General features: G+C 49.5%; 61 protein-coding genes. 43 read left to right on the top strand and 18 right to left on the bottom strand.

Annotated features, from left to right (window positions below; translation table 11 throughout):
- Positions 1–308: 308 nt before the first annotated feature.
- The 4 genes from FDX09_RS19905 to bfr all read left to right on the top strand — a co-directional run bounded on the left by FDX09_RS19905 (position 309) and on the right by bfr (position 6436).
- Entirely contained in the window at positions 309–2732 is a 2424-nt protein-coding gene (locus FDX09_RS19905) for a glycosyl hydrolase family 18 protein (protein WP_137347750.1), read from the top strand.
- Between the two features lie 571 nt (positions 2733–3303).
- Positions 3304–5559 (top strand): glycosyl hydrolase family 18 protein, encoded by a 2256-nt coding sequence (locus FDX09_RS19900; protein WP_085049681.1) that lies wholly within the window; start codon positions 3304–3306, stop codon positions 5557–5559.
- Between the two features lie 134 nt (positions 5560–5693).
- Positions 5694–5888 carry a bacterioferritin-associated ferredoxin gene (bfd, locus tag FDX09_RS19895; protein ID WP_038634750.1) on the top strand — a complete coding sequence of 65 codons (195 nt, stop codon included), beginning with the start codon at positions 5694–5696 and terminating at the stop codon, positions 5886–5888.
- 71 nt (positions 5889–5959) lie between these two features.
- Positions 5960–6436, top strand: a complete 477-nt coding sequence (bfr, locus tag FDX09_RS19890) for a bacterioferritin (RefSeq protein WP_038634748.1) — start codon at positions 5960–5962, stop codon at positions 6434–6436.
- A 46-nt stretch (positions 6437–6482) separates the two neighbouring features.
- On the opposite strand, the gene FDX09_RS19885 is transcribed toward bfr, so the two are convergent.
- The 12 genes from FDX09_RS19885 to FDX09_RS19830 are packed head-to-tail and all read right to left on the bottom strand — an operon-like array spanning position 6483 to position 17336.
- Positions 6483–7262, bottom strand: a complete 780-nt coding sequence (locus FDX09_RS19885) for an A24 family peptidase (protein WP_137347749.1) — start codon at positions 7260–7262, stop codon at positions 6483–6485.
- Positions 7255–7737 (bottom strand): type II secretion system protein GspM, encoded by a 483-nt coding sequence (gene gspM, locus FDX09_RS19880; protein WP_161668184.1) that lies wholly within the window; start codon positions 7735–7737, stop codon positions 7255–7257. Before gspM ends, FDX09_RS19885 begins: the two co-directional genes overlap by 8 nt.
- Complete coding sequence (gene gspL / locus FDX09_RS19875) at positions 7730–8860, bottom strand: type II secretion system protein GspL (protein WP_170973257.1); 1131 nt, start codon at positions 8858–8860, stop codon at positions 7730–7732. The genes gspM and gspL overlap by 8 nt, the downstream gene beginning before the upstream one ends.
- A gap of 10 nt (positions 8861–8870) precedes the next feature.
- Positions 8871–9848 (bottom strand): type II secretion system minor pseudopilin GspK, encoded by a 978-nt coding sequence (gene gspK, locus FDX09_RS19870; protein ID WP_069325304.1) that lies wholly within the window; start codon positions 9846–9848, stop codon positions 8871–8873.
- Positions 9845–10438 (bottom strand): prepilin-type N-terminal cleavage/methylation domain-containing protein, encoded by a 594-nt coding sequence (locus FDX09_RS19865; RefSeq protein ID WP_051594490.1) that lies wholly within the window; start codon positions 10436–10438, stop codon positions 9845–9847. The genes gspK and FDX09_RS19865 overlap by 4 nt, the downstream gene beginning before the upstream one ends.
- A complete protein-coding gene (gspI, locus tag FDX09_RS19860; RefSeq protein WP_137347747.1) occupies positions 10435–10791 on the bottom strand; it encodes a type II secretion system minor pseudopilin GspI in 357 nt (118 codons plus the stop codon). Before gspI ends, FDX09_RS19865 begins: the two co-directional genes overlap by 4 nt.
- A complete protein-coding gene (gene gspH / locus FDX09_RS19855) occupies positions 10788–11288 on the bottom strand; it encodes a type II secretion system minor pseudopilin GspH (protein WP_137347746.1) in 501 nt (166 codons plus the stop codon). The genes gspI and gspH overlap by 4 nt, the downstream gene beginning before the upstream one ends.
- Positions 11289–11290: 2 nt before the next feature.
- Positions 11291–11734 (bottom strand): type II secretion system major pseudopilin GspG, encoded by a 444-nt coding sequence (gene gspG, locus FDX09_RS19850; protein WP_038634727.1) that lies wholly within the window; start codon positions 11732–11734, stop codon positions 11291–11293.
- Positions 11735–11743: 9 nt separating this feature from the next.
- Positions 11744–12943 carry a type II secretion system inner membrane protein GspF gene (gspF, locus tag FDX09_RS19845; protein ID WP_069325302.1) on the bottom strand — a complete coding sequence of 400 codons (1200 nt, stop codon included), beginning with the start codon at positions 12941–12943 and terminating at the stop codon, positions 11744–11746.
- On the bottom strand, positions 12940–14415 hold the full coding sequence (gene gspE, locus FDX09_RS19840; RefSeq protein ID WP_121529622.1) for a type II secretion system ATPase GspE: 1476 nt from the start codon (positions 14413–14415) through the stop codon (positions 12940–12942). The genes gspF and gspE overlap by 4 nt, the downstream gene beginning before the upstream one ends.
- Complete coding sequence (gene gspD / locus FDX09_RS19835) at positions 14412–16409, bottom strand: type II secretion system secretin GspD (RefSeq protein ID WP_137347745.1); 1998 nt, start codon at positions 16407–16409, stop codon at positions 14412–14414. Before gspD ends, gspE begins: the two co-directional genes overlap by 4 nt.
- Positions 16410–17336 carry a hypothetical protein gene (locus tag FDX09_RS19830; protein ID WP_137347744.1) on the bottom strand — a complete coding sequence of 309 codons (927 nt, stop codon included), beginning with the start codon at positions 17334–17336 and terminating at the stop codon, positions 16410–16412.
- A gap of 41 nt (positions 17337–17377) precedes the next feature.
- On the opposite strand from FDX09_RS19830, the gene FDX09_RS19825 reads away from it, so the two are divergent.
- From FDX09_RS19825 to arfA, 33 genes are all read left to right on the top strand, one after another.
- Positions 17378–18859: a peptidoglycan-binding domain-containing protein gene (locus FDX09_RS19825; protein ID WP_137347743.1), complete on the top strand. Its 1482-nt coding sequence runs from the start codon at positions 17378–17380 to the stop codon at positions 18857–18859.
- The gene (locus FDX09_RS19820) at positions 18856–19233 is read left to right on the top strand and encodes a hypothetical protein (RefSeq protein ID WP_137347742.1); all 378 of its coding nucleotides are present in this window, start codon (positions 18856–18858) and stop codon (positions 19231–19233) included. The genes FDX09_RS19825 and FDX09_RS19820 overlap by 4 nt, the downstream gene beginning before the upstream one ends.
- A 245-nt stretch (positions 19234–19478) precedes the next feature.
- The gene (gene rpsJ, locus FDX09_RS19815; protein WP_001181005.1) at positions 19479–19790 is read left to right on the top strand and encodes a 30S ribosomal protein S10; all 312 of its coding nucleotides are present in this window, start codon (positions 19479–19481) and stop codon (positions 19788–19790) included.
- A gap of 32 nt (positions 19791–19822) precedes the next feature.
- On the top strand, positions 19823–20452 hold the full coding sequence (gene rplC / locus FDX09_RS19810) for a 50S ribosomal protein L3 (RefSeq protein ID WP_003031117.1): 630 nt from the start codon (positions 19823–19825) through the stop codon (positions 20450–20452).
- 10 nt (positions 20453–20462) lie between these two features.
- On the top strand, positions 20463–21068 hold the full coding sequence (gene rplD / locus FDX09_RS19805; RefSeq protein WP_000424395.1) for a 50S ribosomal protein L4: 606 nt from the start codon (positions 20463–20465) through the stop codon (positions 21066–21068).
- Positions 21065–21367 (top strand): 50S ribosomal protein L23, encoded by a 303-nt coding sequence (gene rplW / locus FDX09_RS19800; protein ID WP_000617546.1) that lies wholly within the window; start codon positions 21065–21067, stop codon positions 21365–21367. Before rplD ends, rplW begins: the two co-directional genes overlap by 4 nt.
- Before the next feature lie 17 nt (positions 21368–21384).
- Positions 21385–22206 (top strand): 50S ribosomal protein L2, encoded by an 822-nt coding sequence (gene rplB, locus FDX09_RS19795; protein WP_038634702.1) that lies wholly within the window; start codon positions 21385–21387, stop codon positions 22204–22206.
- Positions 22207–22222: 16 nt separating this feature from the next.
- Positions 22223–22501, top strand: a complete 279-nt coding sequence (rpsS, locus tag FDX09_RS19790; RefSeq protein WP_001138115.1) for a 30S ribosomal protein S19 — start codon at positions 22223–22225, stop codon at positions 22499–22501.
- Positions 22502–22515: 14 nt separating this feature from the next.
- On the top strand, positions 22516–22848 hold the full coding sequence (gene rplV, locus FDX09_RS19785; RefSeq protein WP_000448832.1) for a 50S ribosomal protein L22: 333 nt from the start codon (positions 22516–22518) through the stop codon (positions 22846–22848).
- A gap of 17 nt (positions 22849–22865) precedes the next feature.
- Positions 22866–23567 carry a 30S ribosomal protein S3 gene (rpsC, locus tag FDX09_RS19780; RefSeq protein WP_000529945.1) on the top strand — a complete coding sequence of 234 codons (702 nt, stop codon included), beginning with the start codon at positions 22866–22868 and terminating at the stop codon, positions 23565–23567.
- A 12-nt stretch (positions 23568–23579) separates the two neighbouring features.
- Positions 23580–23990 (top strand): 50S ribosomal protein L16, encoded by a 411-nt coding sequence (gene rplP, locus FDX09_RS19775; protein WP_000941208.1) that lies wholly within the window; start codon positions 23580–23582, stop codon positions 23988–23990.
- A complete protein-coding gene (rpmC, locus tag FDX09_RS19770) occupies positions 23990–24181 on the top strand; it encodes a 50S ribosomal protein L29 (RefSeq protein ID WP_000644742.1) in 192 nt (63 codons plus the stop codon). The genes rplP and rpmC overlap by 1 nt, the downstream gene beginning before the upstream one ends.
- Complete coding sequence (gene rpsQ / locus FDX09_RS19765; protein ID WP_003031120.1) at positions 24181–24435, top strand: 30S ribosomal protein S17; 255 nt, start codon at positions 24181–24183, stop codon at positions 24433–24435. Before rpmC ends, rpsQ begins: the two co-directional genes overlap by 1 nt.
- Positions 24436–24598: 163 nt before the next feature.
- A complete protein-coding gene (gene rplN / locus FDX09_RS19760; RefSeq protein WP_000613954.1) occupies positions 24599–24970 on the top strand; it encodes a 50S ribosomal protein L14 in 372 nt (123 codons plus the stop codon).
- A 10-nt stretch (positions 24971–24980) separates the two neighbouring features.
- Entirely contained in the window at positions 24981–25295 is a 315-nt protein-coding gene (gene rplX, locus FDX09_RS19755; RefSeq protein WP_004106345.1) for a 50S ribosomal protein L24, read from the top strand.
- Between the two features lie 14 nt (positions 25296–25309).
- A complete protein-coding gene (rplE, locus tag FDX09_RS19750) occupies positions 25310–25849 on the top strand; it encodes a 50S ribosomal protein L5 (protein ID WP_003031123.1) in 540 nt (179 codons plus the stop codon).
- Between the two features lie 14 nt (positions 25850–25863).
- On the top strand, positions 25864–26169 hold the full coding sequence (gene rpsN / locus FDX09_RS19745; protein ID WP_003031125.1) for a 30S ribosomal protein S14: 306 nt from the start codon (positions 25864–25866) through the stop codon (positions 26167–26169).
- 30 nt (positions 26170–26199) lie between these two features.
- The gene (gene rpsH, locus FDX09_RS19740; RefSeq protein WP_003031127.1) at positions 26200–26592 is read left to right on the top strand and encodes a 30S ribosomal protein S8; all 393 of its coding nucleotides are present in this window, start codon (positions 26200–26202) and stop codon (positions 26590–26592) included.
- 12 nt (positions 26593–26604) lie between these two features.
- Positions 26605–27138, top strand: coding sequence for a 50S ribosomal protein L6 (gene rplF, locus FDX09_RS19735; protein WP_006687355.1), 534 nt, complete (start codon positions 26605–26607; stop codon positions 27136–27138).
- Positions 27139–27147: 9 nt separating this feature from the next.
- Positions 27148–27501 (top strand): 50S ribosomal protein L18, encoded by a 354-nt coding sequence (gene rplR / locus FDX09_RS19730; RefSeq protein ID WP_000358956.1) that lies wholly within the window; start codon positions 27148–27150, stop codon positions 27499–27501.
- Positions 27502–27515: 14 nt separating this feature from the next.
- Positions 27516–28019: a 30S ribosomal protein S5 gene (gene rpsE / locus FDX09_RS19725; protein ID WP_003031131.1), complete on the top strand. Its 504-nt coding sequence runs from the start codon at positions 27516–27518 to the stop codon at positions 28017–28019.
- A gap of 3 nt (positions 28020–28022) precedes the next feature.
- Positions 28023–28202: a 50S ribosomal protein L30 gene (rpmD, locus tag FDX09_RS19720; protein WP_001140434.1), complete on the top strand. Its 180-nt coding sequence runs from the start codon at positions 28023–28025 to the stop codon at positions 28200–28202.
- Positions 28203–28205: 3 nt separating this feature from the next.
- Positions 28206–28640: a 50S ribosomal protein L15 gene (gene rplO / locus FDX09_RS19715; protein WP_001238917.1), complete on the top strand. Its 435-nt coding sequence runs from the start codon at positions 28206–28208 to the stop codon at positions 28638–28640.
- 7 nt (positions 28641–28647) lie between these two features.
- Complete coding sequence (secY, locus tag FDX09_RS19710) at positions 28648–29979, top strand: preprotein translocase subunit SecY (RefSeq protein WP_001118864.1); 1332 nt, start codon at positions 28648–28650, stop codon at positions 29977–29979.
- Between the two features lie 30 nt (positions 29980–30009).
- On the top strand, positions 30010–30126 hold the full coding sequence (gene rpmJ / locus FDX09_RS19705; RefSeq protein WP_000868187.1) for a 50S ribosomal protein L36: 117 nt from the start codon (positions 30010–30012) through the stop codon (positions 30124–30126).
- Positions 30127–30272: 146 nt separating this feature from the next.
- Positions 30273–30629: a 30S ribosomal protein S13 gene (rpsM, locus tag FDX09_RS19700; protein ID WP_003031135.1), complete on the top strand. Its 357-nt coding sequence runs from the start codon at positions 30273–30275 to the stop codon at positions 30627–30629.
- A 16-nt stretch (positions 30630–30645) separates the two neighbouring features.
- Positions 30646–31035 (top strand): 30S ribosomal protein S11, encoded by a 390-nt coding sequence (rpsK, locus tag FDX09_RS19695; protein WP_003031137.1) that lies wholly within the window; start codon positions 30646–30648, stop codon positions 31033–31035.
- 33 nt (positions 31036–31068) lie between these two features.
- Positions 31069–31689: a 30S ribosomal protein S4 gene (rpsD, locus tag FDX09_RS19690; protein WP_003031138.1), complete on the top strand. Its 621-nt coding sequence runs from the start codon at positions 31069–31071 to the stop codon at positions 31687–31689.
- Between the two features lie 25 nt (positions 31690–31714).
- On the top strand, positions 31715–32704 hold the full coding sequence (gene rpoA, locus FDX09_RS19685; protein ID WP_003031139.1) for a DNA-directed RNA polymerase subunit alpha: 990 nt from the start codon (positions 31715–31717) through the stop codon (positions 32702–32704).
- A gap of 40 nt (positions 32705–32744) precedes the next feature.
- A complete protein-coding gene (gene rplQ / locus FDX09_RS19680) occupies positions 32745–33128 on the top strand; it encodes a 50S ribosomal protein L17 (protein WP_001216370.1) in 384 nt (127 codons plus the stop codon).
- Between the two features lie 106 nt (positions 33129–33234).
- Positions 33235–33603, top strand: coding sequence for a DUF1992 domain-containing protein (locus FDX09_RS19675; protein WP_038634662.1), 369 nt, complete (start codon positions 33235–33237; stop codon positions 33601–33603).
- A gap of 10 nt (positions 33604–33613) precedes the next feature.
- Positions 33614–34039 carry a Zn(2+)-responsive transcriptional regulator gene (zntR, locus tag FDX09_RS19670; RefSeq protein ID WP_038634659.1) on the top strand — a complete coding sequence of 142 codons (426 nt, stop codon included), beginning with the start codon at positions 33614–33616 and terminating at the stop codon, positions 34037–34039.
- 59 nt (positions 34040–34098) lie between these two features.
- A complete protein-coding gene (arfA, locus tag FDX09_RS19665; protein WP_038634656.1) occupies positions 34099–34317 on the top strand; it encodes an alternative ribosome-rescue factor ArfA in 219 nt (72 codons plus the stop codon).
- Here the strand turns inward: arfA and mscL are convergent.
- The 5 genes from mscL to def form a co-directional block, all read right to left on the bottom strand.
- The gene (mscL, locus tag FDX09_RS19660) at positions 34314–34727 is read right to left on the bottom strand and encodes a large-conductance mechanosensitive channel protein MscL (protein ID WP_003031152.1); all 414 of its coding nucleotides are present in this window, start codon (positions 34725–34727) and stop codon (positions 34314–34316) included. The two genes, arfA and mscL, sit on opposite strands and share 4 nt — an antisense overlap.
- Before the next feature lie 141 nt (positions 34728–34868).
- A complete protein-coding gene (trkA, locus tag FDX09_RS19655; protein WP_006687350.1) occupies positions 34869–36245 on the bottom strand; it encodes a Trk system potassium transporter TrkA in 1377 nt (458 codons plus the stop codon).
- Between the two features lie 21 nt (positions 36246–36266).
- Entirely contained in the window at positions 36267–37556 is a 1290-nt protein-coding gene (rsmB, locus tag FDX09_RS19650; RefSeq protein WP_137347741.1) for a 16S rRNA (cytosine(967)-C(5))-methyltransferase RsmB, read from the bottom strand.
- A 51-nt stretch (positions 37557–37607) separates the two neighbouring features.
- Positions 37608–38555: a methionyl-tRNA formyltransferase gene (gene fmt / locus FDX09_RS19645; protein ID WP_042312102.1), complete on the bottom strand. Its 948-nt coding sequence runs from the start codon at positions 38553–38555 to the stop codon at positions 37608–37610.
- A gap of 14 nt (positions 38556–38569) precedes the next feature.
- On the bottom strand, positions 38570–39079 hold the full coding sequence (gene def, locus FDX09_RS19640) for a peptide deformylase (RefSeq protein ID WP_038634641.1): 510 nt from the start codon (positions 39077–39079) through the stop codon (positions 38570–38572).
- A 129-nt stretch (positions 39080–39208) separates the two neighbouring features.
- Here def and dprA point away from each other — a divergent pair, with 129 nt between their 5' ends.
- Genes dprA through FDX09_RS19610 form a run of 6 tightly spaced genes read left to right on the top strand, consistent with a single transcriptional unit; the run spans position 39209 to position 43001 of the window.
- On the top strand, positions 39209–40333 hold the full coding sequence (gene dprA / locus FDX09_RS19635; protein ID WP_137347740.1) for a DNA-protecting protein DprA: 1125 nt from the start codon (positions 39209–39211) through the stop codon (positions 40331–40333).
- Positions 40305–40778: a DUF494 family protein Smg gene (gene smg / locus FDX09_RS19630; protein ID WP_038634635.1), complete on the top strand. Its 474-nt coding sequence runs from the start codon at positions 40305–40307 to the stop codon at positions 40776–40778. Before dprA ends, smg begins: the two co-directional genes overlap by 29 nt.
- A gap of 26 nt (positions 40779–40804) precedes the next feature.
- Entirely contained in the window at positions 40805–41347 is a 543-nt protein-coding gene (locus FDX09_RS19625; RefSeq protein ID WP_069325294.1) for a type I DNA topoisomerase, read from the top strand.
- Between the two features lie 4 nt (positions 41348–41351).
- Entirely contained in the window at positions 41352–41924 is a 573-nt protein-coding gene (gene tsaC, locus FDX09_RS19620; RefSeq protein WP_069325293.1) for an L-threonylcarbamoyladenylate synthase type 1 TsaC, read from the top strand.
- 1 nt (position 41925) lies between these two features.
- Positions 41926–42747, top strand: a complete 822-nt coding sequence (aroE, locus tag FDX09_RS19615; RefSeq protein ID WP_087856968.1) for a shikimate dehydrogenase — start codon at positions 41926–41928, stop codon at positions 42745–42747.
- The gene (locus FDX09_RS19610; protein ID WP_038634625.1) at positions 42744–43001 is read left to right on the top strand and encodes a DUF1488 domain-containing protein; all 258 of its coding nucleotides are present in this window, start codon (positions 42744–42746) and stop codon (positions 42999–43001) included. Before aroE ends, FDX09_RS19610 begins: the two co-directional genes overlap by 4 nt.
- Here the strand turns inward: FDX09_RS19610 and FDX09_RS19605 are convergent.
- Positions 42977–43531, bottom strand: coding sequence for a gamma carbonic anhydrase family protein (locus FDX09_RS19605; protein WP_038634622.1), 555 nt, complete (start codon positions 43529–43531; stop codon positions 42977–42979). The two genes, FDX09_RS19610 and FDX09_RS19605, sit on opposite strands and share 25 nt — an antisense overlap.
- Positions 43532–43732 lie beyond the last annotated feature (201 nt).

The raw sequence follows: 43732 nt of genomic DNA, 5'->3' as shown, positions 1-43732 counted from the left end.
GGCCGTACTGTAGGTGCGGGCGTTGTTGCTAAAGTAATGAGCTAATATTACGTTTATTTAACGTAGTTAGTTTAAAAGCCCCGAATATATTTCGGGGCTTTTTTATTTGTGTTTATTTAAAGATTTCAGAAATATTAGTTAATCTCAATATATAAATAACTTATCTGGTAGGATAAGTTTGTTCATTTCTTAAAGCATTGCGATTTGTATTTTATTAATTGAACTTGCTTGTTGTTATATCTACCTTATGCGTTATTACATACATATGTAATAAATTGATGGATTTATAACAACAGGAATGTTTAATAATGCAATTAAATCTCGCAACAAAAGCCTTATTTTGTATGGGGCTCACATGTGCTGCCTTGCCAGCATTTGCCCTGGAAGCATGGAGCGGTCAGGAAGGCGGCAGTACGTATGAAGTGATTTTCGACAGCGGCGTGTATAGCAATGCGTGGTGGGTAGGTGCATCGGATTGTCCGGGAAACGCCGCGGGCGACGAAGCGAATAACCCATGGCGCTACGAGCGAGCAGCGACCGCTGATGAAATAACGAAATATGGTAATCCAACAACCTGCGATACGGGTGGCGGTACGGTAACTTACCCAGCATATGACAATAGTATCGCTTATAATGCTGGTGATATTGTTATTTATAATAATGCGACGTATAAAACGTCTGTCGCGCAAAGCGCTTATGGTTTTGCTCCTGGTCAGGAAAATCCATGGGAGGCTTATGCCGTTGTCACGCAATGGGCGTCCTCGACCGTCTATAATAAAGGCGATAAAGTTCAGAAAAATGGCCAGGAATATGAAGCCCTGTTTTATACCGTAGGGGATGATCCTTCTCTTCCAGCTAATCAAAACCCAACCGGCACAAATGGTCGTCCATGGAAACCTCTGGGCGCTGTTGTCTCTTATACTCAGGACCAGTTGAATAAAGCTCCAGAATATAATTCCTCCACTGTATATGAAAGCGGCACGCTGATCCGCTATAACGGTGGTAATTACGTTTCGCAGTCCAAAGTACAGAAAGTCTCCCCATCTGATACCAATCCATGGCGCGTGTTTATCGACTGGACCGGCACCAAAGAAAAAGTAGGCACGCCGAAGTCACCATGGCCTGCGCATGTCTATGCCCCATATGTCGATTTTACCCTCAACTCACAGCCGGATCTGGCAAGCCTTGCGCAGAACCAGAATGTCACCCACTTCACCATGGCTTTCGTGGTCAGTAAAGATGCAGATACCTGCCTGCCGACATGGGGTACCGCATATAACGTTAACGACTACGCTCAGTACAGCAAAATTAAAGCGCTGCGTGAAGCAGGTGGCGACATCATGGTTTCCATTGGCGGAGCGAATAACTCCCCACTGGCAGCGTCTTGTAAGAATGTGAATGACCTGAAGCAGCATTATTACGATATCGTAGACAACCTGAATCTTAACGTGCTGGACTTCGATATTGAAGGCACCTGGGTTGCGGATCATGAATCCATAAACCGTCGTAATGAAGCGGTGAAGGCTGTTCAGGACACCTGGAAAGCAGAAGGTCGTAGCGTCGGAATTTGGTACACCTTGCCTATTCTGCCGACGGGCCTGACGGCTGAAGGTCTTTACGTACTTGAAGATGCGAAAGCCAAGGGCGTTGAACTGGCTGGTGTCAACGTCATGGCGATGGATTACGGTAACAGCATTTGCCAGTCTGATGGTACTGAAGGCCAAAACATTCATGGCAAGTGTGCGACATCCGCCATTGAAAACCTCCATAGCCAGATGAAGCAGATTTTCACTGACAAGAGCGATGCGGAAATCAACGCCATGATGGGCACGACGCCGATGATCGGTTACAACGACGTTCAGGGCGAAGTGTTTTATATGTCTGATGCGAAACTGGTGATGCAGGATGCCACTGATCGTGGTCTGGGCATGATTGGCATATGGTCCATAATGCGCGATCAGCCTGGCGTGGCCAGGCAGGTTTCCCCTGAGCACAGCGGTCTGACCGAACAGCAGGCTGCGAAATACGCCTTTAGCGAAGTCTTTGCCCCGTTTACCCAAAGCGAAACTGCAGGTGATTTAGCGGGTGATGTCAAAGCCGTTTACATTGATGTTTTTGATGGCTCACAGCGAGTCAATGTGAACTTTGATGCCAGCAAGCTGAGTGATTCTAATAACTACCGTGTTGAGGTCGATGGTAAATATGTTTTCTCGACGGAAGGGAAGAAGAATTATTACAGCTACCGTTATAACTATGGCGAACAGTCTACTCTGCGTACTGGCGGCTTGAGTTATATGCTTCATCCTGGCAGCGTGGTGACAGTGAAGCGTACTCACCCTGATGCTCAGGTACTGGCGACGCTCACCGTGACGGATGACATGCTGGCAGGCAATAATCCACTGGCAGGCAGTGCGGATGTGTCTTCTCTGACGGTGAAGAAAGAGAATGGCATTCCTATGGTGTATGTCGATTTTGCCGCTGATAAAGTTGCTGCAGGCACCAACAGCGCATATGTGGTTAAAGTTATGGGTGATGAGAAAAACGGTAACTACGTCTTCAGCTGTGATAATGGCAAATGTTACTACTCTTCGAAATCAACCAAAAATGGTGTGACAACTGTAAAATCTGATGAGCGTGCAATTTCAGTGGGTGAAACGGTGGTTGTCGAGCGTATTACACCAAATCCGGCGACCATTGCGAAAGTAGTTGTTACGGAAGATATGCTGAAATAACTGAAAACAGTTTATGCCCTTAATCATTCGGGTTATAGGCTAAAAACATCCAAAGGCTGCCTTTGAATGAGGGACAGGGAGGTGCCTCATTCATCCTCAGCAGCAAAAGGTTACTGTGTGATTGCGGAGAGTGAGCGCAGCTATTGCAGATGTAACCTGAAGTATTACAAATCGAGTTAATCTCAATGCCTGAGTCAGATAACCTATTCTGCTCAGGCTTTTTTATGACGTTCCTGTCTGTAATAAAAAATTACATTTTTTGTTATTCATACTATCTATTTTATTTTGGTGGCATAGGCGTGAATGAAGTGATATCGGTTATCGTTTTTCTTTGACATGCGTGATTGGCCAGATATGTAACGGATCTTTATATTGTGATTATTGACTGCTGTGATGATATTTTTGCCAGTAATACTCCCTTTCTGACGGTATATTAGTGAGGTTTATATATAGCAATGACCTCTGGTTTGATGAGAAATGTATTAATTGTTATTGCTGGTTCTATTACCTATTCTAACATTGCCAAAAATGGCTATTTACCGAGCAATAATTTTATCATTAAGGATAATGTATGAAACTAAATAAATTAACAGCGGCAATACTTGCTGCTGGAATGTCATTGTCTTTTTCATCATTTGCTGCAACGTTGTCGATGAATGACGATACTAATACAATCAGCGGCCTTGATAATAGTCAGATGTTGACGAAGGATAATGGTAATACCTGGGTCGCTTATACAGACAGTAGTCAAAACAATTTTCCGGGTACGGTGACGGTAACCGTAGCGGAAAAGGATAATAACGCAATTAATTCTGTAGACTATGATCCCACTGCCACTTATGGTACGACAGGAACAATTGTTCGATATAATGGCTATTACTGGAAAAGTCAGTGGTGGGTTGATCCCGGTATGGTTCCAGGAAGTGACTCTGTATGGCTGAAGGTCGGTCCTATTCAAATACAAAATCTTGCCACGTTCAGTTTTACGCCTTATACCGGCCAGAAAGCGGCAGATCTGCAAAAACAAGGTAAAGATAAGGCTGCCGCGCAACGTAAAGTTATCGGCTATTTCCCTGAGTGGGGCGTTTATGAAGCACATAACTATTTCACGCCGGATAAAATTGACTTCAGTCAGTTAACCCACCTTAACTATGGCTTTGCGGTTATTAAGGATGGTGAAGTTATTGTCCATGATACCTATAAAGGCCCGGATCTGCTCCGTCAGCTGGACAAACTGACTGAGCAAAACAACGTCACAAATATGGTCTCCGTTGGCGGATGGAATAACTCTGAAGAAGGTGTATTCGAAGAAGCCACCAAAACGGATGACGGTATCAATAAACTGGCAGACAGCATGATTGCTTTCATGCAGGAGTGGGGGTTTGATGGTATTGATGTAGACTGGGAATACCCGGATAGCGATACTGAAAAGACCAATTTCACTAAACTTATCCAGACGCTCAGAAGTAAACTGGATACCCTTGGTTTACAGAGCGATAAGTACTTCCAACTTTCCGCAGCAGTAACAACCAACCATAATAATATTGAGTACATCAACCCAGAGGTCACCGCACCATTGCTGGATAGCGTCAATGTCATGGCATATGATATTCATGGCGCTTTTGACCCTATCACCGGCCACAATGCTCCGCTCTATGCCAACAGCCAGGATGCCGATCAGTTGCTAAATGTCGCTTCCACGATGCAGGAATACAGTTCGAAATGGCATGTGCCCAAAAGTAAGCTGATGATGGGGATCCCGTTCTACGGCCGTGGCTGGGGTAGCGTGGCGCCGACGGAAATCGTTAAAGGTCTGCCTGGTCTGTTCGCTTCAGGTTCCGCTACCGTACACGGCGCGTGGGATGATGAAGATCAGTATACCGGTACTAACCCCTACTATCTGTTAAAACAGTATTCTTCGTCTGCTGACTACACTCGCTACTGGGATCCGGAATCACAGGTTCCTTACTTGTATAATGCGAAAACGCAAGAGTTCTTGACGTATGACGATCCGGAGTCGATTCAGAAAAAAGTTGCCTACATTAACCAGCAAGGATACGGCGGAGCGATAATCTGGGATATTAGCGGTGATACTCCAGAACATGAATTGGGTGAGATTGTCGATGATATAATGGAAGTGCCTTTATCCGAATGCCGCGCGAATCTGTCAGATTTTGGCATATATCTGCGAGACGGTACGCCGATGACGGAATTCACCATCACCAAAGCGGCACATGAGGCCAGGAATATGAACTATTCTGTTTATCAGAATGGAAAATATTACGGTAAGAGCCAGTACGGCACCATTTATGATTGGGGTAAAAAAGAAATTAATGAAGAGGAAGGTACTGTTACCGCGAGCTGGGGAATGCCGCTGAAGGTTGGCGATCTAATTGAACTGAGCTGCTACAGCAATGGTGTACTCTACCCACTGGAGCAAGTAACGGTGACAGAAGAAACTCTGGCAGGTAAAAAAGATATGCGTCCGGAGATTGCCAGTGAACTGAAAGAGTTCCAGGTTGTTATTCAGGACGACAAGCCTGCGTTAAGTATGACTCTGACTACTGCCGCTCATGAGGCAAGAAATAAAAACTACTCTATTCAGTTAAATGGAAAATATATCGGCAAAAGCCAGTTTGGTTCAATCAGTGGTGGTCAGAAACGCGTTAATAAGGCGAATGATACCGTCACGGGGACCTGGGTCAAAGAATTGAAAGCGGGAGATACTGTTCGCTTGTATCGTTTCAGTAATAGCGTTGAAACGACTATTGCAGAAGTGGTACTTACAGACGATATTCTGAAGGATGGCGGTGCTCTGGTCCATTAATGATTAGTTGTTAACTCGTTGAAATAAATCCCAAACCCGATTCTGTGCAGGGGGAGGGATTTATTTCTTTTAGATGACGTTGTATTGAGAACAATAATCATTTATCCTAATGGTGTTCATGGTTGGGAGCATATATGTACATTTGTTTGTGTAACGGCATCAGTGATAAAAAAATTCGTCAGGCGGTACGCCAGTTTCACCCACAGTCATTTCAGCAGTTACGCAAGTTTATTCCTGTTGGAAATCAATGTGGTAAATGTATTCGGGCCGCGCGCGAAGTGATGCAGGAAGAATTAATGCAAATGCCAGAATTTAAAGAGATCGCCTGAGTCACACTCTTTTTTTTGACATCCCGCTAGCCCCATCTACTCTCTAAGAGTGGAAGCGGAGGGACTATATAATGAAAGGTGATGTTAAGGTAATAAATTATCTCAATAAATTATTGGGAAACGAGCTTGTCGCCATCAACCAGTATTTTCTTCATGCGAGAATGTTCAAAAACTGGGGTTTCAAACGTCTGAATGACGTTGAATATCATGAATCTATCGACGAGATGAAACACGCCGATAAGTACATTGAGCGTATTCTCTTTCTTGAAGGTATTCCCAATCTCCAGGATCTGGGCAAACTTGGCATCGGTGAAGATGTTGAAGAGATGCTGCGTTCGGATCTGGCTCTTGAGCTGGAAGGTGCAAAAGACCTGCGTGAAGCAATCGCCTATGCCGACAGCGTATTTGATTACGTCAGCCGTGACATGATGATTGAAATTCTGGCGGATGAGGAAGGCCATATCGACTGGCTGGAGACCGAGCTGGATCTTATCGATAAACTGGGGATCCAGAATTATCTGCAGGCGCAAATTCGCGAAGAAGAGTAGAAGCAGAGTCGTTAATACAGGAAGGAGTTAATCCTTCCTGTTGAGTTCACCAACTTATCCAACAAAAGTAACCCCACCCACTTACGGCCAGTGCCGGACCAAAAGGAATCAGCGCGCCGCGACGTCCTTTTTTTGCCCATAACAGAAGACCATACATAATCCCTGTGATGGAAGCTGCGTAAAGGATCATTGGTATACTTTGCCAACCGCTCCAGGCCCCGGCAGCGGCCAGCATTTTGAAGTCCCCGTAGCCGATCCCCTCTTTATGCCATAACAACCTGACTAACCAGTAGATCAACCACAAAATCATATATCCCGCAACGGCTCCAATGATGGCGTCTTTGCCGGGTACAACACCGAAACTGGCGTTGAATAACAGCCCGAGCCACAGCAATGGCAGCGTGAGTTTGTCAGGCAGAAGATAATGCTGCAGGTCGATTACGCTGAGTGCGAGCGCAAACCAAAAATAGATAAAGAGCGCCAGCGCCAGCAGGATTTCGTTGGGATGGAGGGCGTAACAGAAAACGGCCATAACAGCACAGAGTGCTTCGAGCAAAGGATAGCGTTTCGAGACAGGAAGACCACAATGACGACACTTCCCCTTCAGATATAGCCAACTCAGTAGGGGAATGTTGTCATACCACGCCAGCGGGGTTTGGCAGTGGCAGCAATGCGAACCAGGCAGCCATAAATTAAAAGGGGAGAGCGCTCCGTCTGCGGGGGTGGGGGGGAGCACCATCAGAGGCAGGCGCCAGGTGAGCATTCCCATGGTGCTGCCCGCCAGTAGTCCAACGACAAGGAACAATATTGCTAACCCGTTATCCATTTTTTTTCGCTCCAATCGTCAGTCGTGTCAGCGTAATACTGTCGGCATCGTCTTTACTGGCGTGAAACTCAAGCGCCACAATGTGCAGACCATATTCGCCCTGTAACACCGCCAACCAGCGTACGAAGGTATCCATCTTGATGGTGGAGGCGCTGATATTGAGTCCACCACCGTGAGCCGGCTGGAGTGTTGCGTTAAGTCCCGATTTTTTAAGACTGCGCTTCACCAGCGTTTCCAGGGAGTCCGATTGCGTCCGCTGTGGAAGAAGACCGGCTGCTGAAGCCTGTTTGTGAAGCCACTGTATGTCGAGCTGTAACTTTTCGTCCCGGGATTGCATTGTATCGATAGCCTGACCTAAAGGCTGCCAGGCGCCAAACCAAAAAATGGCCAACAGGCAGCATCCGAACAACGTTATAAAGATGCGTTGCTCATGCGTATTTTTATGATGAAACCAGACCTGAGCACGTTTAATCATTTCGAAGTGTCCACATTCCCTGTTCATGTTTTTCGACTTTTAATGGCAAGCCATAGATGCGCGCTTTGATGAATGCCTGTACCTGGCTTTCATCACTGGCGTAGATGAAAAGCTGCAAAGATTTACTCGCCGGATCATAGTTCAGTCCTTCCAGCGCCAATCCCGGGAATGCTGACAGCTTTGACTGCAACTGCTGCAAGAACAAATAGGGGGCAGGGATATGTTGTTGTAACTGTTTCGGCAGATAGGTTCGCAAATTGCTACTGTGTCTGTTCTCAGGAATGTATCGCTGCCACTGCTGTACCAGATCCTGACTGAGCTGCTTCTCCAGGCTATGGAGTTGCCAGTAGGTAATAGAGCGGGTAAGCAGTGCGACACCCGCAGCCAGCATGATGCTGAATAGCGCGACGCGCTTCAGGAGCGCGGTCCTGGGCGAGCGTGGAGAAGGGGCGCGAATCTTATCGTGTAGAAGATTAGGTACATTGCCGTTTGGGTAGAGAGTCAGAATATGGCATTCAGGTTGACTCTCTGTAGTGGAACAGGCCAGTGGTAACGAACCGTAGTTTACCAACTGCGGAGGGGCGAAATGCGTAAGCAGGTGGGTAAGCCACGCCTCCGTCAGGCAGGAGAGATAATTTTCCTGTGTTCTGAGCAACCACCGATCGCCCTCTCTTAATACCGTCCAGCCATTGTCGCATGCCGGCAGGTAACAGGCGTCAAACGTGACACATGTGGTGTTAATACCTGCATCGGCAAGGGTTCGGAGCTGAGACTCAAGCCAGTCGGCATCAATGCCTGCAACAGTGAGACGAGACCCCTGACGGGACAGTAATGTCCAGTGCAATGAGGGCGCCCCTTCGTCGAGCGTTTCATCAGCGAGCCAGTGAAGCTTTTGGTCAGTCAGTTCATACTCTTCATCCGGTATGACGATTGTTTTACATGTCGCCATACTGGCGGAAAGAAGCAGATGTGCGGACTGCGCCGCTGGAAGTGTACCAAGCTCCGCTAACTGTTCCATGGACAGATGCTGGATTTCACCTCCGCCACCTTCAGTATACTCCACCCATTCCACGGGGGCTGACGGCTGTTTTTGCAGGCGGATAAGCAGTTTTGGTGAGGACACTGAAACTGCTTTACTCTTCGCTACTGCCATCCGTAAGTTGGCGTAAATAGATTTTAATTGTTTTATTTTTTTCATCATAAAAGAAAAATGTGCGCATACCGGAAGTAAGGTCACCCTCGTGGGCTGTAGATGTGGTCAAAAAAAAGGTGCTATTGGCGGTTAACTGTTTTTTAAGCGAATCCGTCAGGGGTTTGGCGGCGCTGTAATCTTGTTGTGCCTGATAGAGAAAGGCATCTACCGTTTTCCAGCCACCTTCGGGGCGTTTCTTCAGTAGTGTTTTTGCATCTGAGTCACTGAGGTTATTGAGAAATAGCGCAGCTAATAGAGGGGCCTGCTGCTCAGTAAGAGTATTAATATTTATGGCGAGTTCATTGCTGAATGTCGCGCAGATAAAAGGGGATAATTTTTGATAAATAGCGTCGGTCATTCCTTTGAGCTTGCGTATTTCGGCAGGTAAAAAGATCATCTGGCCTGCTGTAAGAAAACCCGGTTGGCTGGACTTGTAATACTCATCTTCAGCGCCTTTGACACGGGGCGTCACGTCAGCGTCAATGTAATCTGCGCCGGATTGAGCGATCTCGTCTGCGCGATACTTTTCCACGCCGATTTTTTCCAACAGGGCTGCGAACACCTCGATTTTATAGGGCAGAGTGGTCATCGGGTCCGTCGGCACATCTGCTAATGCATTCAGATTGAAGCAATGTTGTAGATCGCTGGTTTGCCAGCTTACCGTTGTGTTGTCGCGAAGTTCTGCAAACTGGGGGAGCTCATCAAATTGGCTAAGCTTATCCTTGGCATTCTGCAGCGTTTGTGCAGTGGCTTGCGCTTCGGCATACAGCAGCGCATATTTCCCCTGGATACTGTCATTTGTGCGTCGGCTGCGCTGCAACTGAGTCTGAAAGCTGATCGTCATTTCTGATGCCAGCGCGGCCATCAGCGCCAGAATCATCAACACGATCAGTAACGCCGATCCCCTTTGATTACTCATTTAGCTGTCCCTGTAGCCGCCCCTGAAGTCGGGCTGGATTTCTGTTTCTCCGGGAACCAGCCGGGCAGAATAAAAAGACGAGTAAGAATCTCTCCGTTTTCACGCTCCAGCGTTATTTTAGCCGTTGTGGATGCACTGTCGCCCTCAGCCAGAGCCATTGTTGCGGACAGATGAGCGATGTCGGAGAGTAACGCTTGTGGCGGTGCCTCCTTTTTGCCATCGGGCGAGCGTCTCATTGCGCGGTATAACGTGCCGTTGTCCACATACCAGTGGACGGTAGTGAGAATGAAAGCGGCCTCGAAAGGCATGGCTGGGTCTCGTGTCTGGGTAGTGAAAATCGCGCCATCTTTTTCGCTGAAAAAAGGCTGATTCGTCTGACGGTTTTTTCGCGGAACGTACTGCATCAAATCGTTTTCAAACAGCAGCATCGTATGCTGAATAGCATCAAAATTATCGGCTGTCTTTTTTGCACGCTGATGCTGCTCTGAGGCCTGGGAAAAAACCATTGAGGCCAAAAAACTGAGCGTCGAGAAAATGGCAATTGCCAGCATCACTTCCAGTAACGTGAAGCCCCGCGGCATCTTACTCATTTTTTGTCTCCGTTTTCTGGCGTCCAGGAGTACAGATTAAGCGTCCGTCCGCTGGCGGAGGTTACGCTAGCTTGCTTTTGATTAATGGCTGACTGGTTTTGCAGGCTACCCGACAACTGCCAGGAGAAAGTCTCGTTCAGCAGTATTGTCTGACCTTTTCCCGAGGTGGTCTGGTCGGTAATGGTTCCAATCAAGGCGTTGTCCGCAGCCCAGAGTGCCAGAGTTTCTTGCTTCAGCGTGTCGAGAGCAGAGAGTTGCCATTGCATACTGCTAATCAGCCCTATTACAGCGGTCGCAAAGATTGCCATCGCCAGCAATACCTCAAGCAAGAGCATTCCGCTTTGTTGCTTCATTGCGCATCCTCAAGACGAGTGATATCCAGCGGTAGCGATCCGTCACACCGCAGAGTCACGAATTTTGCACCGTCTTCATCTCTGAACATCACGGTAAAAGGCGTCAGTTGACCATCGGGTAAGATCATAATTTGTGGATTTGCATTTTCTGCTGAAGGCGTTACTTCAGGTTTCGCTGGCGCAGCCCAGTCACCGTAAAGCGGTAAACTGTCGCTGTCGGCCAGCTCTTGCCAGTTCCATTTGTGGGTTGAATCCTTTTGCGGTAGGTAAAAAGCCCAGCCTTCAGTGGTCAACCGCAAACCGACCACATGCTTTTCCAGCAACGCCAGGTCTGACGCGTATTTCACCGTCTGCCTGAAGGTGTCGATCCGCTGTAGTAGCTTTCCGCCTGATCCCAGCCGGTCACTTTGCATGGCGATAATGCCCGTAGCTGAGATGGCGATAATGACCACAACCAGCATCACTTCCAGCAACGTGAATCCTTTCTGATGCGTCATGTTTATTGCGATTTTTTGTTATTATCCCAGTTGTTAATGTCATCCGCCGTTCCAGCTTCTCCATCTGGCCCTACGGAGCTGATATCAATAGCGCCATGTTCGCCGGGGCTTATCAGGATATAGTCGTTCCCCCAGGGGTCTGCAGGCAGACGTCGGATATAACCGTCAGTATTGTAATTTTCGGCCTTGGGAGAGAGCTCCGGCGCGGTGATGAGTGCTTCCAGACCTTGTTCCGTCGTGGGGTAGCGATGGTTGTCCAGCTTGTACATGTCCAGCGCATTTTCGAGCGCGACAATGTCGCTGACCGCCTTTTGTCTGTCCGCGCGATCTTTGTTGCCCATCAGATTCGGCACGACCAGGCTTGCCAGAACCCCCAAAATCACAATGACCACCATCAATTCCATGAGGGTAAAGCCACGCTCTGTGGCTCGTGTCTGTTGTTCCATAACCTTTCCTTAGTTCATTAATGAGTTAAGTTGTAAAATTGGCTGCATAACCGAGACGACAATGAACAAAACGATCATCGCCATCACAACGATCAACGCAGGTTCAAAAATTGCCAGCGTCAGTGCGATGCGGTTTTGTAGCTGGATTTCCTGATTTTCTGTTGCCCGCTGCATGAGTTCTCCAAGCTGACCGCTTTTTTCCCCGGAGGCGATCATGTAGAGCATCATCGCGGGAAAAATCTTCGTCTTCTCCAGCGACTGGCTAACGCTGTTGCCCTGGCGAACGCTCTCAGCCGCTTCACCCAGACGCTGGCGTATTTCCTGATTACTCACCCCCTCAGCGGAAAGCGACATAGCTTGTAAAAGAGGAACGCCGCTGCTGTTAAGAATGCTCAGGGCGCGTAAGTAGCGAGCGCTATTGATGGCGCATACTAAAGGCGACGTTAAGCGAAACTGAATTAACCAACGGTGAAATCGATGCCGGTTTCCCTTTTGTTTAAGCCAGAAAGAAAACAGGCAGCCACCGCCAATGAGGGTGAGCAGGATCCAAGGGCCATATGCCGACAAAAAATTGCTGATCGCGAGCAGGATCCGAGTGGTGAGCGGCAATGCGTGTTTGAGGTGGATAAACTGCGCTGCAACTTTAGGCACCACGGTGGTGAGCAAAATAATAACCACCAGAATAGCGACCGTAGTGAGCAGGGAAGGATAGATTAAAGCCTGCGTAAGCTTGCTGCGCATTCGCTGGCGCGCTTCGTTAAAATCCGCCAGTCTTTCCAGAACTGCGCCTAACTGACCCACCGTTTCGCCCGCTTTAACGAGCGTACAAAAGACGGCATCAAACAGGCGGGGATACGCCTGCATCGCAGTTGACAGTGATTGTCCTTCAAGAATGGACTGCCGAAGAGTCGTAATCACATCGGCAAGTTTCTTATTTTCTTTTTGTTGCCGAACCACGTCGAGGGCTTCATCCAGCGGTAATGCTGCGGCGATTAGCGTTGCAATCTGACGCGTAAAAAGCGTTAATTCACTGTGACTGACTCGTGCAGGGAGGGTCTTCAGGGGGATCGCGCGTCGTTGGGGTTTTATCGTTTGCGGCAATAGGGCCTGGCTACGCAGTTGCGCCACCATGTCCCGTTCGCTTGCGGCCTCGCTAACGCCCGTAATACGATTTCCCTTCACATCTGTTGCGGTCCAGCAATATTTCATTCAGGCTGCTCCGTCGGTGTTTGCCCTTCCGATGTCACTCTTAGCACCTCCTCCAGCGATGTAATGCCTTCTGCGGCGACGCGGAGACCGTTTGCCAGCAAACTACGATGGTGACGACGCTGAATTTGCTCCAGATGCTGTTCGTTGGTCTCTGTGTGAATGGCTTCGCGCAGTTCAGGCGTAACAAGTAACAGCTCGTGAATTGCCAGTCGCCCCTGATAGCCGCTATGCCTGCATGCCTCGCAGCCCCCGGCATGCCAGACCTGAGAGGTATTGACCCCTTGAGCCAGCAGGAGTTGTTGTTGCTGGTGGGTGGCGGGGCGCGGTATTTTGCAGTGGTTACACAGTCGTCTTACCAGACGCTGGGCAATAACCCCGACAAGTGATGAAGAAAGCAGAAACGATTCCACCCCCATATCCCGCAATCGTGTTACGGCTCCGCTGGCGCTGTTTGTATGGAGAGTCGAAAGAACCAGATGTCCGGTCAACGACGCCTGAACAGCAATCTGCGCTGTTTCGGCGTCGCGAATTTCACCTACCATCACGACATCAGGATCCTGACGTAAAATGGCGCGTAGCCCACGGGCAAAAGACATATCTACGCGACTATTGACCTGCGTTTGACCTATCCCTTCCAGTTCATATTCAATCGGATCTTCAACGGTGAGGACGTTACGCTCCGGGCTATTCAGTGCGGAAAGGATGGCGTATAGCGTGGTACTTTTTCCTGAACCCGTTGGGCCGGTGACCAGAATAATGCCGTGGGGGAGGGCAATCAGATCTTTCAGGCTGCGTGTGTCTTCTGCTGACATATCCAGCTTATCGATTGATAACCGCAGGCTGGTTTTATCCAGCAGACGCAAAACGACACGTTCGCCATGCTGTGAGGGGAGCGTAGAGACGCGCACATCCACATTTCTCTGGCCTATTTTTAACGTTATGCGACCATCCTGTGGCAGGCGCTTTTCGGCAATATCCAGCTTGGCCATCACTTTAATACGTGAGATCAGCAGGGCCGCCAGCTTTTTATTAGGCTGAACCACTGGACGCAGAACGCCATCGACGCGAAAGCGGATCCCCATCGTTTTCTCAAATACTTCGATATGAATATCGGATGCATGTTCCTTGATTGCTTCACTGAGTACGGCATTAATCAGTCGTATGACCGGCGCATCGGATTGTTCGTTAAGCAGATCTTCATTGGACTGAATCTCCTCAGAAAGAATGTTGAGATCATCAAGGTTATTCATATCTTCTGCGATCAACTGGGCAGTGCCGCTGTTCTGTTGATACAGGTGCTCGAGTTTTTCCTCAAACTGTTGCGCAGAGAGCCGGGTAAACCGGCTACATTCAGGCGCTGTTGCGGCTACGTCCAGCATAGATTCAAGCGAGGTATTTTCAGCATAAATCAGCTCTTCCTGCTGTACGGCAATACCGTATCGCTGTGCTTTTTTCCACGTAAAGGCTGTCATTTTGCACTGCCGTTATGGAACGGATTTTTGCTGTTTGACTTAGCTGGTGTGGCCACAGAGGAGTCAAATGCGTGGTCATCTAATGATTCAATGGCATCGACATCAATCAGGCTACCGTTTTGCTTGCTACTCCTGTTTTGTTGCATCTCCTTGAAGCCAGTATATTTATCCCTCGAAAGCGAATGGTAGACTTCATCATCTCTGATGATGGTTGGTCGGATGAACACCATCAAGTTGCGTTTATTTTTTTCATTTGAGGTATAGCGAAAAAGTTGCCCAATGAGGGGGATATCACCCAGTAAGGGAACTTTCGAAACCTCTTGTTTACTTGAGTCATCCATCAATCCGCCCAATACCACGGTTTCACCGCTTTTTACCAGGACGGCGTTTTGAATAGTACGGGTATTAAATGTAGGGCCGAGAGTGGATGAGGTTGCCGTAGAATCGACACTGGACACCTCTTGCTCAATTTCCATTAATACGGAATCGCCTTCATTGATTTGCGGCGTAACCTTTAGCTTAGTGCCGACTGTCTTACGTTCGACGGTGCTGTAAATATTATCGCCCGAGGTGGTTTGCGACCCGGAAAGCACCGGAACGTCTTGCCCGGCGTTGAAAGATGCCTCTTTGTTATCGAGTGTCACGATACTCGGAGTAGAAAGAATATCATTCTTGCTATTGCTACTCAGCGCGGTAAGGAGAACCCCCCAGTCGCCGTTGAAGAATCCTGCGGCAAGGCCATTGAAGTTACTGAACAAATCATATGCAGGGTTATCGCTGGTGGTACCGCCCTGTCTCTTGAATTCTTGAACCCCTTGTGCGGCATTGAAAATGGGAAGATTGGTCTTGGTAAACTGCTGTACGCCGACGTTTTTGTTGGCCCACTGGACCCCCAGATTAATGCCTTTACCATCCTGAACTTCCACGATGATAGCTTCGACCAGGACCTGGGCGCGGCGAATGTCCAGTTTGGCGATGACATCTTCTAACTGCTGGAGAATACTTTGGTCTGCGGTAATAACCAGCGAGTTGGTTTGTTCATCTGCCGTGATGGATATATCGTTATTGCTGCTGCTGGCAGATGATTTTGAAGCGCTGCTTTTTTCATCCTTCATCTTTTGCGTGACGCCGGTTAAAACTTCAACCAGTTTATCTGCTTTGGCATATTTCAAATACCAGACACGGGTGTTGCCTTCACCTTGATCTTGCGTATCCAACCGGGAAATAAGTTGTGCCATGCGCGCCCGGGCACGATCGGAACCGCTGACAATTAACGCATTACTACGTTTATCTGCAACGATGCGCGTCTGAAGTGTGGCCGGTTTAGCCTCTTTGCCATTTTCTCGCGCCAGGTCATTGAGGACGTCGGCCAGGTCGGTCGCTGAGGCATACTTCAGTGTGAAAATCTGTTCTTTGGCATCACCCATCACATCGACACGTTTAACCACCTCCAACAGACGATTGACGGTTGAGGCTTTGCCGGTGATGATCAATGCATTTGAAGGTTCGTAATGCACAACATTACCGACCTTACCGCCATCAAGCATTTGTCGAAGCAAGGGGGACAATACGCGAGCAGGAACGTTTTCCAGTGACACAATACGCGTCACCAGTTCATCTCCTTTGCCGGGTTTCGTCCCGCTAATGAGTCTTCCTGGCATTGTTTTGACTTGCTCTGAACGCACTACCTTAAGTAACCCATTATCAAGAGTAATAATTGAGAAACCGTAGAGATCCAGTACGCTCAGGAAAAACTGATAATATTCATCCTCATTGAAGGTATCATTGCTTCTGACAGATATTGAAGCCTTAACATCGGGATCAATCAGAATGGTTTTACCCATATTTTGGCCGACAATATTGACAAATGTCTGAATGTCCGCATTGTCAAAGTTAGCGGTATAATCGACTGCGAATGCAGAGCGGCAGGAGGCTGCGAGTAAAAGTATCAACGACCAACTTTTCAGTCGTCGATGTAAAACAGTTCTCTCCATTTAGTCTTCCTTTCCATCCTGGAATTGTTGAACTGAAACATTAATTAACCGTGGCGAAGCATTACGTAAGACGGTGAACTGAGCCATTTTAAGGTGCTTAAGCGCATTTTGTGCTTTGCCTAAATTTGCCTGTTGAGTCAACTTGATATTATTTAGCTGAATGGCTATATCCCCAGGTTCGAGGGAAGAATGCTTAAAAAACTGAACCTGCTTTCGTGGTAGAAGGCGTAAACCACGTAAAGTGTTCTTATCCACTACAGGACTGGCATCAATGAAATCAGCCAGCGTTACCGCTAGTTGCTCTTGCCGGGATGCTACCGCCCCCTGAGACCTGGACAGTTGTGCCAGTTCAGCAAGCAATGTCAGTTGCAGTGTTTGCTCACCAGAAGAAAACATTATCTGATTCTTTGTAATACCCGTAACACGTATTTTGCTGGAGGACTTCAGATAATCATTAATGGCATAAACATTTTGCTCACCATTTTCCTGCAAGATTGCGCGGGAAATGGATTTATTTGAACTATGAATAATTCCGCTGACAACGACCCCGGACAGCAATGCCTCTTGCGCATGCGATTGTTGATGGGGGGAAACATTCATATCTGCATCTAAGGGCACGGATGATAAATGCCATTTTTGTTTTCTGTTTGAGATATTCTCCTGATGAATTTGACTTGATGCTGTCCGCAATGTTTTGTTTTCAAACCACTGTTCATATCCTTTATGTATACAAGCGAAAATACATATAACGCTTGCAAATATCACTATGAGGTAGGCGCCATGATAAAATAGCGTGCTTTTGAATACGTGGCGGATAGTTTTCATAAAATTATGATTAAGAATAACTAACAAGTTAATCTGTTTCTTGTTAATGATAACGATAATATATTTATCCTGCCGCCAGGCGACAAGCGTTTTGGCTCCCACGTTCCTACTTTAGGAAATAATAAATTTTATGGAAAATATGAATGTTCATGGATGAGTTCATTTCTGTTTTGACCTCCCGCCAGCAACTGTTGCGGGATAATATCCTTTCCGCGTTTTTGAACGAACAATGGCTGGTATTACATGGGGCAAAAGGCACCGGAAAAAGCACGCTTGCACGCAGTGTAGAAGCGTTATGGCCACATCGGGTGCTAACTCTGGCACCTGTAAATAGAAAAGGTTATAGGTGGGAATGGCAGGTTATCGCAGATACGCAAAAGGTGGGCTGTTTAACCGGACGGTCATTTTCTGGCGAGACGATCTGGAGCGAATTACTTGGTCTGATAACCGTTAAGGCATGCGATAAGCCTCTGTTTATTTTGGAAGACGGACATCAGGTCACAACCGGTATTACTGCAACGGTTAAGGCGTTTATCGCCATAATGCCGAAGGCCCGGCTGCTAGTAACCGGTAGATACAGTCTGAGACAGCAGCGCCAGTTGCGTACGAAGCATCCGCTCTGGTTCGACGTACCCATCCCGGATATTGAGGATTACCGTAGGGTAATCGCACCCTGTATCGAAACGGAACAGGAGGGCAAAGATGCCCTTCCTGAGACATTTATCCGACATATCAAGAAACGTTGCCGCGGTAATCTGCATCTGGCGGCGCGTGTCGGGTGGAATCTTACGCGTAATAAAACGAAACAGGGTGAACAACAAACCAGCATCACGCCGCTTCAGCAACGTGAAGCGCTGCGTTGTCTGCCTGCGCCTCGTCGAACCGGGGGGACGTGTCTGGCAGTGGTTGTCGTCGCGGCGCTATGTGGTAGCGCTGGCTGGCACTTCAGTCCATTGCTTGACAGATGGTTGCCGCCCATAGCCAGCATATGGCCTGCAGGACAGCCATCGGCTGCATCACTTTCTTCCACAACGCTGACGTCAACGATTATGTCAACTAATGAGTCGCTCGCGCGGCTTTACAGCGTCTGGGGATATGAAGTCAATAAAGGGGAAGCATGGTGCGATCAGGCGTACCGGGCGGGTTTGGTTTGCCTGTCGGGCACTGATACGCTGGAAACGCTTCTGGCCCAGCAACTCCCCTGGATAGCAACGCTAAAGGTAGATAATAGCCTTATACCTGTTGTCGTGATTGGAGAAAGCAACCAGACCATCACTGCCCAGTCGGGCGCTGGTACATGGATTATGGATAAAGCCTGGTTCAGTGAAGTGTGGCAAGGGAATTACACGCTAATGTGGAAACCTTCACCAGACGGTAATGTGAGCATCATGAAGAAAAGCAGCGTCGACGACATTCTCTGGCTGGATATGATGCTGAGTCGCGTGTTGAATGTTGAGGCTGAGAGCACGGGAGAGTGGAGTCCTCTTTTATCGGAAAAAGTCCGCCAGTTTCAAATGCAAAATAAGATTAAGGCTGACGGTATGGTAGGGCGGCTTACTCTTATTCGTCTATGGCAGGCGCTGGATGAAAGCCCAAAACTGATGCATGACGGAGGGAAAGCATGAAAACGGCTCATGAATATTATTGTGGTGAAAACCTGCGTTTTGACCGTCCAGATATGCCGCTTACGTTATGGCGGGGCGCGCGTATCGCGCTTTCATGGCTGGGGTTGAGCATTGGCATGGTAATCATAGGCTACTATACGCATAGCGCGTTTATTCAGCATACCGCGACGCCAGCCGTGCCGCCGAACTTTCGTCTGTCTGACGCGCACTATATATATAAGCAGCAGCCGCTGCCGGAACCGGAAGAGACCGTTGAAGAAGAAGGCGCGGATGATATGCGCAGCGAAGAACCGTCAGCGCCTGACGAGCCTGTTCAAAACGGGGATCTCAAAGCGCGAGTGAAGCAGGCCATAGCGGAAATTGACCAGCAATAACGTCGTTCTGCGAAAGGTTGGTTATTATCGATACAACTTCACTTGCATTAAGCCCGCAGATACGTATAATGCGCGGGCTTGTCTTAATTGACGGCTGGTTCGATATGAGCCACTGATAGTCGATTTGACTATCTGACAATGTTCCCAATCGGGGAACTCTGTAAGAACGGTTACACTCTCCCATCAATCGTAATGGGTTTGAGGAGTAACTATTTCGTCTATAAAATAATTGGAGCTCTGGTCTCATGCAGAACCAAAGAATCCGTATCCGTTTGAAAGCGTTTGATCATCGTCTGATCGATCAATCAACCGCGGAAATCGTCGAGACTGCCAAGCGCACTGGTGCGCAGGTTCGTGGTCCGATCCCGCTGCCGACCCGCAAAGAGCGTTTCACCGTTCTGATCTCTCCGCACGTTAACAAAGACGCGCGTGATCAGTACGAGATCCGTACTCACAAGCGTCTGGTTGACATCGTTGAGCCAACTGAAAAAACCGTTGATGCTCTGATGCGTCTGGACCTGGCTGCCGGTGTAGACGTGCAGATCAGCCTGGGTTAATCAGGTCATCGAGCGATTGAGAGGTTGATACAATGATTGGTTTAGTCGGTAAAAAAGTGGGTATGACCCGCATCTTCACTGAAGATGGCGTCTCTATCCCAGTAACCGTTATCGAAGTTGAAGCAAACCGCGTTACTCAGGTTAAAGATCTGGCTAACGACGGCTACCGCGCTGTTCAGGTTACCACCGGTGCTAAAAAAGCTAACCGTGTAACTAAGCCGGAAGCTGGCCACTTTGCTAAAGCTGGCGTAGAAGCTGGCCGCGGCCTGTGGGAGTTCCGTCTGGCAGATGGTGAAGAATACACCGTTGGTCAGAACATTAGCGTTGAACTGTTTGCTGACGTTAAAAAAGTTGACGTAACCGGTACCTCTAAAGGTAAAGGTTTCGCTGGTACCGTTAAGCGCTGGAACTTCCGTACCCAGGACGCTACTCACGGTAACTCCTTGTCTCACCGCGTTCCGGGTTCTATCGGTCAGAACCAGACTCCGGGCAAAGTGTTCAAAGGCAAGAAAATGGCAGGTCAGCTGGGCAACGAACGTGTAACCGTTCAGAGCCTGGACGTAGTACGTGTTGACGCTGAGCGCAACCTGCTGCTGGTTAAAGGTGGTGTTCCGGGTGCGACCGGTTGCGACCTGATCGTTAAACCAGCTGTGAAGGCGTAAGGGGATAGCAATGGAATTAGTATTGAAAGACGCGCAGAGCGCGCTGACTGTTTCCGAAACTACCTTCGGTCGTGATTTCAACGAAGCGCTGGTTCACCAGGTTGTTGTTGCTTATGCAGCTGGTGCTCGTCAGGGTACTCGTGCTCAGAAGACTCGTGCTGAAGTAACTGGTTCAGGCAAAAAGCCGTGGCGCCAGAAAGGTACCGGCCGTGCGCGTTCAGGTTCTATCAAGAGCCCGATCTGGCGTTCAGGTGGCGTGACCTTCGCTGCTCGCCCGCAGGACCACAGTCAAAAAGTTAACAAAAAGATGTACCGCGGCGCGCTGAAAAGCATCCTGTCCGAACTGGTACGTCAGGATCGTCTGATCGTTGTCGAGAAGTTCTCTGTAGAAGCGCCTAAAACTAAGCTGCTGGCACAGAAACTGAAAGACATGGCTCTGGAAGATGTGCTGATCATCACCGGTGAGCTGGACGAAAACCTGTTCCTGGCTGCGCGCAACCTGCACAAGGTTGACGTACGCGATGCAACTGGTATCGACCCGGTTAGCCTGATCGCCTTCGACAAAGTCGTAATGACTGCTGATGCTGTTAAGCAAGTTGAGGAGATGCTGGCATGATTCGTGAAGAACGTCTGCTGAAGGTGCTGCGCGCACCGCACGTTTCTGAAAAAGCGTCTACTGCGATGGAAAAAACTAACACCATCGTTCTCAAAGTTGCTAAAGACGCGACCAAAGCAGAGATCAAAGCTGCTGTGCAGAAACTGTTTGAAGTCGAAGTCGAAGTCGTTAACACCCTGGTAGTTAAAGGGAAAGTTAAACGTCACGGACAGCGTATCGGTCGTCGTAGCGACTGGAAAAAAGCTTACGTCACCCTGAAGGAAGGCCAGAATCTGGACTTCGTCGGCGGCGCTGAGTAAGTCGGAGGAGTAATACAATGGCAGTTGTTAAATGTAAACCGACATCTCCGGGTCGTCGCCACGTTGTTAAAGTGGTCAACCCAGAGCTGCACAAGGGCAAACCTTTTGCTCCGCTGGTTGAAAAAAACAGCAAATCCGGTGGTCGTAACAACAATGGCCGTATCACCACTCGTCACATCGGTGGTGGTCACAAGCAGGCTTATCGTATTGTTGACTTCAAACGCAACAAAGACGGTATCCCAGCAATTGTTGAACGTCTTGAGTACGATCCGAACCGCTCCGCGAACATCGCGCTGGTTCTGTACAAAGACGGTGAACGCCGTTACATTCTGGCCCCTAAAGGCCTGAAAGCTGGCGACCAGGTTCAATCTGGCGTTGATGCTGCAATCAAAGCAGGTAACACCCTGCCGATGCGCAATATCCCGGTTGGTTCTACCGTTCATAACGTAGAAATGAAACCAGGTAAAGGCGGTCAGCTGGCACGTTCCGCTGGTACTTACGTTCAGATCGTTGCGCGTGATGGTGCTTATGTCACCCTGCGTCTGCGTTCTGGTGAAATGCGTAAAGTCGAAGCAGACTGCCGTGCAACTCTGGGCGAAGTTGGCAATGCTGAGCATATGCTGCGCGTTCTGGGTAAAGCAGGTGCTGCACGCTGGCGTGGTGTTCGTCCTACCGTTCGCGGTACTGCGATGAACCCAGTCGATCACCCACATGGTGGTGGTGAAGGTCGTAACTTTGGTAAGCACCCGGTAACTCCGTGGGGCGTTCAGACCAAAGGTAAGAAGACCCGCAGCAACAAGCGTACTGATAAATTCATCGTACGTCGCCGTAGCAAATAATTTTAGAGGATAAGCCATGCCACGTTCTCTCAAGAAAGGTCCTTTTATTGACCTGCACTTGCTGAAGAAGGTAGAGAAAGCGGTGGAAAGCGGAGACAAGAAGCCCCTGCGCACTTGGTCCCGTCGTTCAACGATCTTTCCTAACATGATCGGTTTGACCATCGCTGTCCATAATGGTCGTCAGCACGTTCCGGTATTTGTTTCCGACGAAATGGTCGGTCACAAACTGGGTGAATTCGCACCGACTCGTACTTATCGCGGCCACGCTGCTGATAAAAAAGCGAAGAAGAAATAAGGTAGGAGGAAGAGATGGAAACTTTAGCTCAACATCGCCATGCTCGTTCTTCTGCTCAGAAGGTTCGCCTTGTTGCAGACCTGATTCGCGGTAAGAAAGTGTCGCAGGCTCTGGATATTCTGACCTACACCAATAAGAAAGCGGCTGTACTGGTTAAGAAAGTCCTGGAATCTGCCATTGCTAACGCTGAACACAACGATGGCGCTGACATTGACGATCTGAAAGTTACGAAAATTTTCGTAGACGAAGGCCCGAGCATGAAGCGCATTATGCCGCGTGCAAAAGGTCGTGCAGATCGCATCCTGAAGCGCACCAGCCACATTACTGTGGTTGTGTCCGATCGCTGAGACTCTGGAGACTAGCAATGGGTCAGAAAGTACATCCTAATGGTATTCGCCTGGGTATTGTAAAACCATGGAACTCAACCTGGTTTGCGAACACCAAAGAATTCGCTGACAACCTGGACAGCGATTTTAAAGTACGTCAGTACCTGACTAAGGAACTGGCTAAAGCGTCTGTATCTCGTATCGTTATCGAGCGTCCGGCTAAGAGCATCCGTGTGACCATTCACACCGCTCGCCCGGGTATCGTTATCGGTAAGAAAGGCGAAGACGTAGAAAAACTGCGCAAAGTCGTAGCTGATATTGCTGGCGTTCCTGCCCAGATCAATATCGCCGAAGTGCGTAAACCTGAACTGGACGCAAAATTGGTTGCTGACAGCATCACTTCTCAGCTGGAACGTCGCGTTATGTTCCGTCGTGCTATGAAGCGTGCTGTACAGAACGCAATGCGTCTGGGCGCTAAAGGTATTAAAGTTGAAGTTAGCGGCCGTCTGGGCGGCGCGGAAATCGCACGTACCGAATGGTACCGCGAAGGTCGCGTACCGCTGCACACTCTGCGTGCTGACATCGACTACAACACCTCTGAAGCGCACACCACTTACGGTGTAATCGGCGTTAAAGTGTGGATCTTCAAAGGCGAGATCCTGGGTGGTATGGCTGCTGTTGAACAACCGGAAAAACCGGCTGCGCAACCTAAAAAGCAGCAGCGTAAAGGCCGTAAATAAGGAGCGTCGCTGATGTTACAACCAAAGCGTACAAAATTCCGTAAAATGCACAAAGGCCGTAACCGCGGTCTGGCTGCTGGCGCGGATGTTAGCTTCGGCAGCTTCGGTCTGAAAGCTGTTGGCCGTGGTCGTCTGACTGCCCGTCAGATCGAAGCAGCACGTCGTGCTATGACCCGTGCAGTTAAGCGTCAAGGTAAGATCTGGATCCGTGTATTCCCGGACAAACCGATCACTGAAAAGCCGCTGGCAGTGCGTATGGGTAAAGGTAAAGGTAACGTGGAGTATTGGGTTGCCTTGATTCAGCCGGGTAAAGTCCTGTATGAAATGGACGGCGTACCGGAAGAGCTGGCCCGTGAAGCATTCAAGCTGGCAGCAGCGAAACTGCCGATTAAAACCACCTTTGTAACTAAGACGGTGATGTAATGAAAGCAAAAGAGCTGCGTGAGAAGAGTGTTGAAGAGCTGAACACCGAGCTGCTGAATCTGCTGCGTGAGCAGTTCAACCTGCGTATGCAGGCTGCAAGTGGCCAGCTGCAACAGTCTCACCTGTTGAAGCAAGTGCGTCGTGATGTCGCACGCGTTAAGACTTTACTGACTGAGAAGGCGGGTGCGTAATGACCGATAAAATCCGTACTCTGCAAGGTCGCGTTGTTAGCGATAAAATGGAGAAATCCATCGTTGTTGCTATCGAACGTTTTGTGAAACACCCGATCTACGGTAAATTCATTAAGCGTACGACCAAACTGCACGTACATGACGAGAACAACGAATGCGGTACTGGTGACGTGGTTGAAATCCGCGAATGCCGTCCGCTGTCCAAGACTAAGTCCTGGACGCTGGTTCGCGTTGTAGAGAAAGCTGTTCTGTAATACAGTAGGCATTCTCAACGAATAAACGGCTCAGCGATGAGCCGTTTATTTTTTCTACCCATATCGTTTGAGCGGTGTTATAATGCCGCGCCCCCGATATGGGGCTTTTTTAACGACCTGATTTTCGGGTCTCAGTAGTAGTTGACATTAGCGGAGCACTAAAATGATCCAAGAACAGACTATGCTGAACGTCGCCGACAACTCCGGTGCACGTCGCGTAATGTGTATCAAGGTTCTGGGTGGCTCGCACCGTCGCTACGCAGGCGTCGGCGATATCATCAAGATCACCATCAAGGAAGCAATTCCGCGTGGTAAGGTCAAAAAAGGTGATGTGCTGAAGGCGGTAGTGGTGCGCACCAAGAAGGGTGTTCGTCGCCCGGACGGTTCTGTCATTCGCTTCGATGGTAATGCATGCGTTATTTTAAACAATAACAGCGAGCAACCTATCGGTACGCGTATTTTTGGGCCGGTAACTCGTGAACTTCGTAACGAGAAGTTCATGAAAATTATCTCTCTGGCACCAGAAGTACTCTAAGGAGCGAATCATGGCAGCGAAGATCCGTCGTGATGACGAAGTTATCGTGTTAACCGGTAAAGATAAAGGTAAACGCGGTAAAGTTAAGAATGTCTTGTCTTCCGGCAAGCTCATTGTTGAAGGTATCAACCTGGTTAAGAAACACCAGAAGCCGGTTCCGGCTCTGAACCAACCAGGCGGCATCGTTGAAAAAGAAGCTGCTATTCAGGTTTCTAACGTTGCAATCTTCAACGCGGCAACCGGCAAGGCTGACCGTGTAGGCTTTAGATTCGAAGACGGCAAAAAAGTCCGTTTCTTCAAATCTAACAGCGAAACTATCAAGTAATTTGGAGTAGTACGATGGCGAAACTGCATGATTACTACAAAGACGAAGTAGTCGCTAAACTCATGACTGAGTTTAACTACAATTCTGTCATGCAAGTCCCTCGGGTCGAGAAGATCACCCTGAACATGGGTGTTGGTGAAGCGATCGCTGACAAGAAACTGCTGGATAACGCAGCAGCTGACCTGACAGCAATCTCCGGTCAAAAACCGCTGATCACCAAAGCACGCAAATCAGTTGCAGGCTTCAAAATCCGTCAGGGCTATCCGATCGGCTGTAAAGTAACTCTGCGTGGCGAACGCATGTGGGAGTTCTTTGAGCGTCTGATCACTATTGCTGTTCCACGTATCCGTGACTTCCGTGGCCTGTCCGCTAAGTCATTCGATGGTCGTGGTAACTACAGCATGGGTGTCCGTGAGCAGATCATCTTCCCAGAAATCGACTACGATAAAGTCGACCGCGTGCGTGGTTTGGATATTACCATTACCACTACTGCGAAATCTGACGAAGAAGGCCGTGCTCTGCTGGCTGCCTTTGACTTCCCGTTCCGCAAGTAAGGTAGGGTTACTGAATGGCTAAGCAATCAATGAAAGCACGCGAAGTAAAGCGCGTAGCTTTAGCTGATAAGTACTTCGCAAAACGCGCTGAACTGAAAGCTATTATCTCTGATGTGAACGCGACCGACGAAGATCGTTGGAACGCAGTTCTGAAGCTGCAGTCTCTGCCGCGTGATTCCAGCCCGTCCCGTCAGCGTAACCGCTGCCGTCAAACAGGTCGTCCGCATGGCTATGTGGGCAAGTTCGGGTTGAGCCGTATCAAACTGCGTGAAGCCGCTATGCGCGGTGAAGTACCAGGCTTGAAAAAGGCTAGCTGGTAATTACCAATTGAATCACGGGAGTAAAGACAGATGAGCATGCAAGATCCGATCGCGGATATGCTGACCCGTATCCGTAACGGTCAGGCCGCGAATAAAGCTGCGGTCACCATGCCTTCCTCCAAGCTGAAAGTGGCAATTGCCAACGTGCTGAAGGAAGAAGGTTTTATTGAAGATTTTAAAGTTGAAGGCGACACCAAGCCGGAACTGGAACTTACTCTTAAGTATTTCCAGGGTAAAGCTGTTGTAGAAAGCATTCAGCGTGTCAGTCGCCCAGGTCTGCGCATTTATAAGCGTAAAGACGAGCTGCCGAAGGTTATGGCTGGCATGGGTATCGCAGTTGTTTCTACCTCTAAAGGTGTTATGACTGATCGTGCAGCGCGCCAGGCTGGTCTTGGTGGCGAAATTATCTGCTACGTAGCCTAATCGGAGGAAAAAATGTCTCGTGTTGCTAAAGCACCGGTCGTTATTCCTGCCGGCGTTGATGTAAAAATCAACGGTCAGGTTATTACGATCAAAGGTAAAAACGGCGAGCTGACTCGTACTCTCAACGATGCTGTTGCAGTAAATCATGCAGATAATGCACTGACCTTCGGTCCGCGTGATGGTTACGCAGATGGATGGGCTCAGGCTGGTACCGCGCGTGCCCTGCTGAATGCAATGGTTGTCGGTGTTACCGAAGGCTTCACTAAGAAGCTGCAGCTGGTTGGTGTAGGTTATCGTGCAGCGGTCAAAGGGAATGTAGTAAACCTGGCTTTAGGTTTCTCTCATCCAGTTGATCATCAGCTGCCGGCAGGTATCACTGCAGAATGTCCGACTCAGACTGAAATCGTGCTGAAAGGCGCTGATAAACAGCTGATCGGTCAGGTTGCGGCAGATCTGCGCGCCTACCGTCGTCCTGAGCCTTACAAAGGCAAGGGTGTTCGTTACGCCGACGAAGTCGTGCGTACCAAAGAGGCTAAGAAGAAGTAAGGTAACACTATGGATAAGAAATCTGCTCGTATCCGTCGTGCGACCCGCGCACGCCGCAAGCTCAAAGAGCTGGGCGCAACTCGCCTGGTGGTACATCGTACCCCGCGTCATATTTACGCACAGGTAATTGCACCGAACGGTTCTGAAGTTCTGGTAGCTGCTTCTACTGTAGAAAAAGCTATCGCTGAACAACTGAAGTACACCGGTAACAAAGACGCTGCAGCAGCTGTGGGTAAAGCTGTCGCCGAACGCGCTCTGGAAAAAGGCATCAAAGATGTGTCCTTTGACCGTTCCGGGTTCCAATATCATGGTCGTGTCCAGGCACTGGCAGATGCTGCCCGTGAAGCTGGCCTTCAGTTCTAAGGTAGAGGTGTAAGATGGCTCACATCGAAAAACAAGCTGGCGAACTGCAGGAAAAGCTGATCGCGGTAAACCGCGTATCTAAAACCGTTAAAGGTGGTCGTATTTTCTCCTTCACAGCTCTGACTGTAGTTGGCGATGGTAACGGTCGCGTTGGTTTTGGTTACGGTAAAGCGCGTGAAGTTCCAGCAGCGATCCAGAAAGCGATGGAAAAAGCCCGTCGCAATATGATTAACGTCGCGCTGAACCACGGCACCCTGCAGCACCCGGTTAAGGGTACTCACACGGGTTCTCGTGTATTCATGCAGCCGGCTTCCGAAGGTACCGGTATCATCGCCGGTGGTGCAATGCGCGCCGTTCTGGAAGTCGCTGGAGTTCGTAACGTTCTGGCTAAAGCGTATGGTTCCACTAACCCGATTAACGTGGTTCGTGCAACTATCGACGGTCTGGAAAATATGAAATCTCCGGAAATGGTCGCTGCCAAGCGTGGTAAATCCGTTGAAGAAATTCTGGGGAAATAAACCATGGCAAAGACTATTAAAATTACTCAAACCCGCAGTGCAATCGGTCGTCTGCCGAAACACAAGGCAACGCTGCTTGGCCTGGGTCTGCGTCGTATTGGTCACACCGTAGAACGCGAGGATACTCCTGCAGTTCGTGGTATGGTCAACGCGGTTTCCTTCATGGTTAAAGTTGAGGAGTAAGAGATGCGTTTAAATACTCTGTCTCCGGCCGAAGGCTCCAAAAAGGCGGGTAAACGCCTGGGTCGTGGTATCGGTTCTGGCCTCGGTAAAACCGGTGGTCGTGGTCACAAAGGTCAGAAGTCTCGTTCTGGCGGTGGCGTACGTCGCGGTTTCGAGGGTGGTCAGATGCCTCTGTACCGTCGTCTGCCGAAATTCGGCTTCACTTCACGTAAAGCAGCGATTACAGCCGAAGTTCGTCTGTCTGACCTGGCTAAAGTTGAAGGCGGTGTTGTAGACCTGAACACGCTGAAAGCAGCTAACATTATCGGTATCCAGATCGAGTTCGCGAAAGTGATCCTGGCTGGTGAAGTCACTACTCCGGTAACTGTTCGTGGCCTGCGTGTTACTAAAGGCGCTCGTGCTGCTATCGAAGCTGCTGGCGGTAAAATCGAGGAATAAGTAGCAGATGGCTAAACAACCGGGATTAGATTTTCAAAGTGCCAAAGGTGGCTTAGGCGAGCTGAAACGCAGACTGCTGTTTGTAATCGGTGCGCTTATTGTGTTCCGTATTGGCTCTTTCATTCCGATCCCTGGTATTGATGCCGCTGTACTTGCCAAACTGCTTGAGCAACAGCGAGGCACCATCATTGAAATGTTTAACATGTTCTCTGGTGGTGCTCTCAGCCGTGCTTCTATCTTTGCTCTGGGGATCATGCCGTATATTTCGGCGTCGATCATTATCCAGCTGCTGACGGTGGTTCATCCAACGCTGGCAGAAATTAAGAAAGAAGGGGAGTCTGGTCGTCGTAAGATCAGCCAGTACACCCGCTACGGTACTCTGGTGCTGGCGATATTCCAGTCGATCGGTATTGCTACCGGTCTGCCGAATATGCCTGGTATGCAGGGCCTGGTAATGAATCCAGGCTTTGCATTCTATTTCACCGCTGTTGTAAGTCTGGTTACAGGGACTATGTTCCTGATGTGGTTGGGCGAACAGATTACTGAACGTGGTATCGGCAACGGTATCTCAATCATTATCTTCGCCGGTATTGTTGCGGGACTCCCGCCAGCCATTGCCCATACTATCGAGCAAGCGCGTCAAGGCGACCTGCACTTCCTCGTGTTGCTGTTGGTTGCAGTATTAGTATTTGCAGTGACGTTCTTTGTTGTATTTGTTGAGCGTGGTCAACGCCGTATTGTGGTAAACTACGCGAAACGTCAGCAAGGTCGTCGTGTCTATGCTGCACAGAGCACACATTTACCGCTGAAAGTGAATATGGCGGGGGTAATCCCGGCAATCTTCGCTTCCAGTATTATTCTGTTCCCGGCGACCATCGCGTCATGGTTCGGGGGCGGGACTGGTTGGAACTGGCTGACAACAATTTCGCTGTATTTGCAGCCTGGGCAACCGCTTTATGTGTTACTCTATGCGTCTGCAATCATATTCTTCTGTTTCTTCTACACGGCGTTGGTTTTCAACCCGCGTGAAACAGCAGATAACCTGAAGAAGTCCGGTGCATTTGTACCAGGAATTCGTCCGGGAGAGCAAACGGCGAAGTATATCGATAAAGTAATGACCCGCCTGACTTTGGTTGGTGCGCTCTACATTACCTTTATCTGCCTGATCCCGGAGTTCATGCGTGATGCAATGAAAGTACCGTTCTACTTTGGTGGGACCTCACTGCTTATCGTTGTTGTCGTGATTATGGACTTTATGGCTCAAGTGCAAACTCTGATGATGTCAAGTCAGTACGAGTCTGCATTGAAGAAGGCGAATCTGAAAGGCTACGGCCGTTAACAGTCGCCCGAGAAGTTACGGAGAGTAAAAATGAAAGTTCGTGCTTCCGTCAAGAAATTATGCCGTAACTGCAAAATCGTTAAGCGTGATGGTGTCATCCGTGTGATTTGCAGTGCCGAGCCGAAGCATAAACAGCGCCAAGGCTGATTTATTCGCATATTTTTCTTGCAAAGTTGGGTTGAGCTGGCTAGATTAGCCAGCCAATCTTTTGTATGTCTGTGCGTTTCCATTTGAGTATCCTGAAAACGGGCTTTTCAGCATGGTGCGTACATATTAAATAGTAGGAGTGCATAGTGGCCCGTATAGCAGGCATTAACATTCCTGATCAGAAACATGCTGTGATCGCATTAACTTCGATCTACGGCGTCGGCAAGACCCGTTCTAAAGCCATTCTGGCTGCAGCGGGTATCGCTGAAGATGTTAAGATCAGTGAGCTGTCTGAAGAACAAATCGACACGCTGCGTGACGAAGTTGCCAAATTTGTCGTTGAAGGTGATCTGCGCCGTGAAGTTAGCATGAGCATCAAGCGCCTTATGGACCTTGGTTGCTATCGCGGTTTGCGTCATCGTCGTGGTCTCCCGGTTCGCGGTCAGCGTACCAAGACCAACGCACGTACCCGTAAGGGTCCGCGCAAACCGATCAAGAAATAATCGGGGTGATTGAATAATGGCAAAGGCACCAATTCGTGCACGTAAACGTGTAAGAAAACAAGTCTCTGACGGCGTGGCTCATATCCATGCTTCTTTTAACAACACCATCGTTACCATTACTGATCGTCAGGGTAACGCACTGGGTTGGGCAACAGCCGGTGGTTCCGGTTTCCGTGGTTCTCGCAAATCCACTCCGTTTGCAGCTCAGGTTGCAGCAGAGCGTTGCGCTGAAGCCGTAAAAGAATACGGTATCAAGAATCTGGAAGTTATGGTCAAAGGACCGGGTCCAGGTCGCGAATCTACTGTTCGTGCTCTGAACGCCGCTGGTTTCCGCATCACTAATATTACTGATGTGACTCCGATCCCTCATAACGGTTGTCGTCCGCCGAAAAAACGTCGCGTATAACGCTGTCGTTTCTAGGATTGTTGGAGAAAGAAAATGGCAAGATATTTGGGTCCTAAGCTCAAGCTGAGCCGTCGTGAGGGCACTGACTTATTCCTTAAGTCTGGCGTTCGCGCGATCGATACCAAGTGTAAAATTGAACAAGCTCCTGGCCAGCACGGTGCGCGTAAACCGCGTCTGTCTGACTATGGTGTGCAGTTGCGTGAAAAGCAAAAAGTTCGCCGTATCTATGGTGTGCTGGAGCGTCAGTTCCGTAACTACTACAAAGAAGCAGCACGTCTGAAAGGCAACACCGGTGAAAACCTGTTGGGTCTGCTGGAAGGTCGTCTGGACAACGTTGTATACCGTATGGGCTTCGGTGCCACTCGTGCAGAAGCACGTCAGCTGGTCAGCCATAAAGCAATTATGGTAAACGGTCGTGTTGTTAACATCGCTTCTTATCAGGTTAGTCCGAATGACGTTGTTAGCATTCGTGAGAAAGCGAAGAAGCAGTCTCGCGTGAAAGCCGCTCTGGAGCTGGCTGAGCAGCGTGAAAAGCCAACCTGGCTGGAAGTTGATGCTGGCAAGATGGAAGGTACGTTCAAGCGTAAGCCGGAGCGTTCTGATCTGTCTGCGGACATTAACGAACACCTGATCGTCGAGCTTTACTCCAAGTAAAGCTTAGTACCAAAGAGAGGACACAATGCAGGGTTCTGTGACAGAGTTTCTAAAACCGCGCCTGGTAGATATCGAGCAAGTGAGTTCGACGCACGCCAAGGTGACCCTTGAGCCTTTAGAGCGTGGCTTTGGCCATACTTTGGGTAACGCACTGCGCCGTATTCTGCTCTCATCGATGCCGGGTTGCGCGGTGACCGAGGTTGAGATTGATGGTGTACTACATGAGTACAGCACCAAAGAAGGCGTTCAGGAAGATATCCTGGAAATCCTGCTCAACCTGAAAGGGCTGGCGGTGAGAGTTCAGGGTAAAGATGACGTTATTCTTACCTTGAATAAATCTGGCATTGGCCCTGTGACTGCAGCCGACATTACCCATGATGGTGATGTCGAAATCGTCAAGCCACAGCACGTGATCTGCCACCTGACCGATGAGAACGCATCTATTAGTATGCGCATCAAAGTTCAGCGCGGTCGTGGTTATGTGCCGGCTTCTACCCGAATTCATTCGGAAGAAGATGAGCGCCCAATCGGCCGTCTGCTGGTCGACGCATGCTACAGCCCTGTAGAGCGTATTGCCTACAATGTTGAAGCAGCGCGTGTAGAACAGCGTACCGACCTGGACAAGCTGGTCATCGAAATGGAAACCAACGGCACAATCGATCCTGAAGAGGCGATTCGTCGTGCGGCAACCATTCTGGCTGAACAACTGGAAGCTTTTGTTGACTTACGTGATGTACGTCAGCCGGAAGTTAAAGAAGAGAAACCAGAATTCGATCCGATCCTGCTGCGCCCTGTTGACGATCTGGAATTGACTGTCCGCTCTGCTAACTGCCTCAAAGCAGAAGCTATCCACTATATCGGTGATCTGGTACAGCGTACTGAGGTTGAGCTTCTTAAGACGCCTAACCTTGGTAAAAAATCTCTTACTGAGATTAAAGACGTGCTGGCTTCCCGTGGACTGTCTCTGGGCATGCGCCTGGAAAACTGGCCACCGGCAAGCATCGCTGACGAGTAACCGGATCACAGGTTAAGGTTTTACTGAGAAGGATAAGGTCATGCGCCATCGTAAGAGTGGTCGTCAACTGAACCGCAACAGCAGCCATCGCCAGGCTATGTTCCGCAATATGGCAGGTTCACTGGTTCGTCATGAAATCATCAAGACGACTCTGCCGAAAGCGAAAGAGCTGCGTCGCGTAGTTGAGCCGCTGATTACTCTTGCCAAGACTGATAGCGTAGCTAATCGTCGTCTGGCATTCGCCCGTACTCGTGATAACGAGATCGTGGCAAAACTGTTTAACGAACTGGGCCCGCGTTTCGCGAGCCGCGCCGGTGGTTACACTCGCATTCTGAAGTGTGGTTTCCGTGCAGGCGACAACGCGCCGATGGCATACATCGAGCTGGTTGATCGTTCAGAGAAAACAGAAGCTGCTGCAGAGTAATCTGTAGTAACGTAAAAACCCCGCCTCGGCGGGTTTTTTTATATCCGCCATATCCCCACTTATCTACAATATCTGTACTCTTTTTGTTCATCCCCTGGAGCGTCATATGTGGTTACTGGACCAGTGGGCGGAGCGCCATATTATTGCTGCACAGTCTAAAGGCGAGTTTGATGATTTACCTGGTACAGGCGAACCGCTTACTCTTGACGATGATTCCCATATTCCGCCTGAACTCCGGGCCGGATACCGTTTATTAAAAAATGCGGGCTGTCTTCCACCTGAGCTTGAGCAACGCAGAGAGGCAATACAGCTGCTTGAAATACTCGCGGGGATCCGCAAAGATGATCCCAGTTATCAGGAAGTCAGTCGACGGTTGTCGCTACTGGAGCTAAAACTTCGACAGGCTGGGCTTAGCACCGAGTTTTTACACGGTGAATACGCAGATAAGCTGCTACAGAAGATCAACGACAAATAGCGGAGAGAGCATGTACCGAATTGGTGAATTAGCGAAGCTGGCTGACGTGACGCCGGATACTATCCGTTACTATGAAAAGCAGCAGATGATGGAACATGAAGTACGTACCGAAGGCGGGTTTCGCCTCTACACGGAAAGTGATCTTCAGCGTCTTAAGTTTATTCGTTATGCCCGTCAGCTTGGTTTTACACTGGAGTCGATTCGCGAACTGCTTTCGATCCGCATAGATCCAGAGCACCATACCTGCCAGGAATCAAAAGGGATCGTTCAGGAAAGATTACAAGAGGTCGAAGCGCGCATAGCGGAGCTTCAGGCGATGCAACGATCGTTACAGCGATTAAATGATGCGTGCTGTGGTAAAGCACACAGCAGTGTGTACTGTTCTATTCTTGAAGCACTTGAACAAGGCGCCAGCGGAACACTATCAGACCGTTGATTTTTTGCACGGTCAGGTCTACACTCCTGGCGTAAATTACCCCACAAACTGGAGAGAGTATGAGCCGTTATCAGCATACCAAAGGACAGATAAAGGACAACGCCATTGAGGCGCTTCTGCATGATCCACTGTTCAGGCAGCGCGTTGAGAAAAATAAGAAAGGGAAAGGAAGTTATCTACGTAAAGGTAAACATGGCAATCGGGGAAACTGGGAGGCCAGTGGCAAGAAAGTGAAGCACTTTTTTACCACTGGCCTTTTTGTTTCAGTGAACGCTTAAGAGCGGTTATTCTGTTCTTTCAGCAGGTCACGAATTTCACTTAGTAATACTTCTTCTTTAGATGGTGCTGGGGGCGCCGCTGGCTCTTCAGCTTTTTTACGATTCAATTTATTGATCAGTTTGATTGCCATAAAGATAGCAAACGCAACAATAATGAAATCGAAGACATTCTGAATGAATACGCCGTAATGCATGACCACCGCCGGGATGTCTCCCTGCGCATCACGTAACGTTAAAGCAAACTGTTTAAAATCAATCCCACCAATTAACAACCCCAGTGGCGGCATGATGATATCGGCAACCAGTGATGAAACGATCTTACCGAATGCCGCACCAATAATGACACCCACTGCCAAATCGACAACATTCCCGCGCATCGCGAATTCGCGAAACTCTTTAATAATGCTCATTTTATTCTCCCTATGCAGCTGACGTTTATAAGTTTAACAAATGTTTAGGCAATTTCCATTTATGTATTGCGGAAAGGAAAAATTATTAGGCCCTGATAAATAAAGGGAAATAAAAAAGGCGCTATATTAGCGCCCAAATTATTACAGGAAGAAGGGGCTTGGCTGGAATAAGCGCTCGACGTCGGTAATAAACTTTTTATCTGTCAGGAACATAATAACGTGATCGCCCTGTTCAATACGCAGGTTGTCATTAGCAATCATCACATCATTACCCCGTACAACAGCGCCAATAATGGTGCCGGGCGGAAGTTTAATTTCATCAATCGAGCGACCTACTACCCGTGATGTTGTCTCATCACCGTGTGCGACGGCTTCAATGGCTTCCGCTACGCCGCGGCGTAGTGATGAAACACCAACAATATCAGCTTTACGAACATGGCTCAGGAGTGCGGAGATGGTCGCCTGCTGCGGTGAAATCGCAATATCGATCACGCTGCCCTGCACCAGATCGACGTACGCTCTGCGCTGGATCAGCACCATCACTTTCTTGGCGCCCATTCGTTTAGCCAGCATCGCCGACATGATGTTAGCTTCATCGTCATTGGTCACCGCGATGAACAGATCAACCTGATCGATGTGTTCTTCCGCCAGAAGCTCTTGATCCGAAGCATCGCCAAAAAAGACGATCGTATTTTGCAGTTTCTCTGCAAGCTCCGATGCGCGCTGCTGATTACGCTCGATCAGTTTGACGCTGTAATCTTTTTCCAGACGCCGCGCGAGCCCTGCACCGATATTACCGCCACCGACTAACATAATGCGTTTGTACGGCTTTTCCAGACGCTGTAGCTCGCTCATGACGGCGCGAATGTGCTGTGATGCCGCGATAAAGAAGACTTCATCACCCGCTTCAACGATGGTAGAACCCTGCGGGCGAATTGGCCTGTCATGACGGAATATCGCCGCAACGCGGGTATCGATATGCGGCATGTGATCGCGCATGGTCGACAACGCATTACCGATTAGCGGTCCGCCGTAATAAGCTTTCACGACCGCCAGACTGACTTTGCCCTCGGCAAAATTCACGACCTGCAATGCGCCCGGATATTCAATCAGGCGATAAATGCTATCGATAACCAGTTGCTCAGGCGCAATCAGATGATCGATAGGGACGGCATCGGATTGAAATAGCTTGTCTGCATCGCGAACGTAATCCGGTGAACGAATACGGGCGATACGGTTAGGCGTATTAAACAGGGAATAAGCTACCTGGCAGGCAACCATATTTGTTTCATCTGAGCTGGTTACGGCAACCAGCATATCGGCATCGTCGGCACCAGCTTCACGCAATACACGGGGATGTGAACCATGTCCTTGCACGACGCGGAGATCAAACTTGTCCTGCAAGCTGCGCAGGCGCTCACCATTGGTATCGACTACCGTGATATCGTTGTTCTCTCCGACCAGGTTTTCAGCCAGCGTACCGCCAACTTGCCCTGCGCCAAGAATGATAATTTTCATCAGTCGCGACCCGTTATCTCATCACTTTTTGATTAGCTTAGCGTAAAAGAAGCCATCGCCATCTTCTGCACCCGGTAAATTCTGACGTCCCGGCTGCTCTGGCGTACCGGTTTCGCTTAACACCGCATCCGGTGTGCGTGCAAGGAACGCGGCGATCTGCTGTTGGTTTTCTTCTGGCAGAATAGAACAGGTTGCATAGACCAGCGTGCCGCCCGGCTTAAGGTGTGTCCAGGTCGCGTTGAGGATCTCGGCCTGCAACTGAGCGAGTTCGGCAATATCACGATCGCGACGCAGCCATTTGATATCCGGATGGCGACGGATCACACCAGTGGCAGAACATGGAGCGTCCAGCAAAATACGGTCAAACTGTTGCTCACCGCACCACTGCTGCGGATAGCGACCATCACCCTGCTTCACGGTTGCTTTCATACCCAGGCGTTTCAGGTTGTCATACACGCGAGACAGGCGTTTATCGTCGACATCGACTGCCATCACGTTCGCATCTGGCGCGACCTCCAGAATATGGGTGGTCTTGCCGCCGGGAGCGCAACATAAATCAAGGATCTGCTCTCCGTTTTGTGGCTGCAGATAGCTGACGCAACCCTGGGCAGAGGCATCCTGAACGGTGACCCAACCTTGCTCAAAACCTGGCAGGGCGAGCACGGGGGCTGGTGTTTCCAGACGGACCGCATCCGGGTAATCCGGATGAGGGAAACCGGTCAATCCTGCTTCGGCGAGTAGTTCCAGCCAGGCGTCGCGCGTATGGTGGTTGCGATTAACACGGAGCCACATTGGCGGGCGTTGGTTATTAGCCTCAAGGATGGCTTCCCATTGCTGTGGATAAGCGGCTTTAATACGTTTTACCAGCCAGGAGGGGTGTAAGAAACGTAGATCGCTTTGTGCGAACTCGGTCAGTAGTTCTTCCTGACGGCGCTGGAACTGGCGTAATACACCATTGATCAGCCCTTTCAACTGCGGACGCTTAATCACCACCGCGCCTTCTACGGTTTCGGCCAGCGCAGCATGGGGTGGGATACGGGTATGCAGCAGTTGGTAGAAGCCCACCATGATCAGGTAGTGAACGGTACGCTGTTTGCCCGTCATCGGACGTTCCATCAGTTGCTGGATCATCCACTCCAGTTGCGAGAGTGTGCGCAATACGCCGAAGCAAAGCTCTTGCAACAACGCTTTATCTTTATCGGCAACTTTTTGCTGCATGGCGGGCAGCACGTTGCTTAATGATTGCCCCTTTTCGACAACCTGCTCGACGGCCTGGGCCGCCATACTGCGTAAATTAAGATTTTTTTTCATAAGTGCAAAAATAAAAATGCCCGGTCACACCGGGCTTAAAGAGATGAACCGTCAGGCCAGACGGTTTCCGGGTACAAACCACTCCCGGCGCGAATTAAGCAGATCCTGCGCACTCATGGCTTTTTTGCCTGCAGGCTGCAAAGAGACGAGATTCAGGATGCCGTCGCCTGTTGCAACCTGGATACCCTGACGGGTCGCTTCCAGAATTGTGCCTGGTTCAGCGTTAGCGGGCGTATCGATCACCGTCGCCTGCCAAATTTTTACTGGTTGCTCGTCGATGACGATATAGCTCATTGGCCACGGGTTAAAGGCGCGGATGCAGCGCTCCAACTGAGCGGCCGAAAGTGACCAGTCGATACGGGCCTCTTCTTTACTGAGTTTCTCTGCATGCGTAACCAGTGATTCATCTTGTACAACGGGTTTTATCGTGCCAGCAGCCAACTGTTTTAGCGTTTCAATCAGCCCCTGAGGCCCCAGGTCCGCCAGCTTGTCGTATAAAGAACCGCTGGTATCTTCTGCCGTAATCGGGCAGGAGAGCTTAAGCAACATATCACCGGTGTCGAGACCAACATCCATTTGCATGATGGTAACGCCCGTTTCGCTATCGCCAGCCCACAGTGAACGTTGAATCGGTGCTGCGCCACGCCAGCGTGGAAGCAGGGAACCGTGAACGTTGATACAACCCAGGCGCGGCATTTCCAGCACGGCTTTTGGCAGAATCAGTCCATATGCCACTACCACCATCACGTCTGCGTGTAAATCAGCAACCAATTGTTGGTTTTCCTGAGGGCGAAGAGAGACAGGCTGGAAAACCGGTATCCCTTTTTCTTCTGCCAACACTTTTACCGGGCTGGGCATCAGCTTTTTACCGCGTCCCGCAGGGCGGTCCGGTTGGGTAAACACGCCAACGACGTTATGTCCAGAAGACAACAGCGCGTCAAGGTGACGCGCTGCAAAGTCAGGTGTACCCGCAAAAATAATACGTAGTGAGTCTGACACGTTGATTCTTGTCCTTAAGCTCGGGCGTTCAGGCGGTCGAGTTTTTCAACTTTCTGACGAATACGTTGTTGCTTCAACGGAGACAGATAATCGATAAACAGTTTACCGACCAGGTGATCCATTTCATGTTGAATGCAGATAGCGAGCAGGCCATCGGCTTCCAGTTCAAAAGATTTACCGTCGCGATTGAGCGCACGAATTTTTACTTTCTCAGCGCGTGGTACTAACGCACGCTGTTCGGGGATAGACAGGCAACCTTCTTCAATACCGGTTTCGCCATCTTTCTCCAGCAGCTCTGGGTTGATTAAAACCAACTGCTCGTCGCGATTTTCAGAGACATCAATAACAATGATGCGCTGATGGATGTCGACCTGTGTTGCCGCCAGACCGATACCCTCTTCTGCGTACATCGTTTCGAACATATCATCAACGATACGCTGAATTTCTGCATTCACTTCTTCAACCGGTTTTGCGACTTTGCGAAGGCGCTCGTCCGGAATATGTAACACTTGCAAAACTGACATAGTTATCCAGAGTTGTGTTCAGGAGTTGAAAAGATTATTACCTCTATTCTAGACAAAACCCCCTCTGATTGACAGCATCAGTGACCAATCGCAAAGATTGCCAGGACTGCTTGTGGCAGGGGAACAGGGATGACCCAAATTGAAATTTGGCTACGTTTAGCGCAAGTGAATGAACTGTATGGTGATGAGATGGTGCGCCTTGCCCACTGGCTCAATGCCCAACCTTGTATTAACAACACGATCCTCCAGCACGCAGGATTATCTTCCCGCCAGGCCAAGCGCTTTTTAACCTTTTCAGAGCAGTCACTGGAAAAAACGCTGCGCTGGTTGGAGCAGCCGAATCACCATTTAGTGGTTGCCGACAGCGAGCATTATCCGTCCCAGCTGCGCGCGATTGAAGATTACCCTGGGGTGCTTTTCGTTGCCGGTACTCCCGCATGCCTGCATTCATTTCAGGTGGCCGTCGTCGGTAGTCGCCAGCATTCATGGTATGGCGAACGTTGGGGGCGATTATTTTGCGAAAAGCTTGCCGCGTTTGGGGTGACGATAACCAGTGGGCTGGCCCGAGGGATTGATGGCGTGGCGCATCATGCGGCGATAAACCGACAAGGCACGAGTATTGCGGTGCTGGGAAATGGGCTTGAGACCATTCATCCACGACAGCATGTCCGTCTCGCCGAACGTCTGATCGATTCCGGAGGCGCATTGGTGTCTGAGTTCCCATTAGATACGCTCCCGCTGCCGCGCAATTTTCCCCGACGAAATCGCATTATCAGTGGTCTAAGTAAAGGTGTCCTGGTCGTTGAGGCCGCGCAACGTAGCGGTTCATTGGTCACGGCACGCTGTGCGCTGGAGCAGGGGCGGGAGGTTTTTGCTTTGCCTGGGCCGATTGGGAGTCCGGGAAGTGAAGGCCCACATTGGCTTATTCAGCAGGGAGCCACGCTTGTGACCGCACCAGAGGAAATTCTGGAAAATTTGCAATATGGGCTGCAATGGTTGCCAGATGAACCTGAAAAATCAATTTATTCGCCAGATCACGAAGAGGTGGCATTGCCATTTCCTGAGCTCCTGGCTAACGTAGGAGATGAGGTAACACCTGTTGACGTCGTCGCTGAACGTGCCGGCCAACCTGTGCCAGAGGTAGTGGCTCAACTACTCGAACTGGAGTTAGCAGGATGGATCGCAGCTGTACCCGGCGGCTATGTCCGATTGAGGAGGGCATGCCATGTTCGACGTACTAATGTATTTGTTTGAGACATATATCCATAACGAAGCTGAGCTGCGAGTGGATCAGGACAAACTGGAACGGGATCTTACCGACGCTGGTTTTGATCGTGAAGACATCTACAACGCGTTACTGTGGCTGGAAAAGCTTGCTGATTATCAGGATGGCCTTGCCGAACCTATGCAGCTAGCATCTGATCCTCTTTCTCTGCGTATTTATACTGCAGAAGAATGTGAACGGCTGGATGCGAGTTGTCGCGGATTCTTGCTATTCCTGGAGCAGATTCAGGTGCTAAACCTCGAAACGCGAGAAATGGTAATTGAGCGCGTACTCGCGCTGGATACGGCAGAGTTTGATCTGGAAGACCTGAAGTGGGTGATCCTGATGGTGCTATTCAACATTCCAGGTTGTGAAAATGCCTATCAGCAAATGGAAGAATTACTCTTTGAAGTGAATGAAGGTATGCTGCATTAATCAATCTTCATTCAGTATGAGTTGTTATGGCTAAATCAGCACTGTTTACGGTGCGTAAAAACGAGCCCTGCCCACAATGCGGGGCTGAACTGGTTATTCGCTCCGGGAAACACGGCCCGTTTCTCGGTTGTTCACACTATCCAGAATGCGATTATATCCGTCCGCTGAAATCATCTGCAGACGGGCATATTGTCAAAGTTCTGGAGGGTAAGTTTTGCCCTGCATGTGGCGCTGAGTTGGTATTGCGACAGGGGCGATTCGGTATGTTTATCGGATGCAGTGACTATCCTGCATGCGAGCACACCGAGCTTATCGACAAGCCAGATGAAACAGCAATAGTCTGTCCTCAATGCCAGACCGGTCACCTGGTCCAGCGGCGTTCCCGTTATGGCAAAACTTTTTACTCCTGCGATCGCTATCCGGAGTGCCAGTTTGTTATTAACTTCAAACCGTTAGCTGGAGAATGTCCAGAGTGTCATTATCCGCTACTCATCGAAAAGAAAACCGCGCAGGGTGTGAAGCATTTCTGTGCCAGTAAACAATGTGGAAAGCCGATTTCGGCGGAATAAAAAAGTGAATAATAACCTGCCCACAGGCCCTATCGCTGCTGCAATAGAGGTACTGAACCAAGAGAAAGTCATCGCCTATCCAACAGAAGCTGTATTTGGTGTCGGCTGCGATCCCGACAGCGAAACGGCAGTAAGTCGTTTGTTGGAATTAAAACAACGTCCGGTCGAGAAAGGCTTAATTTTGATTGCGGCCAACTTTGAGCAACTTAAGCCCTATATTGACGATAGCTCGCTTACTGATACTCAACGTGAGGCTATCTTCGCTCGCTGGCCTGGTCCCGTCACCTTTGTTTTCCCGGCGCTTGCGACTACACCTCGTTGGTTGACCGGTCGTTTTGATTCGCTGGCCGTGCGTGTCACCGATCATCCGCTGGTGGTTGCACTGTGCCAGGCTTATGGCAAACCTATAGTTTCCACCAGTGCTAATTTGAGTGGCTTACCGCCTTGCCGAACGGTAGAGGAAGTCCGCGCGCAGTTCGGTATAGACTTTCCCGTTGTTGAAGGAGAGACCGGAGGGCGATTGAATCCTTCGGAGATCCGTGATGCACTGACGGGTGAACAGTTTCGACAGGGGTAATATGAAAGAAGCCTATGCTGTTTTTGGTAATCCGATAGCGCACAGTAAATCGCCTTTTATTCATCAGCAATTTGCAGAGCAGCTGAAGATTGATTACTCCTATGGACGCGTACTGGCGCCGATCAATGACTTTGTGAATTCGCTGAACGCCTTTTTTGCTGAGGGGGGGAAGGGGGCAAATGTCACCGTTCCTTTTAAAGAAGAGGCGTTTGCGCGTGCCGATGAATTAACAGAGCGGGCATCGCTAGCTGGAGCAGTTAACACCCTTAAACGGCTGGAGGATGGACGTTTGCTGGGAGATAACACGGATGGTATCGGTTTATTAAGCGATCTTGAGCGTTTATCTTTCATTCGTCCCGGATCGCGAATTCTGCTGATTGGTGCGGGCGGTGCATCCCGTGGGGTATTGCTACCTCTTCTTTCTATGGATTGTGCGGTAACCATTGTTAATCGTACGGCCTACCGCGCTGAAGAACTGGCACAGCTCTTCTCTCATACCGGTAGCGTGCAGGCGGTGGGAATGGACGAACTTGATAATCACAGCTTTGATCTGATTATTAACGCGACGTCCAGCGGTATTAGCGGTGAGGTCCCGTCTATTCCGGCATCTCTTATCCATCCCTCCGTCTACTGTTACGACATGTTTTATCAGAAAGGGAATACGCCGTTCCTTTCCTGGTGTGAAAAGCATGGGGCGAAACAGTACGCCGATGGTCTGGGGATGCTGGTGGGACAAGCTGCACATGCTGTTTTACTCTGGCATGGTGTTTTACCCCAGATTGAGCCGGTCATTAAAAGCATGCAACAGGAATTGTCGGCATGAATCAGGCGATCCAGTTTCCCGATCGAGAAGAATGGCGGACGGATGTAAATGCGATTGTTTTCCCTGCAATGGTTCATGGTATGCAGTTAACATGTGCCATATCGGGAAAGATGTTGGCGTCCCGCTTTGGCGGCGACACGCCTGAACAGTGGCTGGAAACCTTTCGATTACATCGCTGGGACCTGGAAGAAGAGGCCGAAGCATTGATCCAGGACCAGCAGGAAGACGCTCAGGGTTGGGTGTGGTTACTCTGACTTAAATACTCATCTTTCCACTTAACATAGTTGTTAGCTGAGTATTGCAAGCCTGCTTTCTCTTCATCGCTTAATGGACGAATCTGCTTAACCGGGCTTCCCAGGTACAGATATCCACTCTCCAGGCGTTTGTTTTGCGGAACCAGGCTTCCCGCCCCAATCATAACGTCGTCTTCAACAACGACACCGTCCAACAGAATCGATCCCATGCCGACTAATACGCGGTTACCAATGGTACAACCGTGCAGCATGACTTTATGACCAACTGTGACATCTTCACCTACGATCAGCGGATTACCCTGCGGATTGGATGTAGATTTATGTGTGACATGTAGAACGCTGCCGTCCTGAATGTTTGTACGCGCACCGATTTGCACGTAGTTCACGTCGCCACGGATCGCGACCAGTGGCCAAATTCCGACATCATCAGCCAAACGAGCATCGCCAATGACGACACTACTGGTGTCGATCATCACGCGTTTTCCGATCTGTGGGAAAAGATCCTTATAAGGGCGCAGTACATCAGACATGTTTACCTCAGCGAAAATAGAGCGGTAATGAAGACTTTGGTTGGATTATCGAGACTGTGCAAGTGATTTATCTATCAAAAATCAGCCAAATTGCGCAGGAATATAGCGAAAGGGGTGAAAAACAAGCATTCAGCAAAAAAGATCCAAAAAACACTTGTGCTAAAAAATGGGATCCCTATAATGCGCCTCCATCGACACGGC

The sequence above is a fragment of the Citrobacter sp. wls717 genome, from assembly GCF_005280955.1.
Lineage (GTDB): Bacteria > Pseudomonadota > Gammaproteobacteria > Enterobacterales > Enterobacteriaceae > Citrobacter > Citrobacter werkmanii.
This window is presented reverse-complemented; position numbering and strand designations above follow the sequence as displayed.

Coding starts and splice junctions, on each gene's coding strand:
- FDX09_RS19905 (WP_137347750.1), top strand. CDS start 309: ATGCAATTAAATCTCGCAACAAAAGCCTTATTTTGTATGGGGCTCACA.
- FDX09_RS19900 (WP_085049681.1), top strand. CDS start 3,304: ATGAAACTAAATAAATTAACAGCGGCAATACTTGCTGCTGGAATGTCA.
- bfd (WP_038634750.1), top strand. CDS start 5,694: ATGTACATTTGTTTGTGTAACGGCATCAGTGATAAAAAAATTCGTCAG.
- bfr (WP_038634748.1), top strand. CDS start 5,960: ATGAAAGGTGATGTTAAGGTAATAAATTATCTCAATAAATTATTGGGA.
- FDX09_RS19885 (WP_137347749.1), bottom strand. CDS start 7,262: ATGGATAACGGGTTAGCAATATTGTTCCTTGTCGTTGGACTACTGGCG.
- gspM (WP_161668184.1), bottom strand. CDS start 7,737: ATGATTAAACGTGCTCAGGTCTGGTTTCATCATAAAAATACGCATGAG.
- gspK (WP_069325304.1), bottom strand. CDS start 9,848: ATGAGTAATCAAAGGGGATCGGCGTTACTGATCGTGTTGATGATTCTG.
- FDX09_RS19865 (WP_051594490.1), bottom strand. CDS start 10,438: ATGAGTAAGATGCCGCGGGGCTTCACGTTACTGGAAGTGATGCTGGCA.
- gspI (WP_137347747.1), bottom strand. CDS start 10,791: ATGAAGCAACAAAGCGGAATGCTCTTGCTTGAGGTATTGCTGGCGATG.
- gspH (WP_137347746.1), bottom strand. CDS start 11,288: ATGACGCATCAGAAAGGATTCACGTTGCTGGAAGTGATGCTGGTTGTG.
- gspG (WP_038634727.1), bottom strand. CDS start 11,734: ATGGAACAACAGACACGAGCCACAGAGCGTGGCTTTACCCTCATGGAA.
- gspF (WP_069325302.1), bottom strand. CDS start 12,943: ATGAAATATTGCTGGACCGCAACAGATGTGAAGGGAAATCGTATTACG.
- gspE (WP_121529622.1), bottom strand. CDS start 14,415: ATGACAGCCTTTACGTGGAAAAAAGCACAGCGATACGGTATTGCCGTA.
- gspD (WP_137347745.1), bottom strand. CDS start 16,409: ATGGAGAGAACTGTTTTACATCGACGACTGAAAAGTTGGTCGTTGATA.
- FDX09_RS19825 (WP_137347743.1), top strand. CDS start 17,378: ATGTTCATGGATGAGTTCATTTCTGTTTTGACCTCCCGCCAGCAACTG.
- FDX09_RS19820 (WP_137347742.1), top strand. CDS start 18,856: ATGAAAACGGCTCATGAATATTATTGTGGTGAAAACCTGCGTTTTGAC.
- rpsJ (WP_001181005.1), top strand. CDS start 19,479: ATGCAGAACCAAAGAATCCGTATCCGTTTGAAAGCGTTTGATCATCGT.
- rplC (WP_003031117.1), top strand. CDS start 19,823: ATGATTGGTTTAGTCGGTAAAAAAGTGGGTATGACCCGCATCTTCACT.
- rplD (WP_000424395.1), top strand. CDS start 20,463: ATGGAATTAGTATTGAAAGACGCGCAGAGCGCGCTGACTGTTTCCGAA.
- rplW (WP_000617546.1), top strand. CDS start 21,065: ATGATTCGTGAAGAACGTCTGCTGAAGGTGCTGCGCGCACCGCACGTT.
- rplB (WP_038634702.1), top strand. CDS start 21,385: ATGGCAGTTGTTAAATGTAAACCGACATCTCCGGGTCGTCGCCACGTT.
- rpsS (WP_001138115.1), top strand. CDS start 22,223: ATGCCACGTTCTCTCAAGAAAGGTCCTTTTATTGACCTGCACTTGCTG.
- rplV (WP_000448832.1), top strand. CDS start 22,516: ATGGAAACTTTAGCTCAACATCGCCATGCTCGTTCTTCTGCTCAGAAG.
- rpsC (WP_000529945.1), top strand. CDS start 22,866: ATGGGTCAGAAAGTACATCCTAATGGTATTCGCCTGGGTATTGTAAAA.
- rplP (WP_000941208.1), top strand. CDS start 23,580: ATGTTACAACCAAAGCGTACAAAATTCCGTAAAATGCACAAAGGCCGT.
- rpmC (WP_000644742.1), top strand. CDS start 23,990: ATGAAAGCAAAAGAGCTGCGTGAGAAGAGTGTTGAAGAGCTGAACACC.
- rpsQ (WP_003031120.1), top strand. CDS start 24,181: ATGACCGATAAAATCCGTACTCTGCAAGGTCGCGTTGTTAGCGATAAA.
- rplN (WP_000613954.1), top strand. CDS start 24,599: ATGATCCAAGAACAGACTATGCTGAACGTCGCCGACAACTCCGGTGCA.
- rplX (WP_004106345.1), top strand. CDS start 24,981: ATGGCAGCGAAGATCCGTCGTGATGACGAAGTTATCGTGTTAACCGGT.
- rplE (WP_003031123.1), top strand. CDS start 25,310: ATGGCGAAACTGCATGATTACTACAAAGACGAAGTAGTCGCTAAACTC.
- rpsN (WP_003031125.1), top strand. CDS start 25,864: ATGGCTAAGCAATCAATGAAAGCACGCGAAGTAAAGCGCGTAGCTTTA.
- rpsH (WP_003031127.1), top strand. CDS start 26,200: ATGAGCATGCAAGATCCGATCGCGGATATGCTGACCCGTATCCGTAAC.
- rplF (WP_006687355.1), top strand. CDS start 26,605: ATGTCTCGTGTTGCTAAAGCACCGGTCGTTATTCCTGCCGGCGTTGAT.
- rplR (WP_000358956.1), top strand. CDS start 27,148: ATGGATAAGAAATCTGCTCGTATCCGTCGTGCGACCCGCGCACGCCGC.
- rpsE (WP_003031131.1), top strand. CDS start 27,516: ATGGCTCACATCGAAAAACAAGCTGGCGAACTGCAGGAAAAGCTGATC.
- rpmD (WP_001140434.1), top strand. CDS start 28,023: ATGGCAAAGACTATTAAAATTACTCAAACCCGCAGTGCAATCGGTCGT.
- rplO (WP_001238917.1), top strand. CDS start 28,206: ATGCGTTTAAATACTCTGTCTCCGGCCGAAGGCTCCAAAAAGGCGGGT.
- secY (WP_001118864.1), top strand. CDS start 28,648: ATGGCTAAACAACCGGGATTAGATTTTCAAAGTGCCAAAGGTGGCTTA.
- rpmJ (WP_000868187.1), top strand. CDS start 30,010: ATGAAAGTTCGTGCTTCCGTCAAGAAATTATGCCGTAACTGCAAAATC.
- rpsK (WP_003031137.1), top strand. CDS start 30,646: ATGGCAAAGGCACCAATTCGTGCACGTAAACGTGTAAGAAAACAAGTC.
- rpsD (WP_003031138.1), top strand. CDS start 31,069: ATGGCAAGATATTTGGGTCCTAAGCTCAAGCTGAGCCGTCGTGAGGGC.
- rpoA (WP_003031139.1), top strand. CDS start 31,715: ATGCAGGGTTCTGTGACAGAGTTTCTAAAACCGCGCCTGGTAGATATC.
- rplQ (WP_001216370.1), top strand. CDS start 32,745: ATGCGCCATCGTAAGAGTGGTCGTCAACTGAACCGCAACAGCAGCCAT.
- FDX09_RS19675 (WP_038634662.1), top strand. CDS start 33,235: ATGTGGTTACTGGACCAGTGGGCGGAGCGCCATATTATTGCTGCACAG.
- zntR (WP_038634659.1), top strand. CDS start 33,614: ATGTACCGAATTGGTGAATTAGCGAAGCTGGCTGACGTGACGCCGGAT.
- arfA (WP_038634656.1), top strand. CDS start 34,099: ATGAGCCGTTATCAGCATACCAAAGGACAGATAAAGGACAACGCCATT.
- mscL (WP_003031152.1), bottom strand. CDS start 34,727: ATGAGCATTATTAAAGAGTTTCGCGAATTCGCGATGCGCGGGAATGTT.
- trkA (WP_006687350.1), bottom strand. CDS start 36,245: ATGAAAATTATCATTCTTGGCGCAGGGCAAGTTGGCGGTACGCTGGCT.
- rsmB (WP_137347741.1), bottom strand. CDS start 37,556: ATGAAAAAAAATCTTAATTTACGCAGTATGGCGGCCCAGGCCGTCGAG.
- def (WP_038634641.1), bottom strand. CDS start 39,079: ATGTCAGTTTTGCAAGTGTTACATATTCCGGACGAGCGCCTTCGCAAA.
- dprA (WP_137347740.1), top strand. CDS start 39,209: ATGACCCAAATTGAAATTTGGCTACGTTTAGCGCAAGTGAATGAACTG.
- smg (WP_038634635.1), top strand. CDS start 40,305: ATGTTCGACGTACTAATGTATTTGTTTGAGACATATATCCATAACGAA.
- FDX09_RS19625 (WP_069325294.1), top strand. CDS start 40,805: ATGGCTAAATCAGCACTGTTTACGGTGCGTAAAAACGAGCCCTGCCCA.
- aroE (WP_087856968.1), top strand. CDS start 41,926: ATGAAAGAAGCCTATGCTGTTTTTGGTAATCCGATAGCGCACAGTAAA.
- FDX09_RS19610 (WP_038634625.1), top strand. CDS start 42,744: ATGAATCAGGCGATCCAGTTTCCCGATCGAGAAGAATGGCGGACGGAT.
- FDX09_RS19605 (WP_038634622.1), bottom strand. CDS start 43,531: ATGTCTGATGTACTGCGCCCTTATAAGGATCTTTTCCCACAGATCGGA.